This is a genomic window from Leclercia sp. TB492, from assembly GCF_049974505.2.
GTDB lineage: Bacteria > Pseudomonadota > Gammaproteobacteria > Enterobacterales > Enterobacteriaceae > Enterobacter > Enterobacter adecarboxylatus_C.
On sequence record NZ_CM127572.1, the window covers coordinates 681118 to 738788 of the forward strand.

Here is a 57671-nt window from a genome sequence, read left to right on the forward strand (position 1 = left end):
TCACGGCTGGGCATACGGCCATAACGGCAAGGCCCTCAGAGGGAAAAGCCTGCTGTGGGCCGTGACCACCGGTGGCGGCGAAAGCCATTTTGATATCGGCTCCTTCCCCGGTTTTGACGTCCTGGCGCAACCGCTGCAGGCGACCGCTCTGTATTGCGGTCTGAACTGGCTCCCGCCGTTTGCCATGCATTGCACCTTTGTCTGTGACGACGAAACGCTGCAGGCACAGGCCCGGCACTATAAACAACGTTTACTCGACTGGCAGGAGGCGCACCATGGATAGCCATACGTTGATTCAGGCGCTGATCTATTTAGGCGCCGCGGCGCTGATTGTACCGGTTGCGGTACGCCTCGGCCTGGGCTCGGTGCTGGGGTATCTGATCGCCGGATGCGTCATTGGACCGTGGGGATTCCGACTGGTTACCGACTCCGAGTCGATCCTGCACTTTGCCGAAATCGGTGTGGTGCTGATGCTGTTTGTCATCGGCCTCGAGCTGGATCCGCGTCGTCTGTGGAAGCTACGCGCATCGGTATTTGGCGGCGGGGCACTACAGATGCTGGCCTGTGGACTGCTGCTGGGCGGATTCTGCATCCTGCTGGGCATGGACTGGAAGGTGGCGGAGCTGATCGGCATGACCCTGGCTCTCTCCTCCACGGCTATCGCTATGCAGGCCATGAACGAGCGTAACCTGACGGTTTCCCAGATGGGACGCAGCGCCTTTTCGGTGCTGCTGTTCCAGGATATCGCGGCCATTCCGTTGGTGGCGATGATCCCGCTGCTGGCCGTGTCCGGAGCCTCCACCACCCTCGGCGCCTTTGCGCTTTCGGCATTAAAGGTCGCCGGGGCGCTGACCCTGGTGGTCCTGCTTGGCCGGTACGTTAGCCGACCGCTGCTGCGCTTTGTCGCCCGTTCCGGCCTGCGGGAAGTGTTCAGCGCCGTGGCCTTGTTCCTGGTCTTCGGCTTTGGCCTGATGCTGGAAGAGGCGGGGCTCTCCATGGCGATGGGCGCGTTTCTGGCTGGCGTCCTGCTGGCGAGTTCGGAATACCGCCACGCGCTGGAAAGCGATATCGAGCCTTTCAAAGGTCTACTGCTGGGGCTGTTTTTCATCGGCGTCGGCATGTCCGTAGATTTCGGGACCTTAGTAACCCATCCGCTGCGCATCGCCATTCTGCTGGTGGGCTTCCTGGTGATTAAGATGGTGATGCTCTGGCTGGTGGCCCGTCCGCTGAAGGTGCCCGGGAAACAGCGCCGCTGGTTTGCGGTGCTGCTGGGGCAGGGGAGTGAGTTTGCGTTTGTGGTGTTTGGCGCGGCCAGCATGGCGAACGTGCTCGATCCGGAGTGGGCTAAGGCGCTGACGCTGGCGGTAGCGCTCTCGATGGCGGTGACGCCGCTGCTGCTGGTGGTGTTGACCCGCCTGGAAGCGGCCGACAGCGGACAGGAGCGCGAGGCGGATGAAATAGACGAAGAACAGCCGCGGGTGATCATTGCCGGGTTTGGTCGCTTCGGTCAGATTACCGGCCGTTTGTTGCTCTCCAGTGGCGTGAAGATGGTCATCCTCGATCACGATCCCGACCATATTGAAACCTTGCGTAAGTTTGACATGAAGGTCTTTTACGGCGATGCCACGCGCGTGGATTTACTGGAGTCCGCCGGGGCGCAGAAGGCCGAAGTGTTGATCAACGCGATAGACGATCCGAAGAATAGCCTGCAGCTGGTTGAGCTGGCGAAGACGCATTTCCCGCATCTGAAAATCATCTCCCGCGCGCGCGATATCGACCATTACATCAAACTGCGTCAGACAGGTGTCGATGCACCGGAGCGTGAAACCTTTGAAGGGGCGCTGAAATCCGGCCGGCTGGCGCTTGAGAGCCTTGGACTCGGGGCGTATGAGGCCCGGGAGCGGGCAGATCTGTTCCGACGGTTTAATATTGAGATGCTTGAGGAGATGGCTGAAATGGCGGAGAACGATGCCACGTCACGCGCGGCGGTGGTTAAACGCACCAGCGCCATGCTGATGGACATCATCAATGAAGATCGTAATCATCTCTCGCTGACCCAGCGTCACGGCTGGCAGGGAACGGAAGAGGGTAAGCATACCGGCGATCCGGGAGACGAGCCGGAGAGTAAACCGCTGGCGTGAAGAGGGGTTGCCAGCAAATATAAAAAATTTCCTGTTCTTTACTCTGCCGCCAGTCGACGAAAGATTAAGCTTTCCGTATAGTGGCGGCAATTTTTTGCATCCGGGAAATAATCAATGATCAGTCTGATTGCGGCGCTTGCGGTAGATCGCGTGATTGGTATGGAAAACGCCATGCCGTGGAATCTGCCTGCCGATCTCGCGTGGTTTAAACGTACAACGTTGAACAAGCCGGTAGTAATGGGTCGCCTGACCTGGGAGTCAATCGGGCGTCCATTGCCGGGCCGTAAAAACATCGTAATAAGCAGCCAGCCCGGCACGGATGAGCGTGTTGAGTGGGTAAAATCCATTGACGAAGCCATTGCTGCCTGCGGTGATGCCGAAGAGATAATGGTGATTGGTGGAGGCCGTGTGTACGAGCAATTTCTGCCGAAAGCGCAGAAATTATATCTGACACACATTGATGCTGAAGTGGAAGGGGATACGCATTTCCCTGACTACGATCCTGACGAGTGGGAATCCGTATTCAGTGAATTCCACGATGCGGATGCGCAAAATTCGCATAGCTACTGCTTTGAGATCCTTGAACGCCGCTAATGTTTTTCTGCACCTTTCCCGACGGGAGAGGTGCAGCTCTCTTCTACGACGCTACCGCTTCATTCTCGCCTAAATCCTGATGCCGGTTCGACGGCTGAACAAAGTACGCTTTATCTTCCCAGCGCAGACAGGTGAGTTCTCCACCCCAACAGCAGCCGGTATCCAGGCCGTAGATGCCCTCAGGCGTGCCTTTGCCCTCCAGCGATGCCCAGTGACCAAAGATCACGCTGTAATGATCCGTCACCGGTCCGGGGATCGCAAACCAGGGTTTAAGCGGGGTCGGCGCGTTTTCCGGCACATCCTTGCAGTACATATCCAGCTGACCGTTCGGGAAGCAATAGCGCATACGGGTGAAGGCGTTGGAGATAAAACGCAGGCGCGCCACACCGCTGAGTTCCGTGCTCCAGTTGTTGGGCATGTCGCCATACATGGCATCAAGGAAGAAGGGATAAGAGTCGCTGGAGAGTACAGCTTCGACGTCACGTGCGCACTCTTTTGCCGTTTGCAGATCCCACTGCGGCGTAATTCCCGCATGCGCCATCACCAGCTGTTTCTCTTCATCGACCTGCAGCAACGGCTGGCGACGCAACCAGTTAATGAGCTCATCGGCGTCAGGCGCATCCAGCAGCGGGGTGATCCTGTCTTTCGGTTTATTACGGCTGATCCCGGCGTAGACCGCCAGCAGATGCAGATCGTGATTGCCGAGAACGAGCCGCACGCTGTCACCCAGCGACTTCACATAACGCAGCACTTCCAGCGAGCCAGGGCCACGCGCAACGAGATCGCCGGTAAGCCACAGCGTGTCCGTACCCGGGGTAAAATCCACCTGCTTTAACAACGCGATCAGTTCATCGTAGCAACCATGAACATCGCCAATGAGATATGTAGACATGTTTAGTGAATGAGTGTTGGAACAGCCAGACGGAAAACAGGAATGGCAATGCGGAATGCATTGCCGTCGGCATCGACCATTTCATAATGGCCCTGCATGGTACCCAGCGGCGTTTCGATCACCGCGCCGCTGGTGTACTGATACTCTTCGCCGGGATCAATGTGCGGCTGTTCACCGACTACACCTTCGCCCTGCACTTCAATTTCACGACCGTTGCCGTTGGTGATAAGCCAGTAGCGCCCGAGCAGCTGCACAGGCATCCGCCCCAGGTTGCGAATGGTTACAGTGTAAGCAAAGACAAAGCGCTCTTCATCCGGGGTGGACTGGGACTCAATATAGATGCTTTGTACATGAACACATACGCGGGGCGAATCAATCATGGCTTAGCTCTCCTTCGGCGGCGCATTTTCACTGATGTAATTAGCCAGCTTGCAGTACTGTTCTACCGAGATGTTTTCCGCACGCATTGCCGGGTCGATACCCAACTGAGCTAACACTTCAACAGTAAACAGGTTGCCAAGGCTGTTACGAATCGTTTTACGGCGCTGGTTAAAGGCTTCTGTAGTGATACGGCTCAGCACGCGCAATTCTTTAACCGGGTACGGCTTCGTTTTGTGAGGCACAAGACGCACAACCGCAGAATCCACTTTTGGCGGCGGCGTGAAGGCAGATGGCGGCACTTCGAGAACCGGGATCACGTTGCAGAAGTATTGCGCCATCACGCTTAAACGACCATACGCTTTACTGTTTGGCCCTGCAACCAGTCGGTTGACGACCTCTTTTTGCAACATGAAGTGCATGTCAGCAATGGCATCAGTATAGCTAAACAGATGGAACATCAGCGGGGTGGAGATGTTGTACGGCAGGTTGCCGAACACGCGCAGCGGCTGACCAAGCTTCTCGGAGAGTTCACCGAAGTTCATGGTCATGGCATCCTGCTGATAAATCGTCAGTTTCGGCCCGAGGAACGGATGCGTCTGGAGACGTGCCGCCAGATCGCGGTCCAGTTCGATGACGGTCAGTTCATCCAGACGCTCGCCAACCGGCTCGGTCAGGGCGGCAAGACCCGGCCCGATCTCAACCATCGCCTGGCCTTTTTGTGGATTGATAGCCGAAACAATACTTTCGATCACGAACTGATCGTTGAGGAAGTTTTGCCCGAAACGTTTACGGGCTAAATGGCCCTGGTGGACGCGAGTATTCATTGAGTATTAACAATCATTTTGATGGCGAGATTAAGCGCCGTAATAAAACTGCCGACATCTGCTTTCCCCTGGCCCGCTAAATCAAGCGCAGTACCATGGTCAACAGAAGTGCGAATAAAGGGTAAACCGAGGGTGATGTTCACGCCGCGGCCAAATCCCTGGTATTTTAGCACGGGAAGGCCCTGATCGTGGTACATCGCCAGCACGGCATCTGCATGATCGAGATATTTTGGTTGAAAGAGAGTATCCGCAGGCAGCGGCCCGCTGAGATTCATCCCCTGGGCCCGCATCTCATCCAGCACCGGAATGATGGTGTCGATCTCTTCCGTTCCCATGTGGCCGCCTTCGCCCGCGTGCGGATTCAGGCCACACACCAGCACGTGCGGATCGGCAATACCGAATTTAGTGCGTAAGTCGTGGTGCAGGATGACAATCACATCGCGCAGCAGATCCGGCGTAATGGCCTCGGAAACCGCTTTGATCGGCAGATGCGTGGTGGCCAGCGCAACGCGCAGCTCCTCGGTTGCCAGCATCATTACTACTTTTGCGCTGTGGGAACGCTCTTCAAAAAACTCGGTATGGCCGGTAAAGGCCACGCCGGCATCGTTGATCACCCCTTTATGCACCGGCCCGGTGATCAGTGCTGCAAATTCTCCGCTCAGGCAGCCATCACAGGCGCGCGCCAGGGTTTCCACCACATAATGGCCGTTTTCGGTACTCAGTTGACCGGGGACAACGGGCGTGCGCAGTGGAACAGGCAACAGCGTCAGGGTGCCCGCTTGCTGGGGAAGGGGAGCATTTTCTGCCTGATAGGGCAGCAGCGTGAGCGGCAGGTTGAGCAGCTTCGCCCGCGCTTCAAGCACGCTGGCGTCGGCGCAGATCACCAGCTCGACAGGCCAGCTGCGCTGGGCAAGCTGGACGACCAGATCGGGACCAATCCCGGCAGGTTCGCCGGGAGTGATGACAACACGATGTTGTTTCATTAGTTGCTCAGAACTTTGACGTAAGCGCTGGCGCGTTGTTCCTGCATCCAGGTTGCCGCTTCTTCCGAGAACTTACGGTTGAACAGCATGCGGTATGCGCGGTCTTTCTGTGCCGCATCGGTTTTATCTACGTTACGGGTGTCCAGCAGCTCAATCAGGTGCCAGCCGAAGGTGGAGTGAACCGGTTCGCTCAGCTGACCTTTGTTCATCTTCATCAGCGCATCGCGGAAGGCCGGATCGTAAATATCCGCTGCCGCCCAGCCCAGATCGCCGCCCTGATTCGCTGAACCAGGATCCTGAGAGAACTCTTTCGCGGCGTTGGCGAAGGAGGTTTTACCGCTGCGGATATCGGCGGCAATCTGCTGCAGTTTCGCCCGCGCCTGATCGTCATTCATCAGAGGGGAAGGTTTCAGCAGAATGTGGCGAGCATGCACTTCGGTGACGGAAATGCTCTGGCTCTGGCCGCGCAGATCGTTCACTTTCAGAATATGGAAGCCGACGCCGGAACGGATTGGACCCACAATATCGCCTTTCTTCGCGGTGCTCAGCGCCTGGGCGAAGATAGAAGGCAGCTCCTGAATACGACCCCAGCCCATCTGGCCACCTTTCAGCGCCTGCTGGTCAGCCGAATAGGTAATAGCCAGTTTACCGAAATCGCCGCCGTTACGCGCCTGATCGACGATAGAACGCGCCTGGCTTTCCGCCTCAGCCACCTGGTCAGATGATGGGTTTTCTGAAAGTGGGATCAGGATGTGGCTCAGGTTCAGTTCAGTGCTGGCATCATTCTGATTGCCTACCTGTTTTGCCAGCGAGTCCACTTCCTGTGGCAGGATAGTTACGCGACGACGCACTTCGTTGTTACGCACTTCTGAAATCAGCATCTCTTTACGGATCTGATTACGGTAGGTCGAATAGCTGATGCCATCGTAGGCCAGACGGCTGCGCATCTGGTCAGCTGACATGTTGTTCTGCTTCGCAATGTTAGCGATAGCCTGATCGAGCTGCTCATCAGAGATCTTCACACCCATCTTCTGACCCATCTGCAGAACGATCTGATCCATGATCAGACGTTCAAGGATCTGATGACGCAGGGTGGAATCATCCGGAAGTTGCTGACCTGCCTGACCCGCGTTGAGCTTCACAGACTGCATTAAACCATCAACGTCGCTCTCAAGTACCACACCGTTGTTCACAACGGCAGCGACTTTGTCGACAACCTGTGGGGCCGCGAAACTGGTATTCGCAACCATAGCGATACCGAGCAGCAGCGTTTTCCAGTTCTTCATACTTTTTCCATATCAATTAACCGCAATGCGGATTACGTTGTAAATCAATTACATCACAAGGAACTACGGTACGGCAGAATCGGTGAGCGCAGCATCTGCTGCGTACCCAGACCGTAGTTGGAACTCAGACCACGCAATTCGATGTTAAAGCCGATGACGTTATCGTATTCACTCTGACCTTTGTCAGGATCCCAGCCATTCAGCTTACGCTCGTAACCGACACGGATCGCGTAACAGCAGGAGCTGTATTGCAGCCCCAGCATCTGATCGGCCGCCTTACTCTGATTGGTATCAAAGTAGTACGCCCCGACGAGCGACCAGCGATCGGCGATCGGCCAGCTTGCTGTACCGCCCACCTGCGAAATACCCTCTTTGGTCTGTTCGGACGTAGCAAAGTTAGGCAGTGTCGCCTGGATATACTCCGGGCTGGCGTAACGGTAACTCAGCTGCACCAGCCGGTCTTCATCACGGCGATACTCAATGGTGGCACTGCTGGTGGCAATGTTATCCAGACGCGTATCGTACTGCACACCGCCACGCAGACCCCAGCGATCGGTCATGCGCCAGTAGGTGTCACCCGCCCAGACCAGGGACCCCGTTTTGTTGCTTTTCTCCCAGTTGATGTTGTCATCGCCAGTACGCGATTCTGTGAAGTAGTAGATTTGACCCACAGAAGCATTAAAACGTTCAACGGAAGCATCATCATAAACGCGGGTTGTGACGCCGGTCGTGACCTGGTTGGCCGAGGCAATACGGTCCAGGCCGCCATAGGTACGGTCGCGGAACAGACCGCTATAGTCGGATTGCAGCAGTGAAGAGTCGTAGTTATTGATTTTACTCTGATCGCGATACGGCACATACAAGTACTGCGCGCGCGGCTCCAGCGTCTGGGTGTAACCCTCACTCCAGTTCATGTCGCGCTCTAAGACCAGCTTGCCGTCCATTTTAAACTGCGGCAGCGTACGGTTAACGGACTCTTCCAGATGGGTGCCGTTATTGGCGTTGTACGTTTCCAGATTGTCCTGCTGATAGTGGGTCGCCATCAGCTTGACTTCAGTATCCAGGCTGGCCCAGTCGTTCGATACCGGCAGGTTGATCGTCGGCTCAAGGTGGATACGGGTAGCTTCAGGCATATCGGAGTTGGTATTCACGAAATGCACGGCCTGGCCGTAAACGCGGGTATCAAACGGACCGACATCATTCTGGTACCAGTTGACGTCCAGCTGCGGTTCCGCGCCATAGGTGCTGGCGTTCTGGCTGCTGAAGACCTGGAACTGGCGGGTGGACACCGTGGCGTCAAAGTTTTTAACGGCATAGCCTGCGCTGAAGATCTGCGTGGCGTAGCCGTCGGTGCTGGAGCCGTATTTCGACGTGAAGTCGTTGAAATAGTTCGGATCGCTGACTTTGGTGTAGTTAACGTTAAAACGCCAGACCTGATCCATCACCCCGCCATGTTGCCAGTAGTACAACCAGCGGTGGCGATCGCCCTCGGTGGGATGCTCGTCTTCATAGACTTTGTCCGATGGCAGATAGTCCAGCTCCATCAGGCCTGAGCCCGCTTGCGTCAAATAGCGGAACTCGTTTTCCCACATGATATTGCCGCGCTTATGGATATAGTGCGGCGTAATCGTGGCGTCCATATTGGGCGCGATGTTCCAGTAATACGGCAGGTAGAATTCGAAATAGTTGGAGGTACTGTACTGCGCGTTCGGGATCAGGAAGCCCGAACGACGCTTATCACCGACGGGCAGTTGCAGATACGGGCTATAGAAGACCGGTACCGGGCCGAGCTTAAAGCGGGCGTTCCAGATCTCCGCAACCTGCTCTTCGCGGTCGTGGATCACTTCGCTGCCGACCACGCTCCAGGTATCAGATCCCGGCAGACAGGAGGTAAAAGTCCCATTCTCCAGAATGGTATAACGGTTTTCACCGCGCTGTTTCATCAGGTCGGCTTTACCGCGCCCCTGACGGCCCACCATCTGGTAATCACCTTCCCAGACGTTGGTATCTTTAGTGTTCAGGTTCGACCAGGCTTTCGGACCTTTCAGGATGACCTGATTATCGTCATAGTGCACATTACCCAGTGCATCCACTGTTCGTACCGGTTCTGCCGCGCCTTCTGGCTGTTTCTGGTGCAACTGCACTTCATCAGCCAGCAAACGGCTGTTGCCCTGGTTAATATCCACATTGCCGGAAAACACGGCGTCGTCAGGATAATTCCCTTTCGCATTGTCAGCAGTGATGGTGACCGGTAGCGTGTTCGTATCACCCTGAACCAGCGGGCGATCGTAGCTGGGAACACCCAGCAGACATTGCGAGGCGAGATCGGCTGCCATACCCTGGTGGCTGTACAGGGCAGTAGCTATCATCGTGGCCAGGAGGGTGGGGATACGTTTTTTCATACGTTTTATTTATTGTTCCGTCATCAGTGGCTTATCGCTGGCAAACGGTCAGAGACTATCTTACTCATCATCACAGTGCCAGCGTTAATCCTGCCCGTAAACAAGCCGTGGTGATAGGCTCGTTATTGAATGACGAGTATGATAATGCAAATTATAGGCGATGTCCTTCAATTGACCGTGGCCAGGCCACCGGAATGATGGCGTTCGCGGGATCAAATACATCACCATTTGGGGAGTATATGCAGTATTGGGGAAAAATTATCGGCGTGGCGTTCGCTTTACTGATGGGCGCGGGCTTCTGGGGTATCGTTCTGGGGCTGATTATCGGCCATATGTTTGATAAAGCTCGAAGTCGCAAGATGGCCTGGTTTGCCAACCAGCGTGAACGTCAGGCACTTTTTTTTGCCACGACCTTTGAGGTGATGGGCCATCTGACCAAATCGAAAGGGCGGGTGACCGAGGCCGACATCCATATCGCCAGCCTGTTTATGGATCGTATGAACCTGCACGGCGACTCCCGTGCGGCGGCGCAACACGCATTTCGCATCGGCAAGGCGGATAACTATCCTCTGCGCGAAAAAATGCGCCAGTTCCGCAGCATCTGCTTCGGGCGATTCGACTTAATTCGGATGTTTCTGGAGATTCAGATTCAGGCGGCGTTTGCCGATGGATCGCTCCACCCGAACGAGCGTGCGGTGCTGTACGTGATTGCCGAAGAGCTGGGGATTTCCCGTACCCAGTTCGATCAGTTTCTGCGCATGATGCAGGGCGGCGCGCAGTTTGGCGACGGCTATCAGCAACAGCAGGCGGGCGGTGGCGGCTGGCAGCAGGCGCAGCGTGGCCCTACCCTGGAAGATGCCTGTAACGTGCTGGGCGTGAAGCCGACCGATGAGCCGACGACCATTAAGCGCGCCTATCGCAAACTGATGAGCGAACATCATCCGGATAAGCTGGTGGCAAAAGGGTTACCGCCGGAGATGATGGAGATGGCGAAGCAAAAAGCGCAGGAAATTCAAAAAGCTTACGAGCTCATTAAAGAGCAGAAGGGCTTCAAGTAAGAGGATTGCCCGGCAAGCGAAGCGCCGCCGGGCAACAGGTCAAAAGTCCGCCGGGGCCTTAAAGGTCATCGGCGTGCCATATTCCGGATGGGTGATGGTCAACATCTCCGCATGCAGCTGCAGACGCGGCGCCATGCCCCGGGCTTCTGGCGTGGCGTAAAAGCGGTCACCCAGAATCGGGTGACCCAACGCCAGCATATGCACACGCAGCTGATGCGAGCGGCCGGTAATCGGTTTTAACAGCACGCGGGCGCTGTTATCCGCCGCGTATTCCAGCACTTCATACTCGGTTTGCGCCGCTTTGCCGGTCTCGTAGCAGACCTTCTGCATCGGGCGATTCGGCCAGTCGCAGATCAGCGGCAGGTCAACCAGCCCTTCCGCCGGTTGTGGATGTCCCCAGACGCGCGCAAGGTACTGCTTTTTCGGCTCGCGCTCACGAAACTGACGCTTCAGTTCACGCTCTGCCGCCTTGGTCAGCGCGACCACAATCACACCGCTGGTCGCCATGTCCAGACGATGAACCGACTCCGCCTGCGGATGATCGCGCTGAACGCGCGTCATCACGCTGTCTTTGTGCTCATCCAGCCTGCCCGGCACGGACAACAAGCCGCTCGGCTTGTTGACCACCATGATATGTTCATCCTGATACAGAATGACCAGCCACGGATCCTGCGGCGGATTGTAGGGTTCCATCAACATGTTGCGCTCCGCTTACTGATGCGTCACGACGATGAGACGCAGCGCATCCAGACGCCATCCCGCCTGATTCAGGCTTTCGAGCACCTGCTGACGATTGCTCTCAATCGCCGCCAGTTCATCGTCACGAATATTCGGGTTCACCGCGCGCAGTGCTTCCAGACGCGACAGCTCTGCCGACAGTTTTTCATCCGCTTCGCTGCGCGCCGCGTCAATCAGTGCGCGCGCCGCTTTCTCAATTTGAGGTTCACCCTGCTGCAGAATGGTATACACGTCCTGCTGCACCGCGTTCACCAGCTTGCTGCCGGTGTGGCGGTTCACCGCACTCAGCTGACGGTTAAAGCTCTCAAACTCCACCTGCGCCGCCAGGTTGGTGCCGTTTTTATCCAGCAGCAGACGCACCGGCGTGGCAGGCAGGAAGCGGCTAAGTTGCAGCTGCTTCGGTGCCTGGGCTTCAACCACGTAGATGAGCTCCAGCAGCAGTGTACCCACCGGCAGCGCCTTGTTCTTCAGCAGCGAAATGGTGCTGCTGCCGGTATCGCCGGAGAGGATCAGATCCAGACCATTGCGGATCAGCGGGTGCTCCCAGGTGATGAACTGCGCGTCTTCACGGGACAGCGCCACATCACGTTCAAAGGTGATGGTGCAGCCATCTTCCGGCAGGCCCGGGAAGTCCGGGACCAGCATATGATCGGACGGCGTCAGCACAATCATGTTTTCGCCGCGATCGTCCTGGTTGATACCGACAATATCAAACAGGTTCATGGCGAAGCTGATCAGGCTGGTATCGTCATCCTGCTCTTCGATGCTCTCTGCCAGCTCCTGGGCCTTTTCGCCGCCGTTGGAGTGGATCTCCAGCAGACGGTCACGGCCCTGCTCCAGCTGCGCTTTCAGCGCTTCGTGCTGTTCGCGACAGGTTTTGATCAAATCATCGAAGCCATCGGTGTTTTCCGGCGTCGCCAGGTAGCCTGTCAGCTCGCTATGTACGTTGTCGTAAATGGTACGACCGGTCGGGCAGGTATGTTCAAACGCATCCAGCCCTTCATGGAACCAGCGCACCAGCACGGACTGGGCGGTTTTTTCCAGATACGGAACGTGGATCTGAATGTCGTGCGCCTGGCCAATACGATCCAGACGGCCGATACGCTGCTCAAGCAGATCCGGGTTGAAGGGCAGATCGAACATCACCAGACGGCTGGCGAACTGGAAGTTACGCCCTTCGGAGCCGATTTCGGAACACAGCAGTACCTGTGCGCCGCTGTCCTCTTCTGAGAACCACGCCGCCGCGCGGTCGCGTTCGATAATCGACATGCCTTCGTGGAACACCGCCGCGCGGATGCCTTCACGCTCGCGCAGAACCTGTTCGAGCTGCAGGGCGGTGGTCGCTTTGGCGCAGATCACCAGCACCTTTTGCGAGCGGTTGGCCGTCAGGTAGCCCATCAGCCACTCAACGCGCGGGTCGAAGTTCCACCAGGTGCCGCTGTCGCCTTCAAACTCCTGGTAAATTTGTTCCGGGTAGAGCATATCCCGGGCACGTTCTTCCGCCGTTTTACGCGCACCCATGATGCCGGAGACCTTAATGGCGGTCTGGTATTGGGTCGGCAGCGGCAGACGGATAGTGTGCAGTTCACGTTTCGGGAAGCCTTTCACCCCATTACGGGTGTTACGGAACAGGACGCGACTGGTACCGTGGCGGTCCATGAGCATGGAGACCAGCTCCTGACGCGCGGCATCGGCACCTTCACGATCGCTATTAGCGGCCTGCAGCAACGGCTCTATATCCTGTTCGCCAATCAGATCGCTCAGGGTATTGAGCTCCTCATTGGAGAGATGTTTGCCCGCCAGCAGCAGGGCTACGGCATCCGCGACCGGGCGGTAATTTTTCTGCTCTTCGACAAACAGCTCAAAGTCGTGGAAGCGGTTTGGATCCAGCAGGCGCAGACGCGCAAAGTGGCTCTCCAGACCCAGCTGTTCCGGCGTTGCGGTCAGCAGCAACACGCCCGGCACGCGCTCGGCCAGCTGTTCAATCGCCATATACTCACGGCTTGGCGCATCGAGGCTCCACACCAGGTGATGCGCTTCATCGACCACCATGATGTCCCATTCGGCATCACACAGGTGCTCGAGACGCTGCTTGCTGCGGCGGACAAAGTCCAGGGAGCAAATCACCAGCTGTTCGGTTTCAAACGGGTTATCGGCGTCATGCTGGGCTTCGGCGTAGCGTTCATCGTCAAAGAGGGAGAAGCGCAGGTTGAAGCGACGCAGCATCTCCACCAGCCACTGGTGTTGCAGGGTTTCCGGCACCACGATCAGCACGCGCTCGGCCGCGCCGGAGAGCAGTTGCTGATGCAAAATCATCCCTGCTTCGATGGTTTTACCTAAACCGACCTCATCGGCCAGCAGGACACGCGGCGCATGGCGGCGACCAACATCATGGGCAATATTTAACTGGTGGGGGATCAGGCTGGTACGCTGACCGCGCAGGCCGCTCCACGGCATACGGTACTGTTCGCTCTGGAACTTACGGGCGCGGTAGCGCAGCGAGAAGCGATCCATACGATCAATCTGACCGGCGAACAGGCGATCCTGCGGCTTACTGAACACCAGTTTGCTGTCGAGCAGCACTTCGCGCAGCATCACACCGGTCTCATCGGTATCGAGGCGAGTACCGATATAGGCGAGCAGTCCATTCTCTTCTTTTACGTCTTCAATCTTCAGCTGCCAGCCTTCATGGCTGGTAACGGTGTCGCCCGGGTTAAACATCACGCGGGTAACAGGGGAATCATTGCGAGCATACAGACGGTTTTCACCGGTGGCGGGGAAGAGGAGAGTGACCATACGCGCATCCAGCGCCACTACCGTTCCTAATCCAAGTTCGCTTTCTGTGTCGCTGATCCAGCGTTGACCAAGTGTAAAAGGCATATTTGTTCGGCTCTAATCTTTAATTGCAGGCAATAGTTCAACCACCGATCAGAAATGACGGTAATCGAATAATGGGTCCGGGAATGGAAAGGGCGCTATGGTACTGGATGGCAGCGATTTCGTCACCTGTCAAAATAGCCCCAACTGACCTGTCATCAGTGTAGCAAAGTCGTCGTCCATAAAGGGCAATATTCCGTCCGCGACGGGCTGTAGCTGGCGGCTGAGGTAGTGTTCATAGTCAAGAGGAGAGCGCTGATAATCCACCGGCTCCGGGCCGCTGGTGGTCCAGACGTACCTGATGGTGCCACGATTCTGGTACTGCGGTGCCCGCCCGAGACGGACGTTCTCCTCATCGGCAAGCCGGGCGGCGCGAACGTGCGGCGGCACGTTGCGCTGATACTCCGCCAGCGGGCGGCGCAGGCGTTTGCGGTAGACCAGCTGGTCATCCAGTTCACCCGCCATCAGGCTGGCAATGGTCTCTCGCACAAACTCCTGATAGGGCTCGCGGCGGAAGATTTTCAGATACAGCGCCTGCTGGAAGTGCTGCGCCAGCGGGGTCCAGTCGGTGCGCACGGTCTCCAGCCCTTTAAATACCATCCGCTGTTTGTCCCCCTCCTGGATAAGCCCGGCGTAGCGCTTTTTGCTGCCCTGGTCGGTGCCGCGGATAGTGGGCATTAAGAAGCGGCAAAAGTGGTTCTCATACTCCAGCTCCAGGGCGCTGGTTAAGCCAGCCTGCTGCAGATGGGCCCGCCACCAGTCGTTAACGTATGTCACCAGTGTCTGGCCGATAGCGGCCGCTTCCGCTTCGCTACGGGCGCCCTTAAGCCAGACGAAGGTCGAGTCAGTATCGCCATAAATCACGTCATAGCCCTGAGATTCGATCAGCACTTTGGTCTGGCGCATGATTTCGTGGCCCCGCATGGTAATTGACGAGGCCAGACGCGGGTCGAAGAAACGGCAGGCGCTGGTGCCGAGCACGCCGTAGAAGGCATTCATGATAATTTTCAGTGCCTGAGAGAGGGGTTTGTTGCCGTGACGTTTGGCGTCTTCGCGCCCGTGCCAGATTTGGCTGACAATCTCCGGCAGGCAGTGTTTTTCCCGGGAGAAACGCGCCCCGAGGAAGCCTTCGGTGCTGTGCTGTTCATCCGGCTGGGCCAGGCCTTCCACCAGCCCGACCGGATCGATAAGGAAGGTGCGGATGATCGACGGATAGAGGCTTTTATAATCCAGCACCAGTACCGAGTCGTACAGGCCGGGCCGGGAGTCCATCACATAGCCGCCGGGGCTGGCCTGGGGCGGCACGTCACCGAGATTCGGGGCCACATAACCCGCCCGGTGCATACGCGGAAAATAGAGATGACTGAAGGCCGCTACGGAACCGCCGTGCCGGTCGACCGCCAGACCATTGACCGTGGCGCGCTCCAGCAGGAACGGCATGATGTCGGTTTTATGAAAAATGCGCGTCACCAGCTCGCAATCTTTCAGGTTATAGGTGGCCAGGGCCGGTTTATCTTCGGCGAACCGGCGGTCAATTTCGTCCATCCTGTCCCAGGGGTTGTCGATGGACTTGCCTTCACCGAGCAACTCCTGCGACACCGATTCCAGCGAAAACGATGAGAAACTCCAGAACGCCGATTTTAACGCTTCGATGCCGTCGATAATCAGGCGCCCGTTCGCCTGGGCAAAGAAGACGCCGTTTTTAAAGCCGTGCTCGCGCCACTCCAGCTCGCTGTTACCGCGCCCGAGCAACAGCGGAATGCGGTAGCGTTCGGCGTGCTTTTGCAGCACCCGCAGGTCGAACTGCACCACGTTCCAGCCGATAATGACGTCCGGGTCGTGCCGGGCAAACCAGGCGTTCAGTTTCTCGAGCAGCTGCGGACGGCTGTTCACGTAGATAAGCTCAAAATCGAGTCCGGACGCATCGCCGTTTGCCGGGCCGAGCATGTAGACCACCCGCTGGCCGCAGCCTTCAATCCCGATGCAGTACAGCTCGCCATGGCGGGTAGTTTCAATATCCACCGACGCCCATTTCAGCGGCGGTCGATAGTGCGGGTTGGGTTTAAGGCGAGCATTGATCAGCCGATCGCCCTGAGGCGTCCCGTCCACCCAGACCGGGGCGGTGATAAAGCGCTCCATCAGAAAGCGTTCCGGGGGGCGGACATCGGCTTCGTACAAAGTCACGCCCGCCTCGCGCAGCAGTTTTTCATAGCGCATCTGCTGGCGATGGGCGCGGCAGTAGAGGCCGTAGACCGGGCGACGCTGGAAATCTTTCAGTTCAAGGGGGGCCAGCCGCCAGCCGTTCTCACCGCGCAGCAGCTGTTTGGTTTTTTCGACGTCAGGCTCAGGAATAAAGGCCACGGATTCCTGCGGCGGCAGGGTGATGTGCAGCGGGCCCTTGTCGGTCGCCAGCCAGAACTCCACTTCGGTGCCCTGGGGGGTATCCCGCCAGTGTCGGGTCAGTAAAAAGCCTTCTTGCGCCTGCGCCACGCTGTTGTCTCATAAAACAAAACCAGGCGTGAGTATAGCCTGGTTGTGGGTGTTTTGCTGGGGTTTTATACAGTGTGCTTTTGCCGAATGGCGCTGCGCTTATCTGGCCACCGGGCGGCTTTTACTGCCCGTAATACGCCTTCGCACCATGCTTGCGCAGATAATGTTTGTCCAGCAGGGTCTGCTGCATATCCGGCAGCTGTGGCGCCAGCTGGCGGCAGAAGATGCCCATATAGGCCACCTCCTCCAGCACAATGGCGTTATGTACCGCGTCTTCGGCGTTTTTGCCCCACGCGAACGGGCCGTGGGAGTGAACCAGTACCCCTGGCATCTGCGCCGCGTCGATCCCCTGTTTCTCGAAGGTTTCAACGATCACGTTGCCGGTTTCCCACTCGTACTCGCCGTTGATCTCGGCATCGGTCATCTTGCGGGTGCAGGGGATGGTGCCATAGAAATAGTCAGCGTGAGTGGTGCCGGTCGCCGGGATGGGTTGCCCGGCCTGCGCCCAGATGGTCGCGTGGCGGGAGTGAGTGTGGACGATGCCGCCAATCGACGGGAAAGCCTGATACAGCAGACGGTGGGTCGGCGTATCGGAGGAGGGCTTTTTCGTTCCTTCCACCACTTCGCCGGTGGCGATGCTGACCACTACCATATCGTCGGCGGTCATCGCCCGGTAGTCGACGCCGGACGGTTTAATGACGAATACGCCAGCTTCGCGGTCGACCGCGCTGACGTTGCCCCAGGTCAGGGTGACGAGATTATGTTCCGGCAGGGCCAGGTTAGCTTCGAGTACCTGACGTTTAAGATCTTCCAGCATGTATCCTCCAGGAAAAAAGGCCCGCCCTGCGGCAGGCCAAAGGTTCCCCTGTTAACGTTTTGAACCGTAATAGACTTCGTTCCAGCGCAGGGCGTCTTTGAACGCCGGCATACGGGTGTCGTTATCAATCACGGTCAGCTCGATGTCGTGCAGCTCCGCGAACTGACGCATGTCGTTGAGATCCAGCGCATGGCTGAAGACGGTATGGTGGGCACCGCCCGCCACGATCCAGGCTTCGGACGCGGTCGCCAGATCCGGCTGGGCTTTCCACAGGGCGTTAGCCACCGGCAGTTTTGGCAGCGAGTGTGGCGTTTCCACGGCGTCAACGCAGTTAACCAGCAGACGGAAACGATCCCCCAGATCGATCAGGCTGGCGTTGATGGCCGGGCCGGTGCGGGTGTTGAAGATCAGACGCGCCGGATCGGCTTTGCCGCCGATGCCGAGGTGCTGAACGTCAAGGATCGGTTTTTCATCAACGGCGATCGACGGACAGACTTCCAGCATGTGCGAGCCCAGCACCAGATCGTTGCCGTTCTCGAAGTGGTAGGTGTAGTCCTCCATAAAGGAGGTGCCGCCCTGCAGACCGGTCGACATCACCTTCATGATGCGTAGCAGAGCGGCAGTTTTCCAGTCGCCTTCGCCGGCAAAGCCATAGCCCTGCTGCATCAGACGTTGTACTGCCAGGCCCGGCAGCTGCTTGAGGCCGTGAAGATCTTCAAAGGTGGTGGTAAAGGCATGGAAGCCGCCCTGTTCCAGGAAGCGCTTCATACCCAGCTCAATACGGGCCGCATCGAGCACGTTCTGGCGTTTGTCGCCGTTGATTTGCGCCGCGGCGGTCAGGCGGTAGCTGCTTTCGTACTCATCGACCAGCGCGCCGACGTCACCGTCGCTGACCTCATTGACGACCTGCACCAGGTCGCCCACCGCCCAGGTATTGACGGAGAAACCAAATTTGATCTGCGCGGCCACTTTGTCGCCGTCAGTCACCGCCACTTCACGCATGTTGTCGCCGAAGCGCACCACTTTCAGCTGGCGGGTATCCTGCTTCGATACCGCCTGGCGCATCCACGAGCCAATACGCTGGTGGGCCTGTTTATCCTGCCAGTGGCCGGTCACCACCGCGTGCTGCTGGCGCATACGCGCGCCGATGAAGCCGAACTCGCGGCCGCCGTGCGCGGTCTGGTTCAGGTTCATAAAGTCCATGTCGATGCTGTCCCACGGCAGGGCCGCGTTGAACTGGGTATGGAACTGCAGCAGCGGTTTGTTGAGGATCGCGAGGCCGTTGATCCACATCTTGGCTGGGGAGAAGGTATGCAGCCATACCACCAGCCCGGCGCATTTGTCGTCATAGTTGGCATCGCGGCAGATATGGGTAATTTCGTCCGGCGAGGTGCCCAGCGGCTTCAATACCAGTTTGCACGGCAGTTTTGCTTCCGCATTCAGAGCGTTGACCACATGTTCTGCGTGCTGAGTCACCTGGCGCAGGGCTTCCGGCCCGTAAAGATGCTGACTACCAATCACAAACCACACTTCATAATTATTAAAAATCGTCATTATCGTGTCCTTAATGTGTCAGGGTTGCCGTAGATTCCGGGATGCTCTTAACCGGGGCGGCGACAGGGAGATAGTGCTGCTCAGCGCTCTTCGCCCACTGCTGGTAGCGCTGATAAAGCTGTTCAAATCGTTGCGCCTGCTGTGGGCGCGGCTGCAGGGTGCTTTCCACCTGGCTCGCCATATGCTGCTGCGCCGTCGGGATATCGGCATGTACCCCCGCAGCGACCGCGGCGAAGATCGCCGCGCCCAGGGCGCAGCACTGATCGGAGGCGACAATCTGCAGCGGCCGATTCAGCACGTCGCAGCAGGCCTGCATGATCACCGGGTTTTTACGGGCGATACCGCCCAGGGCCATCACTTCATTAACGGCGATCCCCTGCTCGGTGAAGCACTCCATAATGGCGCGTGCGCCAAAGGCGGTGGCGGCCACCAGCCCGCCGAACAGCGCCGGGGCGTCGGTGGCGAGATTCAGATCGGTTATGACCCCTTTAAGACGCTGGTTAGCATTCGGCGTGCGGCGACCGTTAAACCAGTCGAGCACCACCGGGAGATGGTCGAGGGACGGATTTTTGGCCCACGCCTCGGTCAACTGCGGCAGGAGCTGCTTCTTGCTGGCGTCGATCTGGGTTTTCAGTTCCGGATGTGCGACCGCCAGCTGATCCAGCGGCCAGCCCAACACCCGGCCAAACCAGGCGTAGATATCCCCGAAGGCGGACTGCCCCGCTTCGAGGCCGATAAAGTCCGGCACCACGCTGCCGTCCACCTGGCCGCAGATGCCTTTCACGGCGCGGTCGCCGACGCTGGCTTTATCCGCCGTCAGAATGTCGCAGGTGGAGGTGCCGATCACTTTCACCAGCGTATTCGGCTGGGCACCGGCACCGACCGCGCCCATATGGCAGTCAAATGCGCCGCCGGAGATGGCGACGTGCTGCGGCAGGCCAAGGCGTTCCGCCCACTCGGCGCACAGGGTGCCCACCGGGATATCGGCAGTCCAGGTGTCGGTAAACAGCGGGTAGTCGAGGTTCTGGTTGATGATTGGGTCGAGTTCGTCAAAGAAGGCGGCAGGCGGCAGGCCACCCCAGCTTTCATGCCAGAGGGATTTGTGCCCGGCGCTGCAGCGGCCGCGACGGATATCCTGAGGGCGGGTGGTGCCGGAGAGCAGGGCCGGAACCCAGTCGCACAGCTCAATCCATGACACCGCCGCCTCGGCAACGCGCCGATCCTCGCGCGTCACGTGCAGGATCTTCGCCCAGAACCATTCGCTGGAGTAAATGCCGCCGATGTAGCGGGAGTAGTCGCTTTTGCCAGGCTGATGGCACAAACGGGTGATGGCCTCGGCTTCTTCCACCGCGGTATGGTCTTTCCACAGCACGAACATGGCGTTCGGGTTATCGGCAAACTCCGGGCGCAGCGCCAGCACGTGGCCGTCGGCGTCAATCGGGGCCGGGGTGGAGCCGGTACTGTCCACGCCAATGCCGACGATCTGGCTGCGTTGCGCTTCGCTTAATTCAGCCAGCACGGTTTTGATCGCCGCTTCCATCGACTCGATGTAGTCGCAAGGGTGATGGCGGAACTGATTGTTCGGCGCATCGCAGAAGCGCCCCTCCTGCCAGCGCGGGTACCACTCAACGCTGGTTGCTATCTCCTGACCCGTTGTGCACTCCACTGCCAGGGCGCGTACTGAGTCACTGCCAAAATCGAGGCCAATCGCAATTGCCATGGTGTTGCTCCATCAAAAAACAGATATGAATGAACATTAGAGAGTGAGGGGAAAAATCGTCAGGCAGGATCCGCTAATCTTATGGATGATTTTGCTGTGACATGGGAAAGTGTGACGCCGTGCAAATAATCTATGTGGACATTTCTGCCGTGGTTATAGACACTTTTGTTACTGCCGACCCGCTCGATGTTACGGTTAAATCGCAACGGAAGCGTTTAGATGGCGGACCTAAAAGCGGGCTGATACCTTTTCGCTCTTTCGCTGGCCCCTTTTTATGCCGCTTTTGTTGATATGGACAAATGGTTTCCTTCAGGACCGTCAGGAGTAAAGACAATATGGCTGAAACGCAAAGTGATCCCCTGCTGCCGGGCTACTCATTTAACGCGCATCTGGTGGCGGGGCTGACGCCCATTGAGGCCGAAGGCTATCTCGACTTTTACGTTGACCGACCGCTGGGGATGAAGGGCTATATCCTCAACCTGACCGTGCGCGGGGAGGGGGTGATCAAGAATGGCGATCGGACCTTCGTCTGCCGTCCGGGAGATATCCTGCTCTTTCCGCCGGGCGAAATTCACCACTATGGCCGCCATCCCGATGCCCGGGAGTGGTATCACCAGTGGGTCTACTTCCGTCCCCGTGCCTACTGGCACGAGTGGCTGGCCTGGCCGTCGATGTTTGCCCATACCGGCTTTTATCGTCCGGATGAGGTCCATCAGCCGCAGTTTCGTGAACTCTTCGCCCAGATCATCGAGGCCGGGCAGGCCGGGGGGCGCTATGCCGAGCTGCTGGCAATCAACCTGCTGGAGCAGCTCCTGCTGCGCCGGATGGAGGCGATCAACGAATCCCTGAACCCGCCGCTGGATCACCGGGTGCGCGAAGCCTGCCAGTACATCAGCGATCATCTGGCGGACAGCCAGTTTGATATTGCCAGCGTTGCCCAGCACGTCTGCCTGTCGCCGTCGCGTCTGTCGCACCTGTTCCGCCAGCAACTGGGGGTAAGCGTGCTGAGCTGGCGCGAGGATCAGCGCATCAGTCAGGCCAAGCTGCTGCTCAGTACTACCCGGATGCCGATTGCTACCGTCGGGCGCAACGTCGGCTTTGAGGATCAGCTCTATTTTTCCCGGGTCTTCAAAAAATGCACAGGCGCCAGCCCGAGCGAATTTCGCGCCGGTTGTGAATAGAAGGTAAATAAAACTAAACATATTCGCTGAATGCCGTTCACACCCGGTAAACTATTCAGACAATTGTTGTCTTGACGCAGCAGGCCTCTCTTCGCAGAATCCCTGCTTCGTCACCTGACCGGAACTGTTATGCAGGCATTGCTGGAACATTTCATTACCCAGTCCGTTACTTACTCGCTTGTCGCTGTGGCGTTAGTGGCCTTTCTTGAATCCCTGGCGCTGGTCGGACTGATTTTACCCGGCACGGTGATGATGAGCGGGCTCGGCGCCCTGATCGGCAGCGGCGAGGTTAACTTCTGGCAGGCGTGGCTGGCGGGGATCGTCGGGTGTCTGCTGGGGGACTGGATCTCATTCTGGCTGGGCTGGCGCTTTAAAAAGCCGCTTCACCGCTGGTCGTTCATGAAGAAGAACAAAGCCCTGCTCGATAAAACCGAGCATGCCCTGCACCAGCACAGCATGTTTACCATTCTGGTGGGCCGCTTTGTTGGTCCGACGCGTCCGCTGGTGCCGATGGTGGCGGGGATGCTGGATCTGCCGGTGACCAAGTTCATCGTGCCAAACCTGCTGGGCTGCCTGTTCTGGCCGCCGATCTACTTCCTGCCGGGCATTCTGGCCGGGGCGGCCATTGATATTCCTGCCGGGGTTCAGAGCGGTGGCTTTAAGTGGCTGCTGCTGGCGACCGCGCTGCTGCTATGGCTGGCGGCATGGCTCTGCTGGCGGCTGTGGCGCAGCAAAAAAGCCTCTGCGGATCGTCTGAGCAATTACCTGCCGCGCGGGCGCCTGTTCTGGCTGGCACCCGTCACCCTGGGTATCGCTGTGGTGGCGCTGGTGACGCTGATCCGCCACCCGCTGATGCCGGTCTACGGCGAGATCTTATTGAAGGTCGTCAGCCGCTGACCGCTGTCAGTGGATCCCCAGCAGGCGCGACGCGCTGGCCTTGCCGCTCACCAGCTGTTCCGTATCGCCGTCCCAGGCGATACGGCCATCGGCAATCACCACCGATCGAGGGGCAATTTTAACCGCATCTTCCACGCTGTGGGACACCATCAGCATCGTCAGGTTCTGGCGTTCACACACCTCTTTGACCAGCAGCAGCATCTCCTGACGTAACGCCGGGTCGAGCGCTGAAAAGGGCTCATCCAGCAGCAGGATCGGCTGCTCGCGTACCAGACAGCGGGCGAGGGCGACGCGCTGACGCTGACCGCCCGAGAGCTCGCCCGGCAGCCGGTCCAGCAGATCGCCAATCCCCATTTGCGCTGCGATATCATCCAGCTTCTGCTGTTGCCCGGCGTTCAGCCTGAGGCCCGGATGCATACCGAGACCGATATTCTGGCGCACGCTCAGGTGAGTAAAGAGATTGTTTTCCTGAAACAGCATCGACACCGGGCGCGCGGCAGGCGGCGTGTGGGTGTGGTCCTGGCCCTCAATGGTGATGCGGCCGTTAGCCGGTTGCAGAAAACCGGCTACCAGATTGAGAAGCGTACTTTTCCCCGCGCCGCTGGGGCCGAGCACGGCGATCAGTTCGCCCTGGCGCACGGACAACGTGAAGCGCATCGGCAGGTGCTGATAGAGCCAGGTTACATCAGTGAGAGTTAGCATCACGCCCCGGGATTTTTTCGATAACGGTAAATAACGCAAAGCACAGCAGCAACAGCAGCAGCGCCGTAACGGCGCCATCCTGACTGCGATACGAGCCAATCTGCTGATACAACCAGAACGGCAGGGTGCGGAAATCATCATTGCCAAACAGCGCCACCACCCCGAAATCACCGATCGACAGCACGCAGGCAAAGGCCAGCGCCTGCGCCAGGGGGCGTTTCAGGGCGCGGAGTTCCACCACCTTCAGCCGTTGCCAGCCGTGCATCCCAAGCGAATCGCAGAGCAGAGTGTAGCGGGCGCTGAGGTCGCGCATCGGATTTTCCAGCACTTTCAGCGCATACGGAATGGCCATCAGGGCGTTGGTGAAGATGACGATGCCATCGGCCGACTCGGGCAGGCCGATAGTGCTGTTGAACAGCAGGAAAAACCCGCTCGCCAGTACGATGCCGGGCATCGCCAGGATCAACATTCCGCTCAGATCCAGCGCCTGCCCGGCCACCATTGCCTGCCGGGCATACAGCTCGCGGCTGGTCCACAGCAGCATCATGGTCAGCAGCACGCAGAGAAGCCCCGCCCCCAGCGCAATGCGTAGCGAGGTGCCGAGCGCCTGCCACAGCACCGGCTGCTGCAGCACCGACAGCAGATTAAGATTCAGGCCATCCACCACCACCGCCAGCAGCGGCGGGAGCAACAGCAGCAGGGCGAGGGTGATGAGCAGGCCATCGGTCAGGCGGCTGTGCAGGCTGTCCTGCGGATCGCGCCAGCCGGCAAGCTGGCTGCTGCCCACGGCAATGGCTTTACCCAGCCGCTGGCTCAGCATCACCAGCCCCAGGCAGCAGAACATCTGCACCATCGCCAGCAGCGCCGCGCGACCCGGATCGTAGTCGTAGCTGAGGGCCTGATAGATGGCGAGCTCAATGGTGGTGGCCTGCGGCCCGCCGCCCAGCGAGAGCACGGTGGCGAAGCTGGCAAAGCAGAGCATAAAGATCAGCGCGGCAACGGGCGGAATTTGGCGGCGCAGCCATGGCCACTCAACGAAGCGGAAAAAGGACCAGCCGCGCATCCCGAGCTGGGCGGCAAGCTGGCGCTGCTCGCCGGGGATGTTCTCCAGCGCCTGCAGCAGCAGCCGCGTCGCCATCGGCATGTTGAAAAAGACGTGTGCCAGCAGGATGCCCTGCAGGCCATATGGCGAGAAGGTCCACTCCAGCCCGAGGGCCTGGCAGATCGCGGCAAGCCAGCCCTGACGTCCGTAGACGCTGAGGATGCCAAATATCGCCACCAGCACCGGCAGGATCAGGGTCATGGCGCACAGGCGCAGCAGCGCCTGCCGTCCGGGGAAACGACGCCGGTAGAGGGCGCGGGCAAGAAATATGGCGGGCACGACGGAGAGCAGGGCGGAAAGAAACGCCTGCCAGAACGAGAAGCGGATGACGTGCCACAGATAGCTGTCGTGTAGCAGCGCCGTAACGTCGGTGGCTGGCGCGTTAAACCACAGCGCCAGAAATGCCCCCAGGGCGACGGCCACCATTAAGATGGCGGCGATCAGCCCCGGGAGTAACCAGCCGGCGATCAGTGGCTGACGGCGCGTTGCCATTCACTGACCCAGGCGGCACGTTTCCCGGCTACTTCCTGCGGGGAGTATTCCAGTGCGGTTTGCGGTTTCACCAGAGCGTCGAAACCGGCCGGTAAAGCCACGTTCGTGACCGGGTACATCCAGTTGCCGGTGGGGATCGTATTCTGGAACGACGGCGACACCATAAATTTTAGGAACTTCTCCGCCAGTTCCGGCTGTTTGCTGGCATAGGTCCGGGCGGCGACTTCGACCTGCAGGTAGTGGCCTTCGGCAAAATCAGCCGCGGCGTAGTTCTCTTTTTTCTCTGAAATAATGTGATACGCCGGAGAGGTGGTGTAGCTCAGCACCAGGTCGCTTTCCCCTTTCAGGAACAGGCCGTAAGCCTCGCTCCAGCCTTTGGTGACGGTGACGGTTTTGGCGGCCAGCTTCTGCCAGGCTTCCGGGGTTTTATCCCCGTACACTTTTTGCATCCACAGCAGCAGACCCAGCCCCGGGGTGCTGGTGCGCGGATCTTCGTAGATCACGCGCCACTTTTGATCGCTCTCAACCAGCTCTTTCAGGCTCTTCGGCGGGTTTTTCAGCTTGTTTTTGTCATACACGAAGGCGAAGTAGCCGTAATCGAACGGCACAAAGGTGTCATTCTTCCAGCCGCCAGGGACGTTAACCGCATCGGTCGCCACGCCGCTTTTAGCGAACAGCCCGGTTTGCGTTGCCGCTTCCAGCAGGTTGTTATCCAGACCCAGCACCACGTCGGCTTTGCTGTTCTTACCTTCCATACGCAGGCGATTGAGCAGCGAGACACCATCCTCCAGCGCCACGAATTTCAGCTCGCAGTTACAGTCGGCTTCAAAGGCTTTTTTGACCGCCGGGCCAGGGCCCCAGTCGGCGGCGAAAGAGTCATAGGTGTAGACCGTCAGGACAGGGCTGGCAACGGCAGGCAGCGCGATCAGCGCCAGCAGGGGAAGAACAGTTTTGAACACTTTGCACCTCTGTATTTGAGAGTGGCAAAGGATTTTGAGCGACAGCCTCAAATCCCTTCGCCGGCGTTATCCGGATCAGGTTCGACGGGTATTTTCTCAGCACACGCTTGCGCGCAGCACCCCGTTGAGAACGGCGGTATTGTAATGATTTGGTGAATATTACGAAAGTATTATGGTTCCGGCGGCGCAAACCACGCGGATTTAAAGTCAAACCAGCCGAGGGTATTCATGCGCAAACCACGCATGCTGCGCTGCCCCTGGATCATCAGCCAGTGGTGGATCAGCGGGACAATCGCCTGCTGGGACAACAGCTGCTGGCACCAGACGGCAAGGTTCATCTCGCCCGCACGCCACTCGGCGGCATCCTGCTGCCAGTCGCGCCCAATGCAGTGCTGCAGGAGCGGGACTTCATACAGATGTGAAAACAGCGAGAAGTCGAGGGGCAGGGTAAAATTGACGCTGTTGAGCCAGATGTCGCTCACCGTCTCACCACGATACCACTCCTCGTAGCTGACCTCCCGAATGTTGAGCATCACCTGCTCGGCGGCCAGCAGTTCGCTCATCATTCGGGCGATCACCCGGTGTTCGATATGCTCGCGGTAGAAGGTCAGGGTGAGGCTCTCCAGCCCGGCCGGTTTATCGCCGCGTCCCGGGCGGGCGTGGTGCCAGCGCGGCAGCAGGCCATACGCCGGGAACCAGTAGGACTGATAGACCTCCTCTGCCTGATAGATCAGGTTCGCAGGAGAGAGGATCCGGCTTACCCACTGACGCACCTCGGCGCTAGCCCCGCGGTGGGAGCGGGCGTCGAACAGCAGATAGTAACAGCCCTCTTCAAGCCGGCTCTCCACCGCCTTTTCCCCCTCGGTGGGCCCTTCCAGCGTCAGGCCGACGCTAAGCTCTTCGTTGATATCCGGCAGGACCCAGACGTTCACCTCATCAATCAGCGCCCGATAGCCAAAGTAGTCATCGAAGGCGCGGATCTTGAGCTGGTTATTGTTGTTGCGCGAGACGGCGTAAGGCCCTGTGCCCACCGGCAGGCTGGCAAAGTTATGCATCGTTTCCCATTCGCGCGGCAGGATCATCGAGGGGACATATCCCAGCAGCCACGGCAGCCAGCGGTCGGGCTGCGAAAGCTGAATATCCAGGGTCCAGGCGGTGGGCGACTGGATCCGGGTGATATGTGAATAGAGGGGCAGCTCGCGGGCGCGCTGCAGCGAGGCGATGACGTCGGCCATCTCCAGCTCGCGTCCGTGGTGGAAGTGGATGCCGGGCCGCAGGAAAAAACGCCAGTGCAACGGGGAAAGTTGCTGCCAGTGGTGGGCAATGTCGGCTTCCAGTTCCCCGTTTTCCTCATTTATGCGCGTCAGTCCGCTAAAAATCTGCCGTGCCATGTGGGTTTCGGAGCGCCGTAATGCGCTGCCCGGCAACAGGTTTTTCATCGGACGATAATAGAGCACCCGCAGGATATGCCTGCCCTGGCGGAAGCTGCGGCCCAGGTGGGAAACCAGCATCTGGCGCACCGCGGCCTTGTCACCCACCAGCTGCACCAGCTGTTCGATGCGATCCTGTTCAAGCAGATCTTCCGCCCGCTGCTGCTGTAGCGCCAGACCGGTATAAAGAAAGGTGAGGCGGGAACGCTTGCCGCGTCCGGCTTCGGCTTCCCAGCTCAGCCAGCCCTGCTGCTGCATGGTGTTGAGCAGGGTGCGCATATGGCGGCGCGAGCAGCTGAGCAGCTCTGCCAGTTCGCTGAGCGTGGTGTCCCGGGTCTGGCCGTCACAGCACTGCCACAGGCGGATAAATTGTTGTTGCAGACGACCAGAGGGCATAAAAGAGGAACTCCTGACAAAAAATCAGCAATTTATTAATCCCTATATTAAGCCAATAATTCACTTCGATGAAGCGAGGAGGTGAATATGAAGAGGTCTACCGCGAATCAGTTTTATCAACAGTACTTCTCAGCGACAAAGGGAGTGTCCTGGCTGGCCCGCCGGTGTGCAGAGCAGCGGCTGAAAATACTGGAAGATCTGATGCAGTGGGAGGTGACAACGTCGACCTCGGAACGCTGAATTGCTTCGATCATGTGTGACTGAGTATTGGTGCGAATCACCACGCCAGCAGGTATTATCTGCTGGCTTTTTTCGTTTTCACTTGCGCTAAAGGGAACAGGTAATGCTCTGGTTAATGACGATGGGACGCCGGCTCAACGGTGTTTATGCCGCCTTTTTAATGGTGGCTTTTATGATGGGCGTCGCCGGTGCGCTGCAGGCCCCGACCCTGAGCCTGTTCCTGAGCCGTGAGGTGGGTGCCCAACCCTTCTGGGTGGGGATTTTTTACACCGTCAATGCTGTCGCCGGGATCCTGGTCAGCCTGTGGCTGGCGAAGCGATCGGACAGCCAGGGCGACCGCCGCAAGCTGATCCTCTTTTGCTGCGCGATGGCGATCGGCAACGCGCTGCTGTTTGCCTTTAACCGTCACTATCTGACCTTGCTCACCTGCGGCGTGCTGCTGGCAGCGCTTGCCAACACCGCCATGCCGCAGCTGTTTGCCCTCGCGCGGGAATACGCCGACAGCTCGGCGCGGGAAGTCGTGATGTTCAGCTCGGTGATGCGTGCCCAGCTGTCGCTGGCGTGGGTTATCGGCCCGCCGCTGGCCTTTATGCTGGCGCTCAACTATGGCTTTACCGCCATGTTCTCCATTGCGGCGGCCATTTTTGCCGTTAGCCTGGGGCTGATTGCCTTCGCGCTGCCCTCCGTTTCCCGGGTGGATTCCGCAGGCGCGGTACCGGTGACGCAGGTCAGCGGCTGGAAGAACAAGAACGTCCGCAGGCTGTTTATCGCCTCCACCCTGATGTGGACCTGCAACACCATGTACATCATCGACATGCCGCTGTGGATCAGCAGCGATCTGGGCTTGCCGGACAAGCTGGCCGGGATCTTAATGGGCACCGCTGCCGGGCTGGAAATCCCGGCGATGATCCTCGCCGGTTATTACGTCAAACACGTCGGTAAACGGCGGATGATGGTGATTGCGGTGGCGGCGGGCGTGATGTTTTATCTGGGGCTGATCCTCTTTCACAGCCGCGAAGCGTTACTTGCCCTGCAGCTGTTTAACGCGGTCTTTATCGGCATTGTTGCCGGGATTGGCATGCTCTGGTTCCAGGATCTGATGCCGGGGCGGGCAGGTTCGGCCACTACCCTATTTACCAACAGCATTTCAACCGGGGTGATTCTGGCGGGGATTATTCAGGGCGCGGTGGCGCAAAGCTATGGTCATTACGTGGTTTACTGGGTAATTGCGGCCATTTCGCTGGTGGCGCTGGTGCTGACCTGGCGGGTAAAAGAGAGTGAAATTCTGGAAGGCGGCTTCACGAATTGAGAGCCCATTCTGACAGCAGGACGGATAACGCATAGAGTTCACGCGGGTGCTTGAGGCTGTTTGCCTGAAGCATTGCTGGAAGGGTAGACAGAAGAAAGCCCCACTCAACTTAACATTGATGTGCACTGCACCCATTTAGTTGGACTCTCAAACTGGAGAGTCCCATGCCCGGACGTAAATATACCCTCGAAGAACGCCTCGAAGTCGTTATGCACTATCTTGCTAGCGATGAAGGCTATCGGTTAACTTCAGCCCGTTTCAACGTTCCCAGAACCCAGGTGAGAATCTGGGTTGCAGCCTATGATGCTTATGGTGAAGAGGGACTAAAACCCAGAGATAAGGGCGTATCCATCGATCCTGAAATCAGAATTGAAGCTGTGAAAGCGGTGCTATCCGGTCAGATATCTCAGACACAGGCCGCGACTAAATTCAATGTTGCAGGTGCATCATCTGTCGCCAAATGGTTAAAAGTGTACAAAGAGCAGGGTGAAGAAGGGCTTCGCTCACTCAAGGTAGGCACAAAAAGGGTATCTTACATGGCTGAACACCCTGAACTTATTGAAGCAGCAGAGGAACGATCAAAAGAGCAACGGATTCATGAGCTGGAAAGGAAGGTCAAACGTCTTGAATTACAGATACTTTATCTTCAAAAGCTGAAAGCCTTAGTTCGGTAAGAGATAAAGTTCGTGTTGTTGACGAACTAAGGCAACATTACCCGCTTGATCAGCTGCTGAGTACCGCCCGGATATCCCGGAGCACGTTTTACTATCATCTCAAGGCGCTTCGGTCTCCGGGAAAATACGATGAAATAAATCGTCGAATCAGCGAGATATATGATGAAAACCAGGGCCGCTATGGCTATCGACGGGTAACGCTGGCGCTCAGAAGAGAGGGGGGAGTAATCAACCATAAGGTGGTTCAACGCCTGATGAATGGCCTTGACCTAAAAGCAGCTATCAAAGTAAAGCGCTACACCTCCTGGCGTGGCGAACGTGGGTGTGCTGCTGACAATCTCCTGCAACGAAACTTCAAAGCCAGCCGGCCCAATGAAAAATGGGTAACAGACGTCACGGAGTTCGCTGTCAACGGCCGTAAACTTTATCTTTCTCCAATCATCGATCTCTTCAATAACGAAGTGATTTCCTACAGTATTTCAGAACGCCCGACAATGCCGATGATTGACGATATGTTGATTAAGGCATTCGCCAGAATGGACGCAGACAGCACGCCAGTTCTTCACTCAGATCAGGGCTGGCAATACCGGCATCGGTGGTATCAGTATCAGTTGCGGAAGTTCGGAGTTCTGCAAAGTATGTCCCGCAAAGGGAATTGTCTGGATAATGCCTGCGCTGAGTGCTTTTTCGGGACGTTAAAATCAGAATGCTTTTACACCCGTAAATTTAACGATGTCGACGAACTTAAGGTCGTTCTTGAGGATTACATTCGGTACTACAACACGCGGCGAATAAGCCTGAAATTTAACGGCCTCAGCCCGGTTGAATACCGCCTGAAGACCTACCCGCTACGAATTTGACATGGTGATTTTCGTTAATAAGCACCATAAAGTAACTGATGACAAGGCGTAATCAACTTGCGCAGGCTATTTATATTTCTGATGATGGTGTTAAAGAAGCCATCCAGTTCTTAAGCCTGCACAACGGCTGACATGAATGGGGTATATGTCCGCTATGAGCGAGAAGCGGACACTGCCTGACTATGAGGTATAACGCCTCCTAGGTGTAGGAGCGCAATAAATCCTGCTACGGAGATAACTTTTACAGCCTTGAGTAATTACTATAACGTTAATTTAAGAATTATAAATAAGTATCTATATTGTCATTGAACACCTTTAAAAATTATCGCTTTTTGACAGGCAATTCATTGGCAAAGTAATAATAATTATTAGTCGACAAAGTGCCTTTTGATGATCAAGGCTTTATCTTGCTAATTTCTATAGGTAGTGCACTATTTATTTATACCGGAAAAGCACCATACCCGCGTGATGAAGTTCGTCATTACTGACAAAAGTACCATCAGCTGTAAAACCGGTATCGTCCTGATAGTAGATCCTGTTTTCACGAATGTCGTAGTCGCCCTGATAAGCATGAGGTTTTGTGCCACGTGCTTCATCGTAACGCCCATTAGGTAATAGCTCATGGCAAATGAATCCATCTTTGGTAATCCAGAGGCCTGTATAAGTATGCTGTTCTTTCATATGGTTCCTGATGTCATGTATATTTGTTAGAGATAAACTATCGTATTGGTATGTGAAATCACGACTCATTTTGAGTAATGCCGGTTAAGAGAAATTACCGGCGAATATGAGCGTATTATTTTTTATTAACAGGGGTTAACTCTGCCGTCATATAAACCCTGTTTTTAAAAGAGGCTCCAAGAATTTCATATGATTTCCCCTCTTTAGATGCCTGTGTGGAAATTTTTTCCTCAGCACCCTCAATGGTTGAATCTACTGCCGTAACAATCTGGGCCATAGGGCTGAAAGATAATAAAGACAGAAATGTTGCTGCAGTCAAGCGATGGATAATATTCATGGTGATTTTCCTGTTAATAGATAAGAGATGATTTTTAAAAAAAAAGGGAATAATATAATTTAAATTTATTCCCTGTGCCAGCTTGGCTTCTGTAATTAATACAGTCTTGCTGTCGGTTAAGAATGACGTAATGAATTAACAATTGTCATGCAAGTTATCATTTCATCAGCAGTTCTTGTTCCAGAGGCATTAAATAAATAATGATTGCAGAGATTTACTTCATCCCGCTGTCATACGCTTTAGTTTGCGGATGCTGTCGGTCTGATGGTTATTTCTGTTGTATCAACGCTTTCCGGAGCCTCAATGACATGTCGTACGGCACGGGCAATATCAGCGGGTTTAAGTGCAACAGAACGGTATGCATCCATCACCGCCATGGTTTCCGCATGGGTGATGGTTGAGGCGAGTTCACTTTCTACAACGCCGGGATTAACGCAGGTCACGCGGATTTTCGAGCTTTCCTGTCGTAAACCATCGGAAATAGCGCGTACTGCGAACTTAGAGGCGCAATAGACGGCAGCTGTAGGCACAACTGAAAGGGCACCGATAGAGCCAAGGTTAATTATCTGACCAGAACCCTGAGCTTCCATCACTGGAAGCACAGCCCCAATTCCCCACAGCACGCCCTTGATGTTAACGTCAATCGTACGTTCCCATTCATCCTGTTTGCCGGCCGCAAGCGGTGAAAGTGGCATGATGCCCGCATTGTTAATCAGAACGTCAACACGCCCCCAGTTATCAAGCGCTGACTGCACGAAATGAGCCATGGACAGTCTATTTGTGACATCCAGCTCACGCGCTTCAGCCATACCGTCGGCGCTGCGGATTTCTGCTGCAATGGCTTCGATACGATCCAGTCTGCGCGCCCCTAATAGCACTTTCGCACCTGCCTTTCCAAGCTCTCTGGCAATGCCTTCCCCAATGCCACTTGACGCGCCGGTAATTAATATAACTTTATCCATGATGTGCTCCTTCAGTTGAGTTCAGAGAGATGATAGAACTTTATGATTAGTTCCAGTATCCTGCTTTTACTGGACTCAGTGGTTAGCAGAATTAAACAATGAAAATTGATCTCAATCTTTTACCTATTTTTATCGCGGTTGCTGAAGAGCGTAATTTCACCATAGCCGCAGCCCGGCTGGGGGTTACGCGCTCGGCGGTTAGTCAGGGAATACGGCGGCTTGAGGATACTTTCGGCACAATGCTGGTAATGCGGACAACACGTTCAGTAAACCTGACTGAAGCGGGAGAACGACTGCGTACATCCCTGTCATTATCTTTATCCAGCATTGAAGCTGCGTTCGAAGATATTGCATCCGACAGCACGCCACGTGGACTTCTGAGGATCGCGGTGACCTCCATAGCTGAAGAGTTTCTTTCAGGTCCGCTGATCGCCTCGTTTGCGGCTGCTAATCCAGCCGTGACGATCGATATTGTCGTGACAGATGAGGAATTTGATATTGTGGCCGCTGGTTATGATGCTGGGGTAAGGCTCGGAGATGTGATCGAGAAGGATATGATTGCCGTCCCGCTTACAGAAAAGCAACGTGAAATGGTGGTTGCGTCCCCATCCTATCTCACTGCTAGTAGCGCCCCTCTTCATCCGCGTGAGCTTGTATATCATCAGTGTATCGGCTGGCGTCCTTCCCCGGATGTTGCTCCTTATCGCTGGGAATTTGAGGAGAACGGGAGAGCTTTCGACGTGGCGGTAGAACCGCGAATAACAACTAATGACCTGCGTCTCATGCTGAGGCTGGCTCTTGCCGGTGGAGGTATAACATTTGCCCCTGAGGAAACATTCAGGCCGTATATTGAAAATGGTCAACTTGTTTCAATGCTTGATGATTTTCTTCCCTATTTTCCTGGCTTTTATCTGTATTTTCCTCAACGCCGGAATATAGCGCCAAAACTACGCGCCCTGATCGAACATGTCAGGCAATGGCGGCAACCGTATGCTTAATGGTAAGCGCTAAATACTTTGTAACGTAAACCAATTTTCTGAGGACTGACTCATTTAGTTATATGTTATGTCCGCTTCTGGCACGAAGCGGACAAGGCAGTTGAGTTGAAGGTCGGCAATGAGCGAGAGGTAGACGTGCAGAACGAATTTCATTACATATGAATTAAACATTTCTTCCCTGGGAACGTCGATTGTCGTTTGGGATAGCCAGGCTTAAACCTGCTAGTAATCGTCAGTTCAGCCAGAAGAAAGAATGTTCCGACAATGTATCCTCCACCTTTTTTACCATAATGATGAAGGCCTTCACTAAGTCACATCCTCAGGTGCCATTTCTGCATAAAGACTAAAACTGGCCATTCAAACAATCATCATTGTTGAATCAAAGTTAAACCCATATTAGTTTCATGGTATTCCATTTTTATCATGTCCTACGCGTTTTCCTCTCCTTTGTGTCTTTTTTATATGTCAATTTTGATTATGATGACTTAACACTGAAGTATCCATCAGTAACCCTTCTTAAGAAGGCGAGGCATATTTCCGTAGATAAATCAATCAAATAACACTTTCTAAAGGAAAGCAAATGAAACGTCCAAATTGGTTCCAGGTATCTGCAGAAGGCTCAAAGGCACTGGGAACTCTGCATCATTTCGCCACAACAGGAACAAATCTCCCGGAAGAGTTAATACATTTGGTTTTTTTAAGAGTATCTCAGATTAATGGCTGCGCGCATTGTATTGATATTCACACCCGCGATCTTATGAAGTGTGGCATGTCGGTAGAGAAAATAGTTTTGATTCCCGTATGGGAGGAGGCTACATATTTATTCTCGGATCTGGAGCAAGCGGCACTGGCATGGGCTGAAGAAGTTACCCGAGTAAGTGAGACACATGCTTCGGATGAAGCGTATTCTGCAGCACTTTCAGTATTTGGTGAAAAAGATTTGGTCGATTTGACCATCGTTATTGCAACCATGAATGCACTTAATCGTATGGGCGTCAGCTTTCGAATGAAGCCGCTGGCCAGGGCATAAATTACCATTCGTTTTCTTCTCGCGATTGGTTACTCATTTCCCCCAAAGTAAAAACCGCCGAAAGGCGGTTTTTACTTTTTTAACAGCTAACGATGAATATAATCGATCTTAATATTCTTTTAAGAATGTATAATATTAGGCTAAAAATACACTATGAATACTATTCGTGTGCGATTATTACAACATATGTAAGCTTATAATTAAAAAATAAAGCCGCCAACAAGAAGTGTTGTTGACGGACATTTATTAATGTAATTCAGCACGATCCAGACCGTAAGCGCTATCCATCGATCCTGGTGCCATCTGTGATAAAATCTGGAGACGATTCCAGGCGTTGATTACAGCAATGGTGAATGTTAACTCTGATACTTCCACTTCAGAGAAATGTTCGCGCAATTCGCTGTAAAGCGCTTCGCTTACACCATTATCACCAATGTGTGTCAACGCTTCAGTCAGTGCAAGAGCAGCTTTCTCTTTGGCGCTGAACAATGGCGATTCCCGCCAGATTGCAACGTGATAAAGACGCAGTTCACGCTCCCCATGCATTTTTGCTTCTTTAACATGCATATCCAGACAAAACGCACAATGATTCAGCTGTGAGGCACGGATATCCACTAAGTGCTTAAGTTTTTTATCCAGTGAGATTTTTCCTAATGCCATAGAAGCATCGGCAAGTGTTTTAGCCAGTGCAGGAATGGTTTTAAAATGATTCACACGTGACGACATATTGTAATCCTCTTTTTAAAATAAACGATCAATGGTTTGCAGTGCATGAGGTAACGCTGTAGTACGAGCGACGGGGTCATGCGTGCCGTCTACCCGAATAAATTGCACGTCGGTAATGCCAATATATTCAAGCGCTACGCGAATGTAGGGCGTGAACTGGTCATCTGCTACAAATGGACCGTGGGCAAATACGCTGCCGCTGGCGACAACGCAATACACTTTTTTGCCGCTGACTAGCCCTATTTTTTTGCCCTCTGGCGTAAAGGCGAAAGTTCGTCCGGCGCGGGTTATATGATCGAACCAGGCCTTCAGCACGGAAGGCAGGCCGAGGTTCCACATCGGTGATGAGATAACCAGTGTGTCACAATCAAAAAGCTGATCTACCAGTTGTTCCGAAGTCTTAATAGCGGTGAGCTGAGCTTCACTGCGTAGGTCTGGTGGGGTAAAAAAAGCAGCAATGGTAAATGCATCAAGATGTGGTAGCGGCCGTTGAGCCAGGTCCAGAACTGATTCTTCAAGCTCGGCATGATGCGCGCGTAATTTTTCTACCAGGCGTTCAGACGCCGCGCGGGATGCCGATCCTGATAAATCCGGACTGACTTTAATGTGAAGCAGTTTCATCATTTTTTTCCTCAGGTGAGATCGCGATAAAAGTGCAGGCCGAGGGTGGTGTATCCGACACGCTGATAAAATGTCTGGGCTCCTGAATTACTAATTGCGGTATCAAGGACCATCTGACCACAACCGTATTCACGTGCGATTACCGCTAAGTGATTCAACAGCGTTGCACCCATGCCCTGACCGCGAGCCTCGCTCACTGTTACCAGATCGTCGACGTAACAGAATTGCCCGTGAATAAAATTTTCGAGCAGTCGATAACCGGCCAGCGCTATTGGTTTGCCATCCTGCTCCAGTCCTGCAAGCCGATAGCCTTGCGCCTGCTGGCGCTGTACCTGGGCGATAAATTGTTTCTCATTCGTCAGTTTGCTGCGTAGTTCCCGCATCAGCGCAAAGCAATGGGCAAGGTCAGTAGCGGTGTCGTAATGTTCAATCTTCATGACGCCTCATATTGAGTGGCTTAGTTAATAGCCATATCTTAATCTTGTATGTCTTGTTAAAAAGGGCCATTATTGGACTTAATTGGTAGGACATCTAAAGGTGCATTTAATGGGGTACAAAGAGATTTATGCCCGCTATCGTCAGCAGATTCAGGATGGTCTTCTGAAACCGGGAGCGCGCGTTCCCTCGATTCGTTCGCTAGCAAGCGAGTTGCAGGTAGCGCGAAAAACGGTAGAAACCGCGTATGAAATTCTTATTGGAGAAGGCTATTTCGTGAGTCTGGGGGCAAAGGGGACCTATATAAATCCGGAGCTCAGGCTGACTTCAACGGTCAGCGCAGACAACGCTGTATCGTCTTGTTCACTTAATCCTCAGGTTACTGAAAGGAAGGGTGATCTGAGGCTCGGAATCCCTGCCCTGGATGAATTTCCCCATAAAAAATGGTTACTAATATCGGGAAAAGCGGCGCGAAGTCTTCGTCCAGAAGAAATGCTCATGCCCCCGGTAATGGGCTTTCAGCCGCTACGTGAGGCCATTTCAAGTTATCTCAATATTTCAAGAGGACTGAATTGCCGACCGGAGCAAATCTTTGTTACCAGCGGCTATCGGGCCAACTTACGGTTAATTCTGTCGGTGCTTGCACAGCCTGACGATAAAGTGCTGTTTGAAGATCCTGGCTACTTTTATGGTCAGCAATTATTGAAGCGAATGGCATCCAATCTGCACTATATACCTGTTGATCGGCAGGGCATGGATGTTGATTTTCTTCAGCGCTATCACAATGATGCACGCTTCGCTATCGTTACACCCACTCATCAAAGTCCGCTCGCAGTTAGCCTTTCATTACCGCGTAAGCATCAGCTGCTGGCCTGGGCACAGCAAAACAGTAGCTGGATAATCGAAGATGATTACGACGGAGAGTTTCATTACACACGAAAAGTAATCCCGGCGTTGAAAAGTCTCGATATGCATGACCGGGTTATTTATACCGGTACGTTTAGTAAAACGATAATGCCAGCTATGCGTATCGGCTATATGGTAATACCACAGGAGACGGTAGCCCGTTTCAGTGAACTGGGCGAAATCCTTGAAACGGGCCTGCCATTACTACCGCAAAAAATCCTTGCACAATTCCTTAGTGAAGGGCAGTTCTACCGGCATATAAAAAAGATGCGCTTACTCTACCAGCAGCGGCGTCGCATGATGCTTGAAGCAATTGAAACGACCTTTCCAGGGTTATTTGAATTTGAGCTTACAGATGGCGGGATGCATATTGTTGCCTTCCAGCAACGTGGCATTGAAGATACTGCATTAGCTGCATTATGGACACAGCACGAGCTTTACGTCCGGCCACTCTCGAGCTGGTATGCGCAGACACAAAAACGTTATGGATTAGTCATTGGATACACCAATATTCGTTCAACCGAAGAGGCGAAGAAAATTTTGCAGCGGGTTAAGGAAAAAACACTGGCGCTTATGCAGCATTAAGTATTTTGATAGCCAGGCGTGAAGAATAACCTATTGTTTACCAGTATTGTTGCCTGAAAAAAATTTAGTCGATCACTCTCTGTAAATGAGGGTCGACTAAATATGATCGTGATGGTACATGCGTTAGTAACATGAAGTTAGCCTGGTGTCAGTGCCCTTTATTTCCTACAGGAAATTATGTATAGATAACGGGAACACCGGTTATAAGCCAGGCGTTCAAAAATAAAGCGGTTTTTTAAGTATATCTGGAATATTAGCGGACCTCAATTTCAGGAACGGCTGACATCCCGACGCGCAATAATTTTGCATCGGGTTGATTACCATCCAGCACTATTTTCACCGGTAAACGCTGGACGACTTTAGTAAAGTTACCCGTTGCATTGTCTGGCTGGATGGCTGAAAACGTTGCGCCGGTTGCAGGAGCGATACTATCGACATGTCCAGTAAACTTTTTGCCAGGCATGGCATCAATTTTAATTAAGACCTTCTGCCCCTGCTGAACATTTGCCAGCTGTGTTTCAAGATAATTGGCAGTGATGTAAGTTTGATGTAGCGGAACCACGGCCAGCAGACGTGTCCCTGCATTAACGTAGGCACCGATGCGCACCGAACGCTGGCCTACCATCCCATCGACTGGTGCAACAATACGCGTATAAGAAAGATTAAGCCTCGCCTGACTGACTTTCGCCTGCGCGACTGCAACATCGGCTTCCGCCTGACGTAATGCAGCCCTCAACACGCCTACCTGTTTTTCTGCTGAGGTCAGAGCAGCTTCGTTCTGACGAACGACTGCGGATGCAGAACGCTGCGTTGAATGGGCTTTTTGTTGATCGTCCGCAGCGACGGTACCTCTTTGATAAAGCTTGTTAAAACGTTCAGCGTTCTGACTGGCGTACTGCGCCGACGCCTGACTGGCTAAAAGGGTCGCTTTTGTCTGGGCAATAATGGATTGTTGCTGCTCCAGTTGTGCAAGGCTGCTCAGGTGTTTTGCTTCACTAAGCTGCAAATTAGCTTGCGCCATTTCAAGCGCTATTTTGTAGTCACGGTCATCCAGCATGGCCAGTGTTTGCCCTGCTTTAACGCGTTGGTTATCTGCCACATAGATATTTTTGATATAACCCGAGACTTTTGGTGCTACCAGTGTGTAATCCGCATTTACATAGGCATCATTGGTACGGGTATCATTTTTCAGCATTGTCGACCAGACGAAAAATATCATCGTCAACATCAGGATTAATGATCCGCTGAGCAGAATCGTTCTTCTGGATACAGTAAATTTCATTTAACCACCTCTATTTTGTCATGGCAGGTTGAAAGCGTGTCTGGGGCGGCCAGACACGTTTTGGTAGCCAGACGGTGAGCAATAACAGAAGGACGGCAAAGCCAGTCATCAGCAGATAGCTGTCGCCCAGACTCAGAACAATTGCCTGATGTTTCAATAAGGTGATAAATCCCGCGATGTTCTCGGTGTTGCTGATGCTGCCGTCGTGTAATAAAGGGATGTTACTGCTGGCCTGCTCACTGGCCGGTGTCGATATCAACCATGGGCGGTTGGCTACGTTATTGACCAGAACATTAGAATGAAATTGTTCTCTGTGGTTTATAAACCATTCCACTAAAACGCCAGCAGCGATGCTTGAAAAACCCCGTACGGTATTGAACATAGCAGAGGCATAATGTCCTTCCGGGGGAGCCACAACGCTGGTTGCGCTCATAAGCAACGGTAAAATAATTGACGGTAATCCAATCGCCTGCAGAACCTGTATGGCCCAGAAATTCTGGCGTGCCCAGTCGCTGGTTATCTGCATACCCATCAGGCTGGCGAAAATCATCAGAGCAATCCCGAAAGCTATCAGCCAGCGACAATCAACCCAGCGCAGACTAAGCAGTGCGGCAACAAGTGGGGTGATAATTAACTGAGGGAGCCCAATGGTCAAAGCCAGCGGCGCAAATTGCGCTGTTCGAAAGCCCTCTACTTTGCCAAAGAAATTGGACGGCAAAGCCGAGCCAGCCAGCGCCAGTACCAATACTACAGCGAGCGCCATCAGGCCATATGAAAAGTTACTTCTCTCCAGCATCTGTAATTTGAACAAAGGGAGGGGATGAAACCATTCATTAATCAGAAAAATCACCAGGCACACGATGGCGCTGGATAACAGACAATTAAATAACGGCGATTCAAACCAGTCCAGACGTCCACCCTGAGTGATGGCGATTATTAAAAACGCCATACCAGAACAGCCGGTAAGCATACCGAACAGGTCGATCTGTTTAAATCGGTCGAGATAAATCGGGTCCTGCGGCAAACCCCAGCCAATAAATATCATCGAAATCAAAATGGCGGGGACCACTTGCCAGAACATGAACATCCAGCTCACTTCATCTGTCCAGAATGCCGCCAGTGAAGGTGCCACATTTGGACCAAAAGTCGCAGTCAGAGCATAAGCTCCCAGTCCATAAAGTTTTATAGATGGTGGCAGAAAACGTAGCGCCACAGTCATGAGTAAGGGAGGAAGTGCGCCGCTAAACAGGCCCTGTATCGTTCGCAAGAGAATAAACAACTGCGCGTTCGGTAGTAAGGGTAAAAGTATGCCGCAAACCATAAAACCGCCAGCGCAACCAAGAGCCAATTTACGCAGCGAAAAAGTCACAGCAAACCATGGTGCGATCATCATCGCCACTACTTCCGCGGCCTGGTAGGCAGATGTGAACCAACTGGCTTGATCATAAGTCACGCCAACTCCGGCACGCACATCTGCAAGCGCTATATCTATAACCCGACCATTAAGCCCAGAGGTCAAGGCTGCAATCAGTACCCCCACAAACCCCAATGCAAGGCGCCAGGTAAAAGGGGTCGAGGGTGGGGTAGAACGCTGTGCATTCATACAATGTTCTCGTGCATTAAATCGGTACGGTGTACCGTATTGTGGTACAGTGTGGCATCTTACATTGCGAGAGCGTCCGTTGCAATGTGATAATTAATACATGAACTGAGGTAACAGGCTGCCCGTCACCGGACAATAAGGAGCTCTATATGGCCGTTAATGCTTCAAGCTTTGAGGATGAAAAACCCGGCGGGATTCAGGTTATCGCCCGCGCAGCTGCAATTTTGAATGTGCTGGGTAAACACCCTGGCGGCATGAGTCTGGGGGAAATTGCGCAGGAGGTTGCTCTCCCTCGTTCAACGGTGCAGCGTATTGTCGCGGCCTTAGACAGTGCTCAACTTGTGCGTAGCAGCGGTGTAGGTGGTCTGCGTCTGGGACCAGCACTACTCAAACTTATTTCCAGTGTGCACAGCGATGTAGTGGATCTTGTACGTCCCTTCCTGGAGCAGCTTTCGGCCAATATTAATGAAACAGTGACCCTGGCACGTGCCAGTGGTACCCAGCTGGCAATCGTCCATTACGTTGTAGCATCCCGTGAATTACGTGTTGTACCTCGTATTGGACTTAATTTGCCGCTCTACAGTACTTCCGGCGGTCGGGTGTTACTGGCTATGGAAAGTGATGAAGATGTCCGCATACTGGTAGGCGATGCCTATGAAGATCTAACCGGAATGACAGTTAAAACTCTTCCACAGCTTCTGGAGCTGATCGCCGATGTTCGTGCTAATGGGCTGGCTATAGATCTGGGTGAAACTCTTGAGGGCGTCTGCACGATAGCAGTAGCGTTAGACACACTTTTTGGTCGTTTTTCTATCTCATTATTAGTTCCAGCGGCACGTTTCCATAAACATGAAACCTTTTATCGGAAAGAACTCATGCAATGCAAGGAGGCGATAGTTAATGAAATTGGAAGAACAATTTCGGTAGGAGAATAACTAACAACAGGAATAAGTGTTCTCAACGAAATTTGTTAAGCAGCTTGCACAGTCCGGCCCGGCCTGCCCCAATATTAGATATAACGATCAGTTAGTAATGGAGTTGACCAGCTTCCCGTTGATCAACACTAAGTACTGTTAGCTACTTCCGCTTTTGGCACAAAGCGGACGTTACAATTTTTCAGGATTCTTTCTGCCGTCAATTAGCCCAGTCTTCCAGGATCAGGCCAGGCACACGCTCAAACTCTCTCACGTTGTTCGTCACCAGTACGGCACCGGCGGCGATGGCATGCCCGGCAATCGCCATGTCGTTCGGACCGATTGGCGTCCCGGCCGCAGTCAGCGCGGCTTTAATCTCCGTGGTTGCGTCCACCGCGGCGCGGTCCCAGGCGAGGATTGCATCGAGGCGGGCGCAGAAAGCTTCGACAAGCAGGCCGTGGCGGGGAGATGCCTTCTTTCCGATCGCACCGAAACGCATCTCTGCATAAGTAATGGCCGAAACCACGATGCGGTGATTCCGCAGCACTGCCTGCTCCAGCCGTTTAATGACAGCTTCCGGCTGCTCACGCATGATGAACGAGCAAATGTTGGTGTCCAGCATATAGGTCTTGATCACAGGTCAAACCGTCCTTCATCGCTGACAACATCACCGCGCTCGGCCATAAAGTCTGAATCGGCTTTTTCGAGCTGAGTAAACGAACCCCATGTTGGGCGAACGGGACGAAGGATGATGCTATCACCTTCCCGGACGATCTCCAGTTCACTCACTCCCTCAAAATCCAGGTCTCGGGGCAGACGGATAGCACGATTATTGCCGTTTTTAAATATCGATACGGTTCTCATAGTATTTCTCCTGATAGGTTAGCCTTAAAGCATATGCAAAGTATAGGTAGATGTTGGGCATATGTATAGATGTGACTACCTCGGAGTGATAGAAGCGCACATGCGGTGCATGGAAAAATGCTCTACATACATCAATTAATCTTTTCTTCACCTAAGATCTGAATAACCAGATTCGGATCTTGCTCAACTAACTGGTGCAGTACAGGTAATTGCAGAGTCAGGGAAATGCATGGAGTAAGAAGCAGCTGAATGGATAATTTGGCTGTGGAAGGATTTATTTAGCTTTTGCAGGAAACAAAAAAGAGCCCATGTATTCCATGGACTCTTTCTGAGATGCCTCGATTATTCTGTCCAACTTTTGGGGGTCAGTACAATGTGAGGCTACCCAAACAAACATACTTGACCCTATGAGGGTAGCCTCTTCATCGCTGGAAAGCAATAAGGAGGCTGGAATGCCAAAACGTACTCTGCTGTTAGGTTTGTTGATGATCTGTATGACGTTATTGATCTTCACCTGGATGGTTCGCGACTCGCTGTGTGAGCTGCGATTCAGACAGGACCATACAGAGCTGGCAGCAGTGTTAGCTTGCGAAGTGAAACGTTAAGGCGAGGGCGGGGAGATGTTTTCCCGCCTTTCCAGAGTGGTTGGTTGGCTCAGGCACCTTTTTAATGGCCCGCATCGCGGGCCATTAATTTAACTCATAAAGGCCGGCTGCTTGTTCTCGTAGGCCGCAATGGCATCTTCGTGCTGCAGCGTCAGCCCGATGCTGTCCAGACCGTTGATCATGCAGTGGCGACGGAACGCATCGATGTTAAAGCCATAGGTTTTATCCCCGGCTTTCACTTCCTGCGCTTCCAGATCCACCACAAAGCGAATCCCTGGGTTGCTCTGTACCAGCGCAAACAGCTCGTCGACCTGCTCATCGCTTAAGGTCACCGGCAGCAGCTGATTGTTGAAGCTGTTGCCATAGAAGATATCGGCAAAGCTCGGCGCAATCACCACTTTGAAACCGTAGTCGGTCAGGGCCCAGGGCGCATGCTCACGGGATGAGCCGCAGCCGAAATTTTCCCGCGCCAGCAGGATCGACGCGCCTTTGAATTCCGGGAAGTTCAGCACGAACTCCGGATTCGGCACTTCGCCTTTGTCATCCAGAAAACGCCAGTCGTTAAACAAGTGGGCGCCAAAACCGGTGCGGGTGACCTTCTGTAAAAACTGCTTCGGAATAATAGCGTCGGTATCGACGTTGGCCGCGTCCAGAGGGACCACCAGGCCAGTATGTTGGGTAAATTTCTCTGCCATGATGGTCTCCTTATTTCAGGCTGCGAATATCGGCGAAATGGCCGGTCACTGCGGCTGCCGCGGCCATCGCCGGGCTGACCAGGTGTGTGCGCCCGCCGCGCCCCTGACGACCTTCAAAGTTACGGTTGCTGGTAGAGGCGCAACGCTCGCCCGGATTCAGGCGATCGTTATTCATGGCCAGACACATGGAGCAGCCTGGCAGACGCCATTCAAAGCCTGCTTCAATGAAAATCTTATCCAGACCTTCGGCCTCCGCCTGCGCTTTTACCGGGCCGGAACCTGGCACCACCAGCGCCTGCACGCCCGGGGCCACTTTACGGCCTTTCGCCACTTCTGCCGCCGCGCGCAAATCTTCGATACGTGAGTTGGTGCAGGAGCCGATAAACACTTTATCAATCGCCACGTCGGTCAAAGGCACGCCCGGTTTCAGGCCCATATAGGCCAGCGCCTTCTCTGCGCTGGCGCGCTCAACCGGATCGGCGAACGAGGCCGGGTCAGGAATACTGTCGTTAACGGAGATCACCTGGCCCGGGTTAGTCCCCCAGGTCACCTGCGGCGCGATAGCTTCGGCCTGCAGGGTCACCACGGTGTCAAACTGCGCGCCTTCGTCCGTTTTCAGGGTTTTCCAGTAAGCGACCGCATCGTCGTAGTGCTGGCCTTTCGGGGCATGCAGACGATCCTTCACATACGCGAAGGTGATCTCGTCCGGGGCAACCAGACCGGCTTTTGCGCCCATCTCAATGGCCATGTTGCAGAGGGTCATACGACCTTCCATGCTCAGGGCCTGGATCGCGCTGCCGCAGAACTCCACCACATGGCCGGTGCCGCCGGCGCTGCCGGTTTTACCGATGATCGCCAGCACGATGTCTTTGGCGGTGATGCCCGGTGCGGCCTGGCCAGTAACTTCAATTTTCATGGTCTTCGCGCGGCCCTGCTTCAGGGTCTGCGTCGCCAGCACGTGTTCTACTTCTGAGGTGCCGATCCCGAACGCCAGTGCACCAAAGGCACCGTGGGTAGCGGTGTGGGAGTCACCGCAGACGATGGTCATCCCCGGCAGGGTGATGCCCTGCTCTGGGCCCATCACGTGGACAATGCCCTGATACGGGTGATTCAGATCGTACAGTTCAACGCCAAATTCGTTGCAGTTCTTAATCAGCTCCTGCATCTGAATGCGCGCCATCTCACCGGAGGCGTTGATGTCTTTGGTCTGCGTCGAGACGTTATGGTCCATCGTCGCAAAGGTTTTGCCTGGCTGACGCACCGGGCGATGGTGCGCGCGCAGGCCGTCAAACGCCTGCGGTGAGGTCACTTCGTGCACCAGATGACGGTCAATATAGAGCAGTGGGGTTTCGTTTGGCGCTTCGAAGACTACGTGCGCATCAAACAACTTTTCATACAACGTCTTCGCCATGATTACACCCCTTCAGCGACATAGCGGGCGATGATGTCACCCATTTCATCGGTAGTAACAGCAGCAGCGCCACGGGCCAAATCACCGGTGCGAATGCCTTCTTCTAACGCACGGTTGATGGCGTTTTCAATCGCCGTCGCCGCGTCGTTGGCATCCAGGCTGTAGCGCAGCAACAGCGCGAGGGACAGGATCTGCGCGATCGGGTTAGCAATGTTCTTGCCCGCGATATCCGGTGCTGAACCGCCTGCCGGTTCGTACAGGCCAAACCCTTCTTCATTCAGGCTGGCGGATGGCAGCATCCCCATCGAGCCGGTGATCATCGCGCATTCGTCAGAGAGAATGTCACCGAACAGGTTGGAGCACAGCAGCACGTCGAACTGGGACGGATCTTTAATCAGCTGCATGGTGGCATTGTCGATATACATATGCGACAGCTGCACGTCCGGGTATTCCCGGGCGATTTCGTTGACGATTTCACGCCACAGGATCGAGGATTGCAGCACGTTCGCTTTATCGATCGAGGTCACTTTATGGCCGCGCTTGCGGGCAGATTCGAACGCGATACGGGCGATTCGTTCGATCTCAAAACGGTGATAGACCTCGGTATCAAAGGCTTTTTCGTGCTGACCACTGCCTTCGCGGCCTTTTGGCTGACCAAAGTAGATGCCGCCAGTCAGCTCGCGGACACACAGAATGTCGAAACCGTTCGCCGCGATGTCGGCGCGCAGCGGACAGAACTCTTCCAGTCCCTGGTACAGCTTCGCCGGACGCAGGTTACTGAACAGTTTGAAATGTTTACGTAACGGCAGCAGGGCGCCGCGCTCTGGCTGTTCGGCCGGCGGCAGGTGTTCCCATTTCGGGCCACCCACGGAGCCAAACAGCACCGCGTCGGCATTCTCACAGCCGGTCACGGTCGCCTGTGGCAACGGCGTGCCGTGATTATCAATTGCGATACCGCCAACATCGTAGTGGCTGGTGGTAATCTTCATCGCAAAACGGGTGCGGATAGCTTCCAGAACCTTCAGCGCCTGTGCCATAACTTCGGGGCCAATTCCGTCGCCCGGTAACACAGCAATATGGTAATTCTTCGACATTACACGGTTTCCTTATTGTTCTCTTTATTCTGAGCCTTGCGTTGCAACTCTTTTTCCACTTCAGCGGCGCGCCAGATATTGTTCAGCACGTGAACCATCGCTTTGGCGGAGGACTCGACAATATCGGTCGCCAGGCCCACGCCGTGGAAGCGGCGGCCGTTATAATTGACCACGATATCGACCTGGCCCAGCGCGTTTTTGCCCTGGCCCTTAGCCGTCAGGTCATACTTCACCAGTTCAACGTCGTACTCGGTAACGCGGTTAATCGCCTGGTAGATGGCATCCACTGGACCGTTGCCGTTGGCGGCTTCGGCTTTGATCTCGTCGCCACAGGCCAGCTTGACGGAGGCGGTGGCGATATCGCTTGAACCTGACTGCACGCTGAAGTAGTCCAGACGGAAATGCTCTGGCTCTTCCTGCTGCTTGTTGATAAACGCCAGCGCTTCCAGATCGTAATCGAAGACCTGACCTTTCTTATCGGCCAGCTTCAGGAAGGCGTCGTAGAGGTGATCCATGTTGTAGTCGGTCTCTTTATAACCCATCTCTTCCATGCGGTGTTTTACCGCGGCACGGCCAGAGCGGGAGGTCAGGTTCAACTGCACCTGGTTCAGACCGATGGATTCCGGGGTCATGATCTCGTAGTTTTCGCGGTTCTTCAGCACGCCGTCCTGGTGGATACCGGAGGAGTGGGCGAAGGCGCCGGTGCCGACAATGGCTTTGTTCGCAGGAACCGGCATGTTACAGATTTGGCTGACGGTCTGGCTGGTGCGCCAGATTTCGTGGTGATTAATGCGGGTCTGCACGTTCATGATGTCTTTGCGTACCTTGATCGCCATAATCACTTCTTCCAGCGAACAGTTGCCTGCGCGCTCACCGATACCGTTCATGGCGCCTTCAACCTGACGCGCGCCGGCATGGACGGCCGCGATGGCGTTACCGACCGCCAGGCCTAAATCGTCATGGGTGTGAACGGAGATAATCGCTTTATCAATGTTCGGCACGCGCTCATACAGCCCGGAAATGATATTGGAGAACTCGAACGGCATGGTGTAGCCGACGGTGTCAGGAATATTGATGGTAGTGGCGCCGGCACGGATGGCCGCCTCAACCACGCGGGCCAAATCTTCAATCGGCGTACGGCCTGCGTCTTCACAGGAGAACTCAACGTCGTCGGTATAGTTACGGGCGCGTTTCACCATATAGATGGAGCGCTCAATCACCTCATCCAGCGTACTGCGCAGCTTGGTGGCGATATGCATTGGCGAGGTAGCAATAAAGGTATGAATGCGGAAGGCTTCAGCAACTTTCAGCGACTCAGCCGCCACATCAATGTCTTTCTCGACGCAGCGCGCCAGAGCGCATACACGGCTGTTTTTGATGGTACGGGCAATGGTCTGAACGGATTCAAAATCACCCGGAGAAGAGACCGGGAAGCCTACCTCCATTACGTCTACGCCCATACGTTCAAGGGCCAGAGCAATCTGCAATTTCTCTTTCACGCTCAGGCTTGCCTGTAATGCCTGTTCACCATCACGTAAGGTCGTATCGAAAATAATGACTTGCTGGCTCATGGGTTAGGTCCTTGTCTGAATTTGGGCGCCTTGCTACGAGCATAAAAAAACCCGCGCAGTGGCGCGGGTTTTTTGTCTTAACCAGAGAACGATTCAATGCTGAATTTCGCCCGCCAGTCTACCGCGCACAGTGGATGCGTTTAGTAGTAGTAGACCGGTGAAACGAATGCTGCGAATCATGAATCATGCCCCAGATAAATAAGATATGCTTTTAGTGGTACTGGATACAGGGTTTGATGTCAACCCCTGTGAGGTGAAAACCGTCATTTGCCCTTCCGACCGCCATCCACGAAATTAGCTTATTGTGCTGGTTTTTCCCTTTCTGACAATTTTGTTCGTCTGTAGGATGATGCTGAATACATCGACAGAATTATTTGAATATACTTGATTGCAATTGTTCAAACTTTAGAAACAATAGAGCGGCCTTTTGAATGCGTTAACTTTCATTATCTTAGCCTGATGCTAAGCGCATAAAGTATGCGAAGGTAATGTTAGTGATAATAAAGTGTTAAAGTTTTAAATTAAGTTGCTATTAATATTTCATTAAAACTTAAATAAGCCTTAACTAAACACCATGTTGTTTATTTGTGTGATTTATGGTTTCATTCGAATTATTAGCTTGTGGATATGCTTTTTCCTTATCTGAACATGTTTTTATATTTTATTCCGTACCCCTGTCACGGCTGACGGGTATTTATATATTCCTAATTTGTAACATTTCTCTTTTTCTTGTTTTATATGCGTGATAAATCATATTTTTAAAAATGATTGTTGCTGACGAGTAAAGGGAGTTTAGCGTGACAGTGGAGCAGGATATGTCTGAAGAAAAAATTGAAAAACCGGCAGCATTCGATGGGGCAAAACCACAGCTCCGTACGGTTGATCTGAATCTGTTAACGGTATTTGATGCGGTGATGCAGGAGCAAAATATCACGCGCGCCGCCCAGTCGCTGGGGATGTCACAGCCCGCCGTCAGTAATGCCGTTGCCAGGCTCAAGGTAATGTTTAACGATGAATTGTTTGTGCGCTATGGCCGCGGGATCCAGCCTACGGCGCGTGCATTTCAGCTGTTTGCATCGGTGCGTCAGGCCTTGCAGCTCGTGCAGAATGAACTGCCGGGGTCAGGGTTTGATTCCTCCAGCAGCGAGCGTATTTTCCATTTGTGCGTTTGCAGCCCTCTCGATAATTACCTGACCTCGCTTATTTATAATAAGGTTGAACAGGTCGCACCTAATATACACCTGGTGTTTAAGTCTTCCCTTAACCAGAATACGGAACATCAGCTGCGTTATCAGGAAACCGAGTTTGTCATTGGTTATGAAGAGTTCCGCCGGCCGGAATTTTCCTGCGTGCCGTTATTCAAAGATGAAATGGTGCTGGTAACCAGCAAAACACACCCACGCCTGCATGGCACACTGCTGGAGAGCGATATTTATCGCGAACAGCATGCCGTTGTCGCCCTCGATCGCTACGCTTCCTTTAGCCAACCGTGGTACGACACTCCGGATAAACAGGCCTGCGTAGCGTATCAGGGGATGGCAATGGTCAGCGTATTAAATATCGTTTCGCAAACGCAGCTGGTTGCTATCGCGCCGCGCTGGCTAGTGGAAGAATTTGCCGAGCCGCTGAATCTACGGATATTACCGTTACCTTTGAATCTTAACTCGCGTACGTGCTATCTCTCCTGGCACGAAGCTGCCGGGCGCGATAAAGGCCATCAGTGGATGGAAGAGCTGCTGGTGAGCGTCTGCCGCCGCTAATCAACCTCAGGATAAATCGCACGGTTGTTGTTATTTATCCTGACTTTCTTTTTATTACTGAAATTTTATTCTGTTGATGTTTTTTTCACTGCCGCTTCCGGGCCGTAAAATTGCATGAATTACTGCACCTTTCCCTTTTTAAATGATGAATGCTCACGGCTCTTCGTTATCGTAGTTGATTTATCCATAACAAATATTAATACCTCATAATTCTTCTTTCGCGTTTATGTGCCCGCGCAGGTTTGCTAATTGCCTGCCTTCCGGCGAGCGGTTATGGTAACTGTCACTCTGCACAATAAAAAAACGCCAGGGGTGACCCTGACAAAAAAGACGGCTCAGTGCATATTTCTCCTGTCCGTCTGAAACGATAAGCCTGGAGGCTAATCATGGAGATGTTATCTGGCGCCGAAATGGTCGTCCGATCGTTAATCGATCAGGGCGTGAAGCAAGTGTTCGGTTACCCCGGGGGCGCGGTCCTCGATATTTACGATGCGCTACATACCGTTGGCGGTATCGATCACGTTCTGGTGCGTCATGAGCAAGCTGCCGTACATATGGCCGACGGACTGGCGCGCGCGACAGGGGAGGTTGGCGTGGTGCTGGTGACATCTGGCCCAGGCGCGACCAACGCCATTACGGGTATCGCCACTGCGTACATGGACTCCATTCCGATGGTGGTGCTTTCCGGTCAGGTGGCGACATCGCTGATTGGCTACGATGCCTTTCAGGAGTGCGATATGGTCGGCATCTCCCGTCCGGTGGTGAAACACAGTTTTCTGGTCAAACAGACAGAAGATATCCCGGGCGTATTGAAGAAAGCCTTCTGGCTGGCCGCGAGCGGGCGTCCGGGTCCGGTGGTAGTTGACCTGCCTAAAGATATTCTCAATCCGGCTAACAAACTGCCTTACGTCTGGCCGGAGTCGGTCAGCATGCGCTCTTACAACCCCACCACTCAGGGGCATAAGGGTCAGATCAAACGCGCGTTGCAAACCCTTATCGCCGCTAAAAAACCGGTGGTGTATGTCGGCGGCGGAGCGGTGAACGCGAAGTGTGAAACGCAGCTGCGCGCGCTTATCGAAAAACTGAATCTGCCGGTGGCCTCTTCATTAATGGGCTTAGGCGCTTTTCCTGCCACCCACCGTCAGGCGCTCGGCATGCTCGGCATGCACGGCACCTACGAAGCCAATATGACGATGCACAATTCCGACGTCATTTTTGCCGTAGGGGTGCGCTTTGACGATCGCACAACCAACAACCTGGCGAAGTATTGTCCTGACGCCACGGTGCTGCACATTGACATCGATCCGACCTCGATTTCCAAAACCGTCCCGGCAGATGTGCCTATTGTTGGCGACGCGCGTCAGGTCCTGGAACAGATGCTGGAGCTACTGGCGCTGGAGAGCAATGTTCAGCCGCTCGATGAGATCCGCGACTGGTGGCTGCAGATTGAGCAGTGGCGCGCGCGTCAGTGTCTGAAATATGACACCCAAAGCGAGAGCATCAAGCCACAGGCGGTAATTGAAACCATCTGGCGACTGACAAAAGGCGAGGCGTACGTGACCTCGGATGTGGGTCAGCACCAGATGTTTGCTGCCCTTTACTACCCGTTTGATAAGCCACGCCGTTGGATCAATTCCGGCGGTCTCGGCACCATGGGCTTTGGCCTGCCAGCCGCGCTTGGCGTGAAGCTGGCGTTACCGAATGAAACGGTGGTCTGCGTGACCGGCGATGGCAGTATTCAGATGAATATTCAGGAACTCTCCACCGCACTGCAGTACGACCTGCCGGTGCTGGTGCTCAACCTGAATAACGGTTATCTGGGCATGGTGAAGCAGTGGCAGGACATGATCTATTCCGGCCGCCATTCACAATCGTATATGAAGTCACTGCCTGATTTTGTCCGTCTGGCCGAAGCCTACGGACATATTGGCATGCGCATCAGCGATCCGGCACAGCTGGAAGCGAAGCTCAGCGAAGCCCTTGAGCACGTCAACAATAACCGCCTGGTGTTTGTCGATGTCGTGGTTGATGGCACCGAGCATGTCTATCCGATGCATATTCGCGGCGGCGGTATGGATGAAATGTGGTTAAGCAAAACGGAGAGAACCTGATATGCGCCGGATATTATCTGTATTACTGGAAAACGAGTCCGGCGCGCTGTCGCGCGTAATTGGGCTCTTCGCACAGCGTGGCTATAACATCGAAAGCCTGACGGTCGCCCCGACGGACGATCCCACACTCTCCCGCATGACCATCCAGACGGTTGGGGATGCAAAGGTGCTGGAGCAGATCGAAAAGCAACTGCACAAACTGGTTGATGTGTTACGCGTCAGCGAGCTGGGGCAGGGGGCTTACGTTGAACGTGAGATCATGCTGGTAAAAATTCAGGCCACCGGTTACGGGCGGGAAGAGGTGAAACGCAATGCGGACATTTTCCGCGGGCAGATCATTGACGTCACTCCCTCTATTTATACCGTTCAGCTGGCCGGCACCAGCGATAAACTGGACGCCTTCCTCGCCTCGGTGCGGGATGTCGCCAAAATTGTTGAAGTGGCGCGTTCAGGCGTCGTGGGACTTTCCCGCGGTGACAAAGTGATGCGTTAAGCATAAAAGGTTCGCCTCTAGCTTGCCCGGTATGAATGACCGGGCTTTTTTTTGTGCGCCGATGTCGCTGTACCGACAAAAGCGGTTGCCGGACAGGCTATTCTGCGCTTAGATGTTACAAGATTTAGCCATAACCCTGACGAGGTCATGGACTCTTTTCTTTTTTTTAAGGGGCAATTGTGAAACTGGATGAAATCGCCAGGCTAGCCGGTGTGTCGCGAACGACGGCAAGCTATGTGATTAACGGTAAAGCGAAGCAGTATCGTGTCAGCGATAAGACCGTTGAGAAAGTCATGGCAGTGGTTCGAGAACATAACTACCATCCGAACGCCGTCGCGGCCGGTTTACGTGCCGGGCGTACCCGTTCGATCGGTCTGGTGATCCCGGATCTGGAAAACACCAGCTACACCCGGATCGCAAACTACCTGGAGCGCCAGGCTCGTCAGCGCGGCTATCAACTGCTGATCGCCTGTTCGGAAGACCAGCCCGATAATGAGATGCGCTGCATTGAGCATCTGCTGCAACGCCAGGTTGATGCCATTATCGTTTCTACCTCGTTACCCCCTGAGCATCCTTTCTATCAGCGTTGGGCCAATGATGCGTTTCCGATTGTCGCCCTCGACCGTGCGTTAGACCGCGAGCATTTCACCAGCGTGGTGGGTGCGGATCAGGACGATGCTGAAATGCTGGCGGCAGAGCTGCGCACTTTCCCGGCAGAAAACGTCCTTTACCTGGGGGCACTGCCTGAACTCTCCGTGAGTTTCCTGCGCGAGCAGGGGTTCCGCACTGCCTGGAAAGACGATCCTCGTGAAGTCGACTACCTCTATGCCAACAGCTATGAGCGTGAAGCCTCGGCCCAACTGTTCGAAAAGTGGCTGGAGACGCATCCGATGCCGCAGGCCCTGTTCACCACCTCGTTTGCGCTGTTGCAGGGGGTCATGGACGTGACGCTGCGTCGTGAAGGCAAGCTGCCGTCCGATCTGGCGATTGCCACTTTTGGCGATCATGAGCTGCTCGATTTCCTGCAGTGCCCGGTGCTGGCCGTTGCGCAGCGTCATCGCGACGTGGCCGAGCGGGTGCTGGAAATTGTGCTGGCGAGCCTCGATGAGCCGCGTAAGCCGAAACCGGGGCTCACGCGCATCCGTCGTAATCTTTATCGTCGCGGAATCTTAAGCCGCGCGTAATGACGTCAGGGCAGCGGAAGCTGCCCTGAATTTCTTATCCGCAATCAACGTATTAATTCCCACAGTCTTTTTAAGATAATTCCTTTAAAATCTTTGCCTGCTACGCTTTTTAATTCCCTTTACTGTTTAAAACTTCGTTTCATGTTTATTTTATTATCATAAGTGCAGGGAATTGTATTATTTTGTTACATAACAGAACGCCAGTGCTGAATTATCAGCCATTTTTCCTTCAGGATTTGTCAGCATACCCCTGCCCGCCAGCGGGTTCGCGCCCGCAGTGAATCTGGCGCTGTTATCCCCCCGCAATATGGCTTAAAATGCCGCCCGCGTCGCAAACTGACACTTTATATTTCCCTGCGATGATATGAGTGGTTTTTAAGACGGGTATGCATATTCGCGTTTTTTCTCACAAATATTCATCACGTTAATTTTGCCGCGCCAGTTGTGCAGTTAATAGTCGGGTTAACTTCCATTCGTAAATCAGTGACATTTAGACAGATGTCGCGGAAGTCCTGGCTTGACAAGCTTTTCCATCGCTCCGTAAACTCCCTTAAGTGGGAATTTGTGGGTTAAAGTGGTGAGGAGGGGTGAGACTGGCATGTTCCGTGGAGCGACGTTAGTCAATCTCGACAGCAAAGGGCGTTTGTCGGTACCAACCCGATATCGCGACCAGCTGAACGAGAGCGCTTCTGGTCAAATGGTCTGCACCATTGACATCAACCACGCCTGCCTGTTGCTTTACCCCTTGCCTGAATGGGAAATCATTGAGCAAAAGCTGTCTCGACTGTCGAGCATGAACCCGCAGGAACGCCGCGTGCAGCGGCTGTTATTGGGACATGCCAGTGAATGTCAGATGGACAGCGCGGGGCGTTTATTGATTGCGCCCGTGCTGCGGCAGCATGCCGGTCTGACAAAAGAAGTGATGCTGGTCGGACAGTTCAATAAGTTTGAACTGTGGGATGAAACGGCCTGGTATCAACGGGTCAAGGAAGATATCGACGCTGAGCAGTCCGATTCCGCAACATTGTCGGAACGATTGCAGGATTTGTCTCTATAAATATGATGGAAAATTATAAACATACGACGGTGCTACTGGATGAGGCCGTCAACGGCCTGAATATTCGTCCTGATGGCATCTATATTGATGGCACTTTTGGCCGGGGTGGCCACTCACGTTTGATCCTCTCCCAACTGGGCGCGGACGGCCGTTTGCTGGCAATCGATCGCGATCCGCAGGCTATCGCCGTGGCGAAAACCATCGATGACTCACGCTTTTCCATCGTACATGGACCTTTCTCCGCGCTGGCTGAGTACGTCAGCGAGCGCGATTTAACCGGTAAGATTGACGGGATCCTCCTCGATCTTGGCGTCTCCTCACCGCAGCTTGACGATGCTGAACGCGGCTTCTCCTTTATGCGCGATGGCCCGCTGGATATGCGTATGGATCCGACGCGCGGCCAGTCCGCCGCCGAGTGGCTGCAAACGGCAGAAGAAGCAGATATCGCCTGGGTAATCAAAACCTTCGGAGAAGAGCGCTTTGGCAAACGTATTGCCCGCGCCATCGTTGAGCGTAACCGCATCGAACCCATGACCCGCACCAAAGCGCTGGCGGAAGTGATCGCCGCGGCAACGCCGGTGAAGGACAAGTACAAACACCCGGCGACCCGCACCTTCCAGGCAATTCGTATCTGGGTGAACAGCGAGCTCGACGAGATCGAGCAGGCGCTGAAAAGCTCGCTTGGCGTGTTGGCCCCGGGTGGCCGTTTGTCGGTGATCAGCTTCCACTCGCTGGAAGACCGCATTGTGAAGCGCTTTATGCGCGAGCAAAGCCGCGGTCCGCAGGTGCCGGCGGGGCTACCGATGACGGAAGAACAGCTCAAAAAACTGGGCGGCCGTCAGCTGCGCGCCTTAGGTAAGTTAATGCCGGGCGAAGCGGAAGTGGAAGAGAACCCGCGCGCCCGTAGTTCAGTGCTGCGCATCGCAGAAAGGACCAGTGCATGATCGGCAGAGTGGCAGACACCCTCAGCAAGGTGAAAGATACGTTAGGCAGCACCGAGCGTCATGCTTTGCCGGGCGTCATCTGGGACGACCTGCTGCGTTTCGGCAAGCTGCCACTGTGCCTCTTCATTTGCATTATCGTGTCGGCGGTCACCGTGGTGACCACCGCGCACCATACCCGTTTGTTAACGGCGCAGCGCGAACAGCTGGTGCTGGAACGTGATGCGCTGGATATCGAGTGGCGAAATTTGATCCTCGAAGAAAATGCGCTCGGCGATCATAGCCGGGTTGAACGGATCGCAACGGAAAAGCTGCAGATGCAGCATGTTGATCCTTCTCAGGAAAATATCGTAGTACAAAAATAAGGGAAAACGCGACGCATGAAATCGGCGGCGAAGGCGCTAAAACCAAAACGTCAGGAAGAACAGGCCAGCTTTATCAGCTGGCGTTTTGCGTTGCTTTGCGGCTGTATTTTACTGGCGCTGGGTTTCCTGCTGGGACGTGTGGCGTGGCTGCAAATCATTGCCCCCGATATGCTGGTGCGTCAGGGCGACATGCGTTCCCTGCGCGTGCAGGAGGTCTCGACCTCGCGTGGGCTGATCACCGACCGTTCCGGTCGCCCACTGGCGGTCAGCGTGCCGGTGAAAGCGATCTGGGCGGATCCTAAAGAGCTGCATGACGCTGGCGGGATCTCCCTCGATAACCGCTGGAAAGCCCTCTCTGACGCGCTGAAAATGCCTCTCGATCAGCTTGCAGCCCGCGTCAATGCCAACCCGAAAGGGCGCTTTATCTATCTGGCGCGTCAGGTTAACCCTGACATGGCCGACTACATCAAAAAGCTGAAGCTGCCAGGCATTCACCTGCGTGAAGAGTCGCGTCGCTACTACCCTTCCGGGGAGGTGACCGCGCACCTGATCGGCTTTACCAACGTCGACAGCCAGGGCATCGAAGGCGTCGAGAAGAGTTTTGATAAGTGGCTGACCGGCCAACCGGGCGAACGTGTGGTACGTAAAGATCGCTATGGTCGCGTCATTGAAGATATCTCTTCAACCGACAGCCAGGCGGCGCATAACCTGGCGCTGAGCATTGACGAGCGTCTACAGGCGCTGGTCTATCGTGAGCTGAACAACGCCGTGGCCTTTAACAAGGCGGAATCGGGCAGCGCGGTACTGGTGGACGTCAGCACCGGTGAAGTGCTGGCGATGGCCAGCAGTCCTTCGTATAACCCGAATAACTTTGCCGGAACGGCCAAAGACGCTATGCGTAACCGGTCGATCACCGACGTCTTCGAGCCGGGATCAACGGTTAAACCGATGGTGGTGATGACGGCCCTGCAGCGCGGCATCGTCAATGAAAATACCGTGCTCAACACGGTGCCTTACCGAATCAACGGCCACGAAATTAAAGACGTGGCACGTTACAGCGAATTGACCCTCACCGGGGTTCTACAGAAGTCGAGTAACGTCGGCGTTTCTAAGCTGGCGTTAGCGATGCCGTCCTCAGCGTTGGTAGAAACTTACTCACGTTTTGGACTCGGAAAGGCGACCAATTTGGGGTTGGTCGGAGAACGCAGTGGCTTATATCCTCAAAAACAACGGTGGTCTGACATAGAGAGGGCCACCTTCTCTTTCGGCTACGGGCTAATGGTAACGCCGTTACAGTTAGCGCGTGTCTATGCAACGATTGGCAGCTATGGCGTCTATCGCCCGCTGTCGATCACAAAAGTCGATCCGCCGGTGCCCGGTGAGCGTATCTTCCCGGAATCGATCGTCCGCACCGTCGTGCACATGATGGAAAGCGTGGCCC

General features: G+C 54.6%; 53 protein-coding genes and 1 riboswitch (2 of these 54 only partly in view). Of the genes, 22 read left to right on the forward strand and 31 right to left on the reverse strand.

Annotated features, from left to right (window positions below):
- From kefF to folA, 3 genes are all read left to right on the forward strand, one after another.
- Positions 1-283, forward strand: partial view of a glutathione-regulated potassium-efflux system oxidoreductase KefF gene (gene kefF / locus ACP4QI_RS03205; protein ID WP_142488195.1) — the 3' portion only. It extends 248 nt beyond the left edge of the window; only the last 283 of its 531 coding nucleotides appear in the window; the start codon falls outside the window, past its left edge; its stop codon occupies positions 281-283.
- Positions 276-2141 carry a glutathione-regulated potassium-efflux system protein KefC gene (kefC, locus tag ACP4QI_RS03210; RefSeq protein WP_426495537.1) on the forward strand — a complete coding sequence of 622 codons (1866 nt, stop codon included), beginning with the start codon at positions 276-278 and terminating at the stop codon, positions 2139-2141. Before kefF ends, kefC begins: the two co-directional genes overlap by 8 nt.
- Before the next feature lie 114 nt (positions 2142-2255).
- Positions 2256-2735, forward strand: a complete 480-nt coding sequence (folA, locus tag ACP4QI_RS03215; RefSeq protein ID WP_039030411.1) for a type 3 dihydrofolate reductase — start codon at positions 2256-2258, stop codon at positions 2733-2735.
- A gap of 43 nt (positions 2736-2778) precedes the next feature.
- Here folA and apaH read toward each other — a convergent pair whose 3' ends face one another.
- Genes apaH through lptD form a run of 6 tightly spaced genes read right to left on the reverse strand, consistent with a single transcriptional unit; the run spans position 2779 to position 9503 of the window.
- Positions 2779-3627, reverse strand: coding sequence for a bis(5'-nucleosyl)-tetraphosphatase (symmetrical) ApaH (gene apaH, locus ACP4QI_RS03220; protein ID WP_142488197.1), 849 nt, complete (start codon positions 3625-3627; stop codon positions 2779-2781).
- 2 nt (positions 3628-3629) lie between these two features.
- Positions 3630-4007, reverse strand: a complete 378-nt coding sequence (apaG, locus tag ACP4QI_RS03225; RefSeq protein ID WP_142488198.1) for a Co2+/Mg2+ efflux protein ApaG — start codon at positions 4005-4007, stop codon at positions 3630-3632.
- A gap of 3 nt (positions 4008-4010) precedes the next feature.
- Positions 4011-4832 carry a 16S rRNA (adenine(1518)-N(6)/adenine(1519)-N(6))-dimethyltransferase RsmA gene (gene rsmA, locus ACP4QI_RS03230; RefSeq protein WP_142488199.1) on the reverse strand — a complete coding sequence of 274 codons (822 nt, stop codon included), beginning with the start codon at positions 4830-4832 and terminating at the stop codon, positions 4011-4013.
- Positions 4829-5815, reverse strand: a complete 987-nt coding sequence (gene pdxA, locus ACP4QI_RS03235; protein ID WP_426495538.1) for a 4-hydroxythreonine-4-phosphate dehydrogenase PdxA — start codon at positions 5813-5815, stop codon at positions 4829-4831. The genes rsmA and pdxA overlap by 4 nt, the downstream gene beginning before the upstream one ends.
- Entirely contained in the window at positions 5815-7101 is a 1287-nt protein-coding gene (gene surA, locus ACP4QI_RS03240; protein WP_156262893.1) for a peptidylprolyl isomerase SurA, read from the reverse strand. The genes pdxA and surA overlap by 1 nt, the downstream gene beginning before the upstream one ends.
- Before the next feature lie 53 nt (positions 7102-7154).
- A complete protein-coding gene (gene lptD, locus ACP4QI_RS03245) occupies positions 7155-9503 on the reverse strand; it encodes an LPS assembly protein LptD (protein WP_426495539.1) in 2349 nt (782 codons plus the stop codon).
- Between the two features lie 239 nt (positions 9504-9742).
- Here lptD and djlA point away from each other — a divergent pair, with 239 nt between their 5' ends.
- Positions 9743-10561 carry a co-chaperone DjlA gene (djlA, locus tag ACP4QI_RS03250; RefSeq protein WP_032616478.1) on the forward strand — a complete coding sequence of 273 codons (819 nt, stop codon included), beginning with the start codon at positions 9743-9745 and terminating at the stop codon, positions 10559-10561.
- A gap of 39 nt (positions 10562-10600) precedes the next feature.
- Here the strand turns inward: djlA and rluA are convergent, their stop codons facing one another.
- The 6 genes from rluA to araB all read right to left on the reverse strand — a co-directional run bounded on the left by rluA (position 10601) and on the right by araB (position 20757).
- Positions 10601-11260 carry a bifunctional tRNA pseudouridine(32) synthase/23S rRNA pseudouridine(746) synthase RluA gene (gene rluA / locus ACP4QI_RS03255; protein ID WP_231313085.1) on the reverse strand — a complete coding sequence of 220 codons (660 nt, stop codon included), beginning with the start codon at positions 11258-11260 and terminating at the stop codon, positions 10601-10603.
- Between the two features lie 12 nt (positions 11261-11272).
- On the reverse strand, positions 11273-14179 hold the full coding sequence (gene rapA, locus ACP4QI_RS03260; RefSeq protein ID WP_426495540.1) for an RNA polymerase-associated protein RapA: 2907 nt from the start codon (positions 14177-14179) through the stop codon (positions 11273-11275).
- A gap of 129 nt (positions 14180-14308) precedes the next feature.
- Positions 14309-16666: a DNA polymerase II gene (polB, locus tag ACP4QI_RS03265; RefSeq protein ID WP_426495541.1), complete on the reverse strand. Its 2358-nt coding sequence runs from the start codon at positions 16664-16666 to the stop codon at positions 14309-14311.
- 121 nt (positions 16667-16787) lie between these two features.
- Positions 16788-17483 (reverse strand): L-ribulose-5-phosphate 4-epimerase, encoded by a 696-nt coding sequence (araD, locus tag ACP4QI_RS03270; RefSeq protein WP_285127378.1) that lies wholly within the window; start codon positions 17481-17483, stop codon positions 16788-16790.
- A 51-nt stretch (positions 17484-17534) separates the two neighbouring features.
- On the reverse strand, positions 17535-19037 hold the full coding sequence (araA, locus tag ACP4QI_RS03275; RefSeq protein WP_231313082.1) for an L-arabinose isomerase: 1503 nt from the start codon (positions 19035-19037) through the stop codon (positions 17535-17537).
- A gap of 10 nt (positions 19038-19047) precedes the next feature.
- On the reverse strand, positions 19048-20757 hold the full coding sequence (gene araB, locus ACP4QI_RS03280; protein WP_426495542.1) for a ribulokinase: 1710 nt from the start codon (positions 20755-20757) through the stop codon (positions 19048-19050).
- Between the two features lie 335 nt (positions 20758-21092).
- Between araB and araC the strand changes: the two genes are divergently transcribed.
- A complete protein-coding gene (araC, locus tag ACP4QI_RS03285; protein WP_142488210.1) occupies positions 21093-21938 on the forward strand; it encodes an arabinose operon transcriptional regulator AraC in 846 nt (281 codons plus the stop codon).
- Between the two features lie 129 nt (positions 21939-22067).
- On the forward strand, positions 22068-22835 hold the full coding sequence (locus tag ACP4QI_RS03290; protein WP_285111131.1) for a DedA family protein: 768 nt from the start codon (positions 22068-22070) through the stop codon (positions 22833-22835).
- A gap of 6 nt (positions 22836-22841) precedes the next feature.
- Here ACP4QI_RS03290 and thiQ read toward each other — a convergent pair whose 3' ends face one another.
- The 4 genes from thiQ to sgrR form a co-directional block, all read right to left on the reverse strand.
- Complete coding sequence (gene thiQ / locus ACP4QI_RS03295) at positions 22842-23537, reverse strand: thiamine ABC transporter ATP-binding protein ThiQ (RefSeq protein WP_426495543.1); 696 nt, start codon at positions 23535-23537, stop codon at positions 22842-22844.
- Complete coding sequence (gene thiP / locus ACP4QI_RS03300; RefSeq protein WP_142488213.1) at positions 23521-25131, reverse strand: thiamine/thiamine pyrophosphate ABC transporter permease ThiP; 1611 nt, start codon at positions 25129-25131, stop codon at positions 23521-23523. The genes thiQ and thiP overlap by 17 nt, the downstream gene beginning before the upstream one ends.
- Positions 25107-26090, reverse strand: a complete 984-nt coding sequence (gene thiB, locus ACP4QI_RS03305) for a thiamine ABC transporter substrate binding subunit (RefSeq protein WP_426495544.1) — start codon at positions 26088-26090, stop codon at positions 25107-25109. Before thiB ends, thiP begins: the two co-directional genes overlap by 25 nt.
- A gap of 34 nt (positions 26091-26124) precedes the next feature.
- A riboswitch (TPP riboswitch) is annotated at positions 26125-26224 on the reverse strand.
- A 36-nt stretch (positions 26225-26260) separates the two neighbouring features.
- Entirely contained in the window at positions 26261-27916 is a 1656-nt protein-coding gene (gene sgrR, locus ACP4QI_RS03310) for an HTH-type transcriptional regulator SgrR (protein ID WP_426495545.1), read from the reverse strand.
- 87 nt (positions 27917-28003) lie between these two features.
- Between sgrR and sgrT the strand changes: the two genes are divergently transcribed.
- The 3 genes from sgrT (at position 28004) to ACP4QI_RS03325 (ending at position 30999) form a co-directional block, all read left to right on the forward strand.
- Positions 28004-28156 carry a glucose uptake inhibitor SgrT gene (gene sgrT / locus ACP4QI_RS03315; RefSeq protein WP_142488216.1) on the forward strand — a complete coding sequence of 51 codons (153 nt, stop codon included), beginning with the start codon at positions 28004-28006 and terminating at the stop codon, positions 28154-28156.
- Between the two features lie 103 nt (positions 28157-28259).
- A complete protein-coding gene (locus ACP4QI_RS03320; protein ID WP_426495546.1) occupies positions 28260-29465 on the forward strand; it encodes a sugar efflux transporter in 1206 nt (401 codons plus the stop codon).
- A 164-nt stretch (positions 29466-29629) separates the two neighbouring features.
- Positions 29630-30999 (forward strand): IS3 family transposase gene (locus ACP4QI_RS03325; RefSeq protein ID WP_426495547.1). Its coding sequence is split into 2 segments (ribosomal slippage): positions 29630-30113 and positions 30113-30999, totalling 1371 coding nucleotides; the frame shifts between segments, so codons are not numbered across the junction.
- A gap of 435 nt (positions 31000-31434) precedes the next feature.
- Here ACP4QI_RS03325 and ACP4QI_RS03330 read toward each other — a convergent pair.
- The 3 genes from ACP4QI_RS03330 to ACP4QI_RS03340 all read right to left on the reverse strand — a co-directional run bounded on the left by ACP4QI_RS03330 (position 31435) and on the right by ACP4QI_RS03340 (position 32979).
- Complete coding sequence (locus ACP4QI_RS03330; RefSeq protein WP_021314438.1) at positions 31435-31680, reverse strand: Atu4866 domain-containing protein; 246 nt, start codon at positions 31678-31680, stop codon at positions 31435-31437.
- 115 nt (positions 31681-31795) lie between these two features.
- The gene (locus tag ACP4QI_RS03335; RefSeq protein WP_021314439.1) at positions 31796-32017 is read right to left on the reverse strand and encodes a hypothetical protein; all 222 of its coding nucleotides are present in this window, start codon (positions 32015-32017) and stop codon (positions 31796-31798) included.
- Positions 32018-32256: 239 nt separating this feature from the next.
- Positions 32257-32979 (reverse strand): SDR family oxidoreductase, encoded by a 723-nt coding sequence (locus ACP4QI_RS03340; RefSeq protein WP_021314440.1) that lies wholly within the window; start codon positions 32977-32979, stop codon positions 32257-32259.
- A gap of 98 nt (positions 32980-33077) precedes the next feature.
- Here ACP4QI_RS03340 and ACP4QI_RS03345 point away from each other — a divergent pair, with 98 nt between their 5' ends.
- Both ACP4QI_RS03345 and ACP4QI_RS03350 read left to right on the forward strand, forming a co-directional pair.
- Positions 33078-33977: a LysR family transcriptional regulator gene (locus tag ACP4QI_RS03345; protein ID WP_325937955.1), complete on the forward strand. Its 900-nt coding sequence runs from the start codon at positions 33078-33080 to the stop codon at positions 33975-33977.
- Positions 33978-34557: 580 nt separating this feature from the next.
- Positions 34558-35007, forward strand: a complete 450-nt coding sequence (locus ACP4QI_RS03350) for a carboxymuconolactone decarboxylase family protein (protein WP_021314443.1) — start codon at positions 34558-34560, stop codon at positions 35005-35007.
- 246 nt (positions 35008-35253) lie between these two features.
- Here ACP4QI_RS03350 and ACP4QI_RS03355 read toward each other — a convergent pair whose 3' ends face one another.
- Genes ACP4QI_RS03355 through ACP4QI_RS03365 form a run of 3 tightly spaced genes read right to left on the reverse strand, consistent with a single transcriptional unit; the run spans position 35254 to position 36791 of the window.
- Positions 35254-35733 carry a carboxymuconolactone decarboxylase family protein gene (locus ACP4QI_RS03355; RefSeq protein ID WP_021314444.1) on the reverse strand — a complete coding sequence of 160 codons (480 nt, stop codon included), beginning with the start codon at positions 35731-35733 and terminating at the stop codon, positions 35254-35256.
- Between the two features lie 15 nt (positions 35734-35748).
- A complete protein-coding gene (locus tag ACP4QI_RS03360; RefSeq protein ID WP_021314445.1) occupies positions 35749-36357 on the reverse strand; it encodes an NAD(P)H-dependent oxidoreductase in 609 nt (202 codons plus the stop codon).
- 8 nt (positions 36358-36365) lie between these two features.
- Positions 36366-36791: a GNAT family N-acetyltransferase gene (locus ACP4QI_RS03365; protein WP_337016893.1), complete on the reverse strand. Its 426-nt coding sequence runs from the start codon at positions 36789-36791 to the stop codon at positions 36366-36368.
- A gap of 109 nt (positions 36792-36900) precedes the next feature.
- Between ACP4QI_RS03365 and pdxR the strand changes: the two genes are divergently transcribed.
- Positions 36901-38280, forward strand: a complete 1380-nt coding sequence (gene pdxR, locus ACP4QI_RS03370) for a MocR-like pyridoxine biosynthesis transcription factor PdxR (RefSeq protein WP_426495548.1) — start codon at positions 36901-36903, stop codon at positions 38278-38280.
- Positions 38281-38533: 253 nt separating this feature from the next.
- Here the strand turns inward: pdxR and ACP4QI_RS03375 are convergent, their stop codons facing one another.
- Positions 38534-39562, reverse strand: a complete 1029-nt coding sequence (locus ACP4QI_RS03375) for an HlyD family secretion protein (protein ID WP_337016895.1) — start codon at positions 39560-39562, stop codon at positions 38534-38536.
- Positions 39563-39572: 10 nt separating this feature from the next.
- A complete protein-coding gene (locus tag ACP4QI_RS03380; protein ID WP_337016896.1) occupies positions 39573-41165 on the reverse strand; it encodes an MFS transporter in 1593 nt (530 codons plus the stop codon).
- A gap of 149 nt (positions 41166-41314) precedes the next feature.
- Here ACP4QI_RS03380 and ACP4QI_RS03385 point away from each other — a divergent pair, with 149 nt between their 5' ends.
- Complete coding sequence (locus ACP4QI_RS03385) at positions 41315-42100, forward strand: IclR family transcriptional regulator domain-containing protein (RefSeq protein ID WP_021314450.1); 786 nt, start codon at positions 41315-41317, stop codon at positions 42098-42100.
- Between the two features lie 199 nt (positions 42101-42299).
- Here ACP4QI_RS03385 and ACP4QI_RS03390 read toward each other — a convergent pair whose 3' ends face one another.
- The gene (locus tag ACP4QI_RS03390; RefSeq protein ID WP_021314451.1) at positions 42300-42716 is read right to left on the reverse strand and encodes a PIN domain-containing protein; all 417 of its coding nucleotides are present in this window, start codon (positions 42714-42716) and stop codon (positions 42300-42302) included.
- Complete coding sequence (gene vapB, locus ACP4QI_RS03395; RefSeq protein ID WP_021314452.1) at positions 42713-42943, reverse strand: type II toxin-antitoxin system VapB family antitoxin; 231 nt, start codon at positions 42941-42943, stop codon at positions 42713-42715. The genes ACP4QI_RS03390 and vapB overlap by 4 nt, the downstream gene beginning before the upstream one ends.
- 452 nt (positions 42944-43395) lie before the next feature.
- Between vapB and ACP4QI_RS03400 the strand changes: the two genes are divergently transcribed.
- The gene (locus ACP4QI_RS03400) at positions 43396-43548 is read left to right on the forward strand and encodes a Hok/Gef family protein (protein WP_142488218.1); all 153 of its coding nucleotides are present in this window, start codon (positions 43396-43398) and stop codon (positions 43546-43548) included.
- Positions 43549-43637: 89 nt separating this feature from the next.
- Here ACP4QI_RS03400 and leuD read toward each other — a convergent pair whose 3' ends face one another.
- The 5 genes from leuD to leuL all read right to left on the reverse strand — a co-directional run bounded on the left by leuD (position 43638) and on the right by leuL (position 48499).
- On the reverse strand, positions 43638-44243 hold the full coding sequence (leuD, locus tag ACP4QI_RS03405) for a 3-isopropylmalate dehydratase small subunit (protein WP_156262906.1): 606 nt from the start codon (positions 44241-44243) through the stop codon (positions 43638-43640).
- 10 nt (positions 44244-44253) lie between these two features.
- Positions 44254-45654: a 3-isopropylmalate dehydratase large subunit gene (gene leuC / locus ACP4QI_RS03410; RefSeq protein ID WP_142488220.1), complete on the reverse strand. Its 1401-nt coding sequence runs from the start codon at positions 45652-45654 to the stop codon at positions 44254-44256.
- Between the two features lie 2 nt (positions 45655-45656).
- A complete protein-coding gene (gene leuB / locus ACP4QI_RS03415; protein WP_059308730.1) occupies positions 45657-46748 on the reverse strand; it encodes a 3-isopropylmalate dehydrogenase in 1092 nt (363 codons plus the stop codon).
- Positions 46748-48319 (reverse strand): 2-isopropylmalate synthase, encoded by a 1572-nt coding sequence (leuA, locus tag ACP4QI_RS03420; RefSeq protein WP_142488222.1) that lies wholly within the window; start codon positions 48317-48319, stop codon positions 46748-46750. Before leuA ends, leuB begins: the two co-directional genes overlap by 1 nt.
- A gap of 93 nt (positions 48320-48412) precedes the next feature.
- Positions 48413-48499 (reverse strand): leu operon leader peptide, encoded by an 87-nt coding sequence (leuL, locus tag ACP4QI_RS03425; RefSeq protein WP_142490058.1) that lies wholly within the window; start codon positions 48497-48499, stop codon positions 48413-48415.
- Positions 48500-49134: 635 nt separating this feature from the next.
- Here leuL and leuO point away from each other — a divergent pair.
- The 8 genes from leuO to ACP4QI_RS03465 all read left to right on the forward strand — a co-directional run.
- Positions 49135-50079, forward strand: a complete 945-nt coding sequence (leuO, locus tag ACP4QI_RS03430) for a transcriptional regulator LeuO (RefSeq protein WP_142488223.1) — start codon at positions 49135-49137, stop codon at positions 50077-50079.
- 386 nt (positions 50080-50465) lie between these two features.
- Positions 50466-52190 (forward strand): acetolactate synthase 3 large subunit, encoded by a 1725-nt coding sequence (gene ilvI / locus ACP4QI_RS03435; protein WP_142488224.1) that lies wholly within the window; start codon positions 50466-50468, stop codon positions 52188-52190.
- Between the two features lies 1 nt (position 52191).
- On the forward strand, positions 52192-52683 hold the full coding sequence (ilvN, locus tag ACP4QI_RS03440; protein WP_032616525.1) for an acetolactate synthase small subunit: 492 nt from the start codon (positions 52192-52194) through the stop codon (positions 52681-52683).
- 179 nt (positions 52684-52862) lie between these two features.
- Positions 52863-53867: a catabolite repressor/activator gene (gene cra, locus ACP4QI_RS03445; RefSeq protein ID WP_142488225.1), complete on the forward strand. Its 1005-nt coding sequence runs from the start codon at positions 52863-52865 to the stop codon at positions 53865-53867.
- 598 nt (positions 53868-54465) lie between these two features.
- Positions 54466-54924, forward strand: a complete 459-nt coding sequence (mraZ, locus tag ACP4QI_RS03450; protein ID WP_103178262.1) for a division/cell wall cluster transcriptional repressor MraZ — start codon at positions 54466-54468, stop codon at positions 54922-54924.
- Between the two features lie 2 nt (positions 54925-54926).
- Entirely contained in the window at positions 54927-55868 is a 942-nt protein-coding gene (gene rsmH, locus ACP4QI_RS03455; RefSeq protein ID WP_426495549.1) for a 16S rRNA (cytosine(1402)-N(4))-methyltransferase RsmH, read from the forward strand.
- Positions 55865-56230 carry a cell division protein FtsL gene (gene ftsL / locus ACP4QI_RS03460; protein WP_426495550.1) on the forward strand — a complete coding sequence of 122 codons (366 nt, stop codon included), beginning with the start codon at positions 55865-55867 and terminating at the stop codon, positions 56228-56230. Before rsmH ends, ftsL begins: the two co-directional genes overlap by 4 nt.
- Before the next feature lie 15 nt (positions 56231-56245).
- On the forward strand, positions 56246-57671 hold the 5' portion of the coding sequence (locus ACP4QI_RS03465) for a peptidoglycan glycosyltransferase FtsI (protein ID WP_032616530.1). 341 nt of this gene lie beyond the right edge of the window; 1426 of the gene's 1767 nt are visible here — the first part of the coding sequence; the start codon lies at positions 56246-56248; its stop codon lies off the right edge, out of view.

Coding starts and splice junctions, on each gene's coding strand:
- kefC (WP_426495537.1), top strand. CDS start 276: ATGGATAGCCATACGTTGATTCAGGCGCTGATCTATTTAGGCGCCGCG.
- folA (WP_039030411.1), top strand. CDS start 2,256: ATGATCAGTCTGATTGCGGCGCTTGCGGTAGATCGCGTGATTGGTATG.
- apaH (WP_142488197.1), bottom strand. CDS start 3,627: ATGTCTACATATCTCATTGGCGATGTTCATGGTTGCTACGATGAACTG.
- apaG (WP_142488198.1), bottom strand. CDS start 4,007: ATGATTGATTCGCCCCGCGTATGTGTTCATGTACAAAGCATCTATATT.
- rsmA (WP_142488199.1), bottom strand. CDS start 4,832: ATGAATACTCGCGTCCACCAGGGCCATTTAGCCCGTAAACGTTTCGGG.
- pdxA (WP_426495538.1), bottom strand. CDS start 5,815: ATGAAACAACATCGTGTTGTCATCACTCCCGGCGAACCTGCCGGGATT.
- surA (WP_156262893.1), bottom strand. CDS start 7,101: ATGAAGAACTGGAAAACGCTGCTGCTCGGTATCGCTATGGTTGCGAAT.
- lptD (WP_426495539.1), bottom strand. CDS start 9,503: ATGAAAAAACGTATCCCCACCCTCCTGGCCACGATGATAGCTACTGCC.
- djlA (WP_032616478.1), top strand. CDS start 9,743: ATGCAGTATTGGGGAAAAATTATCGGCGTGGCGTTCGCTTTACTGATG.
- rluA (WP_231313085.1), bottom strand. CDS start 11,260: ATGTTGATGGAACCCTACAATCCGCCGCAGGATCCGTGGCTGGTCATT.
- rapA (WP_426495540.1), bottom strand. CDS start 14,179: ATGCCTTTTACACTTGGTCAACGCTGGATCAGCGACACAGAAAGCGAA.
- araD (WP_285127378.1), bottom strand. CDS start 17,483: ATGCTGGAAGATCTTAAACGTCAGGTACTCGAAGCTAACCTGGCCCTG.
- araA (WP_231313082.1), bottom strand. CDS start 19,037: ATGACGATTTTTAATAATTATGAAGTGTGGTTTGTGATTGGTAGTCAG.
- araB (WP_426495542.1), bottom strand. CDS start 20,757: ATGGCAATTGCGATTGGCCTCGATTTTGGCAGTGACTCAGTACGCGCC.
- araC (WP_142488210.1), top strand. CDS start 21,093: ATGGCTGAAACGCAAAGTGATCCCCTGCTGCCGGGCTACTCATTTAAC.
- ACP4QI_RS03290 (WP_285111131.1), top strand. CDS start 22,068: ATGCAGGCATTGCTGGAACATTTCATTACCCAGTCCGTTACTTACTCG.
- thiQ (WP_426495543.1), bottom strand. CDS start 23,537: ATGCTAACTCTCACTGATGTAACCTGGCTCTATCAGCACCTGCCGATG.
- thiP (WP_142488213.1), bottom strand. CDS start 25,131: ATGGCAACGCGCCGTCAGCCACTGATCGCCGGCTGGTTACTCCCGGGG.
- sgrR (WP_426495545.1), bottom strand. CDS start 27,916: ATGCCCTCTGGTCGTCTGCAACAACAATTTATCCGCCTGTGGCAGTGC.
- sgrT (WP_142488216.1), top strand. CDS start 28,004: ATGAAGAGGTCTACCGCGAATCAGTTTTATCAACAGTACTTCTCAGCG.
- ACP4QI_RS03320 (WP_426495546.1), top strand. CDS start 28,260: ATGCTCTGGTTAATGACGATGGGACGCCGGCTCAACGGTGTTTATGCC.
- ACP4QI_RS03330 (WP_021314438.1), bottom strand. CDS start 31,680: ATGAAAGAACAGCATACTTATACAGGCCTCTGGATTACCAAAGATGGA.
- ACP4QI_RS03335 (WP_021314439.1), bottom strand. CDS start 32,017: ATGAATATTATCCATCGCTTGACTGCAGCAACATTTCTGTCTTTATTA.
- ACP4QI_RS03340 (WP_021314440.1), bottom strand. CDS start 32,979: ATGGATAAAGTTATATTAATTACCGGCGCGTCAAGTGGCATTGGGGAA.
- ACP4QI_RS03345 (WP_325937955.1), top strand. CDS start 33,078: ATGAAAATTGATCTCAATCTTTTACCTATTTTTATCGCGGTTGCTGAA.
- ACP4QI_RS03350 (WP_021314443.1), top strand. CDS start 34,558: ATGAAACGTCCAAATTGGTTCCAGGTATCTGCAGAAGGCTCAAAGGCA.
- ACP4QI_RS03355 (WP_021314444.1), bottom strand. CDS start 35,733: ATGTCGTCACGTGTGAATCATTTTAAAACCATTCCTGCACTGGCTAAA.
- ACP4QI_RS03360 (WP_021314445.1), bottom strand. CDS start 36,357: ATGATGAAACTGCTTCACATTAAAGTCAGTCCGGATTTATCAGGATCG.
- ACP4QI_RS03365 (WP_337016893.1), bottom strand. CDS start 36,791: ATGAAGATTGAACATTACGACACCGCTACTGACCTTGCCCATTGCTTT.
- pdxR (WP_426495548.1), top strand. CDS start 36,901: ATGGGGTACAAAGAGATTTATGCCCGCTATCGTCAGCAGATTCAGGAT.
- ACP4QI_RS03375 (WP_337016895.1), bottom strand. CDS start 39,562: ATGAAATTTACTGTATCCAGAAGAACGATTCTGCTCAGCGGATCATTA.
- ACP4QI_RS03380 (WP_337016896.1), bottom strand. CDS start 41,165: ATGAATGCACAGCGTTCTACCCCACCCTCGACCCCTTTTACCTGGCGC.
- ACP4QI_RS03385 (WP_021314450.1), top strand. CDS start 41,315: ATGGCCGTTAATGCTTCAAGCTTTGAGGATGAAAAACCCGGCGGGATT.
- vapB (WP_021314452.1), bottom strand. CDS start 42,943: ATGAGAACCGTATCGATATTTAAAAACGGCAATAATCGTGCTATCCGT.
- ACP4QI_RS03400 (WP_142488218.1), top strand. CDS start 43,396: ATGCCAAAACGTACTCTGCTGTTAGGTTTGTTGATGATCTGTATGACG.
- leuD (WP_156262906.1), bottom strand. CDS start 44,243: ATGGCAGAGAAATTTACCCAACATACTGGCCTGGTGGTCCCTCTGGAC.
- leuC (WP_142488220.1), bottom strand. CDS start 45,654: ATGGCGAAGACGTTGTATGAAAAGTTGTTTGATGCGCACGTAGTCTTC.
- leuB (WP_059308730.1), bottom strand. CDS start 46,748: ATGTCGAAGAATTACCATATTGCTGTGTTACCGGGCGACGGAATTGGC.
- leuA (WP_142488222.1), bottom strand. CDS start 48,319: ATGAGCCAGCAAGTCATTATTTTCGATACGACCTTACGTGATGGTGAA.
- leuL (WP_142490058.1), bottom strand. CDS start 48,499: ATGATTCGCAGCATTCGTTTCACCGGTCTACTACTACTAAACGCATCC.
- leuO (WP_142488223.1), top strand. CDS start 49,135: ATGTCTGAAGAAAAAATTGAAAAACCGGCAGCATTCGATGGGGCAAAA.
- ilvI (WP_142488224.1), top strand. CDS start 50,466: ATGGAGATGTTATCTGGCGCCGAAATGGTCGTCCGATCGTTAATCGAT.
- ilvN (WP_032616525.1), top strand. CDS start 52,192: ATGCGCCGGATATTATCTGTATTACTGGAAAACGAGTCCGGCGCGCTG.
- mraZ (WP_103178262.1), top strand. CDS start 54,466: ATGTTCCGTGGAGCGACGTTAGTCAATCTCGACAGCAAAGGGCGTTTG.
- rsmH (WP_426495549.1), top strand. CDS start 54,927: ATGATGGAAAATTATAAACATACGACGGTGCTACTGGATGAGGCCGTC.
- ftsL (WP_426495550.1), top strand. CDS start 55,865: ATGATCGGCAGAGTGGCAGACACCCTCAGCAAGGTGAAAGATACGTTA.